The organism is Psychrobacter sp. ANT_H59, from assembly GCF_008369225.1.
Classification (GTDB): Bacteria; Pseudomonadota; Gammaproteobacteria; order Pseudomonadales; family Moraxellaceae; genus Psychrobacter; species Psychrobacter cryohalolentis.
Window position 1 is genome coordinate 346,027 of sequence record NZ_VOBE01000003.1, and the last position, 57,671, is coordinate 403,697.

General features: G+C 42.4%; 48 protein-coding genes and 1 pseudogene (2 of these 49 only partly in view). 22 read left to right on the plus strand and 27 right to left on the minus strand.

From position 1 onward, the window contains the following. Positions 1–2, plus strand: partial view of a septum site-determining protein MinD gene (gene minD / locus FQ083_RS07125; RefSeq protein WP_011514406.1) — a 2-nt sliver only. It extends 811 nt beyond the left edge of the window; a 2-nt sliver of its 813-nt coding sequence is all that appears in the window; its start codon lies off the left edge, out of view; only part of the stop codon is in view: it crosses the left edge, with 2 bases visible at positions 1–2. Positions 3–4: 2 nt separating this feature from the next. Beyond that, a complete protein-coding gene (gene minE / locus FQ083_RS07130) occupies positions 5–292 on the plus strand; it encodes a cell division topological specificity factor MinE (RefSeq protein WP_011514407.1) in 288 nt (95 codons plus the stop codon). Between the two features lie 174 nt (positions 293–466). Here minE and FQ083_RS07135 read toward each other — a convergent pair whose 3' ends face one another. The 9 genes and pseudogenes from FQ083_RS07135 to pilG form a co-directional block, all read right to left on the minus strand. After that, a complete protein-coding gene (locus FQ083_RS07135; protein ID WP_149409359.1) occupies positions 467–994 on the minus strand; it encodes a cytochrome b in 528 nt (175 codons plus the stop codon). Between the two features lie 82 nt (positions 995–1,076). Beyond that, positions 1,077–1,571 carry a hypothetical protein gene (locus FQ083_RS07140; RefSeq protein WP_262880937.1) on the minus strand — a complete coding sequence of 165 codons (495 nt, stop codon included), beginning with the start codon at positions 1,569–1,571 and terminating at the stop codon, positions 1,077–1,079. A 5-nt stretch (positions 1,572–1,576) separates the two neighbouring features. Continuing rightward, entirely contained in the window at positions 1,577–2,587 is a 1,011-nt protein-coding gene (locus tag FQ083_RS07145) for a chemotaxis protein CheB (RefSeq protein ID WP_149409361.1), read from the minus strand. Next, complete coding sequence (locus FQ083_RS07150) at positions 2,580–9,500, minus strand: Hpt domain-containing protein (RefSeq protein ID WP_149409362.1); 6,921 nt, start codon at positions 9,498–9,500, stop codon at positions 2,580–2,582. The genes FQ083_RS07145 and FQ083_RS07150 overlap by 8 nt, the downstream gene beginning before the upstream one ends. A 30-nt stretch (positions 9,501–9,530) precedes the next feature. Continuing rightward, the gene (locus FQ083_RS07155; protein ID WP_262880940.1) at positions 9,531–10,436 is read right to left on the minus strand and encodes a CheR family methyltransferase; all 906 of its coding nucleotides are present in this window, start codon (positions 10,434–10,436) and stop codon (positions 9,531–9,533) included. A gap of 252 nt (positions 10,437–10,688) precedes the next feature. After that, positions 10,689–11,693 (minus strand): annotated as a pseudogene (locus FQ083_RS07160) (methyl-accepting chemotaxis protein); the annotation flags it as partial. Positions 11,694–12,219: 526 nt separating this feature from the next. Further along, positions 12,220–12,750: a chemotaxis protein CheW gene (locus tag FQ083_RS07165; RefSeq protein ID WP_133104761.1), complete on the minus strand. Its 531-nt coding sequence runs from the start codon at positions 12,748–12,750 to the stop codon at positions 12,220–12,222. A gap of 3 nt (positions 12,751–12,753) precedes the next feature. Then, on the minus strand, positions 12,754–13,116 hold the full coding sequence (locus tag FQ083_RS07170; RefSeq protein WP_011514415.1) for a PleD family two-component system response regulator: 363 nt from the start codon (positions 13,114–13,116) through the stop codon (positions 12,754–12,756). A 165-nt stretch (positions 13,117–13,281) separates the two neighbouring features. Continuing rightward, complete coding sequence (gene pilG, locus FQ083_RS07175; RefSeq protein WP_011514416.1) at positions 13,282–13,659, minus strand: twitching motility response regulator PilG; 378 nt, start codon at positions 13,657–13,659, stop codon at positions 13,282–13,284. A 659-nt stretch (positions 13,660–14,318) separates the two neighbouring features. Here pilG and FQ083_RS07180 point away from each other — a divergent pair. From FQ083_RS07180 to FQ083_RS07210, 7 genes are all read left to right on the plus strand, one after another. Further along, a complete protein-coding gene (locus FQ083_RS07180; RefSeq protein ID WP_149409363.1) occupies positions 14,319–15,530 on the plus strand; it encodes an efflux RND transporter periplasmic adaptor subunit in 1,212 nt (403 codons plus the stop codon). Between the two features lie 282 nt (positions 15,531–15,812). Next, the gene (locus FQ083_RS07185; RefSeq protein WP_011514418.1) at positions 15,813–16,535 is read left to right on the plus strand and encodes a response regulator transcription factor; all 723 of its coding nucleotides are present in this window, start codon (positions 15,813–15,815) and stop codon (positions 16,533–16,535) included. Between the two features lie 137 nt (positions 16,536–16,672). After that, positions 16,673–18,775: an ATP-binding protein gene (locus tag FQ083_RS07190; RefSeq protein WP_149409364.1), complete on the plus strand. Its 2,103-nt coding sequence runs from the start codon at positions 16,673–16,675 to the stop codon at positions 18,773–18,775. Between the two features lie 321 nt (positions 18,776–19,096). Then, complete coding sequence (locus FQ083_RS07195) at positions 19,097–19,867, plus strand: methionine ABC transporter ATP-binding protein (protein ID WP_188004083.1); 771 nt, start codon at positions 19,097–19,099, stop codon at positions 19,865–19,867. A 19-nt stretch (positions 19,868–19,886) separates the two neighbouring features. After that, positions 19,887–20,573: a methionine ABC transporter permease gene (locus tag FQ083_RS07200; RefSeq protein ID WP_011514421.1), complete on the plus strand. Its 687-nt coding sequence runs from the start codon at positions 19,887–19,889 to the stop codon at positions 20,571–20,573. 265 nt (positions 20,574–20,838) lie between these two features. Next, positions 20,839–21,792: a MetQ/NlpA family ABC transporter substrate-binding protein gene (locus tag FQ083_RS07205; RefSeq protein ID WP_149409365.1), complete on the plus strand. Its 954-nt coding sequence runs from the start codon at positions 20,839–20,841 to the stop codon at positions 21,790–21,792. Between the two features lie 316 nt (positions 21,793–22,108). Then, positions 22,109–22,957: an aldo/keto reductase gene (locus FQ083_RS07210; protein ID WP_133104765.1), complete on the plus strand. Its 849-nt coding sequence runs from the start codon at positions 22,109–22,111 to the stop codon at positions 22,955–22,957. 123 nt (positions 22,958–23,080) lie between these two features. Here the strand turns inward: FQ083_RS07210 and ccmE are convergent, their stop codons facing one another. The 5 genes from ccmE to ccmA all read right to left on the minus strand — a co-directional run bounded on the left by ccmE (position 23,081) and on the right by ccmA (position 26,491). After that, the gene (ccmE, locus tag FQ083_RS07215; RefSeq protein ID WP_020444259.1) at positions 23,081–23,581 is read right to left on the minus strand and encodes a cytochrome c maturation protein CcmE; all 501 of its coding nucleotides are present in this window, start codon (positions 23,579–23,581) and stop codon (positions 23,081–23,083) included. Between the two features lie 251 nt (positions 23,582–23,832). Beyond that, positions 23,833–24,054 carry a heme exporter protein CcmD gene (gene ccmD / locus FQ083_RS07220; protein ID WP_011514425.1) on the minus strand — a complete coding sequence of 74 codons (222 nt, stop codon included), beginning with the start codon at positions 24,052–24,054 and terminating at the stop codon, positions 23,833–23,835. 16 nt (positions 24,055–24,070) lie between these two features. After that, positions 24,071–24,859: a heme ABC transporter permease CcmC gene (gene ccmC / locus FQ083_RS07225; RefSeq protein ID WP_149409366.1), complete on the minus strand. Its 789-nt coding sequence runs from the start codon at positions 24,857–24,859 to the stop codon at positions 24,071–24,073. A gap of 207 nt (positions 24,860–25,066) precedes the next feature. Further along, positions 25,067–25,750, minus strand: coding sequence for a heme exporter protein CcmB (locus FQ083_RS07230; protein ID WP_149409424.1), 684 nt, complete (start codon positions 25,748–25,750; stop codon positions 25,067–25,069). A 111-nt stretch (positions 25,751–25,861) separates the two neighbouring features. Beyond that, the gene (gene ccmA / locus FQ083_RS07235; protein WP_149409367.1) at positions 25,862–26,491 is read right to left on the minus strand and encodes a heme ABC exporter ATP-binding protein CcmA; all 630 of its coding nucleotides are present in this window, start codon (positions 26,489–26,491) and stop codon (positions 25,862–25,864) included. 131 nt (positions 26,492–26,622) lie between these two features. On the opposite strand from ccmA, the gene FQ083_RS07240 reads away from it, so the two are divergent. From FQ083_RS07240 to FQ083_RS07250, 3 genes are all read left to right on the plus strand, one after another. Then, positions 26,623–27,660, plus strand: a complete 1,038-nt coding sequence (locus FQ083_RS07240; protein ID WP_262880947.1) for a hypothetical protein — start codon at positions 26,623–26,625, stop codon at positions 27,658–27,660. Positions 27,661–27,734: 74 nt separating this feature from the next. Continuing rightward, on the plus strand, positions 27,735–28,640 hold the full coding sequence (locus FQ083_RS07245) for a YbjN domain-containing protein (protein ID WP_149409369.1): 906 nt from the start codon (positions 27,735–27,737) through the stop codon (positions 28,638–28,640). 94 nt (positions 28,641–28,734) lie between these two features. Then, entirely contained in the window at positions 28,735–29,652 is a 918-nt protein-coding gene (locus tag FQ083_RS07250) for a histone deacetylase (RefSeq protein WP_149409370.1), read from the plus strand. A 30-nt stretch (positions 29,653–29,682) separates the two neighbouring features. Here the strand turns inward: FQ083_RS07250 and FQ083_RS07255 are convergent, their stop codons facing one another. Continuing rightward, the gene (locus FQ083_RS07255; RefSeq protein WP_149409371.1) at positions 29,683–30,468 is read right to left on the minus strand and encodes a sulfite exporter TauE/SafE family protein; all 786 of its coding nucleotides are present in this window, start codon (positions 30,466–30,468) and stop codon (positions 29,683–29,685) included. A 51-nt stretch (positions 30,469–30,519) separates the two neighbouring features. Further along, on the minus strand, positions 30,520–31,929 hold the full coding sequence (gene coaBC, locus FQ083_RS07260) for a bifunctional phosphopantothenoylcysteine decarboxylase/phosphopantothenate--cysteine ligase CoaBC (protein ID WP_149409372.1): 1,410 nt from the start codon (positions 31,927–31,929) through the stop codon (positions 30,520–30,522). A gap of 118 nt (positions 31,930–32,047) precedes the next feature. Between coaBC and radC the strand changes: the two genes are divergently transcribed. The 3 genes from radC to FQ083_RS07275 all read left to right on the plus strand — a co-directional run bounded on the left by radC (position 32,048) and on the right by FQ083_RS07275 (position 37,751). Next, entirely contained in the window at positions 32,048–32,731 is a 684-nt protein-coding gene (radC, locus tag FQ083_RS07265) for a RadC family protein (protein WP_149409373.1), read from the plus strand. 320 nt (positions 32,732–33,051) lie between these two features. Further along, the gene (locus FQ083_RS07270) at positions 33,052–35,991 is read left to right on the plus strand and encodes an acyl-CoA dehydrogenase (RefSeq protein WP_149409374.1); all 2,940 of its coding nucleotides are present in this window, start codon (positions 33,052–33,054) and stop codon (positions 35,989–35,991) included. A gap of 386 nt (positions 35,992–36,377) precedes the next feature. Beyond that, positions 36,378–37,751, plus strand: a complete 1,374-nt coding sequence (locus FQ083_RS07275) for a dicarboxylate/amino acid:cation symporter (protein WP_011514436.1) — start codon at positions 36,378–36,380, stop codon at positions 37,749–37,751. A gap of 126 nt (positions 37,752–37,877) precedes the next feature. On the opposite strand, the gene FQ083_RS07280 is transcribed toward FQ083_RS07275, so the two are convergent. Beyond that, a complete protein-coding gene (locus tag FQ083_RS07280) occupies positions 37,878–38,633 on the minus strand; it encodes a TSUP family transporter (protein WP_041772313.1) in 756 nt (251 codons plus the stop codon). Between the two features lie 566 nt (positions 38,634–39,199). On the opposite strand from FQ083_RS07280, the gene nhaA reads away from it, so the two are divergent. Together nhaA and FQ083_RS07290 are read left to right on the plus strand one after the other, a co-directional pair. Further along, positions 39,200–40,402 carry a Na+/H+ antiporter NhaA gene (gene nhaA / locus FQ083_RS07285; protein ID WP_011514438.1) on the plus strand — a complete coding sequence of 401 codons (1,203 nt, stop codon included), beginning with the start codon at positions 39,200–39,202 and terminating at the stop codon, positions 40,400–40,402. Between the two features lie 78 nt (positions 40,403–40,480). Continuing rightward, positions 40,481–41,845, plus strand: a complete 1,365-nt coding sequence (locus tag FQ083_RS07290) for an oxygenase MpaB family protein (protein WP_149409375.1) — start codon at positions 40,481–40,483, stop codon at positions 41,843–41,845. 84 nt (positions 41,846–41,929) lie between these two features. Here the strand turns inward: FQ083_RS07290 and FQ083_RS07295 are convergent, their stop codons facing one another. Further along, on the minus strand, positions 41,930–42,667 hold the full coding sequence (locus tag FQ083_RS07295; RefSeq protein ID WP_020444274.1) for an NUDIX hydrolase: 738 nt from the start codon (positions 42,665–42,667) through the stop codon (positions 41,930–41,932). A gap of 159 nt (positions 42,668–42,826) precedes the next feature. Here FQ083_RS07295 and FQ083_RS07300 point away from each other — a divergent pair, with 159 nt between their 5' ends. From FQ083_RS07300 to FQ083_RS07310, 3 genes are all read left to right on the plus strand, one after another. After that, positions 42,827–43,348, plus strand: coding sequence for an HPP family protein (locus FQ083_RS07300; RefSeq protein ID WP_011514441.1), 522 nt, complete (start codon positions 42,827–42,829; stop codon positions 43,346–43,348). A gap of 318 nt (positions 43,349–43,666) precedes the next feature. After that, positions 43,667–44,230 (plus strand): NUDIX hydrolase, encoded by a 564-nt coding sequence (locus tag FQ083_RS07305; RefSeq protein ID WP_149409376.1) that lies wholly within the window; start codon positions 43,667–43,669, stop codon positions 44,228–44,230. A gap of 131 nt (positions 44,231–44,361) precedes the next feature. Then, entirely contained in the window at positions 44,362–45,681 is a 1,320-nt protein-coding gene (locus FQ083_RS07310) for a serine hydrolase domain-containing protein (RefSeq protein ID WP_149409377.1), read from the plus strand. A 114-nt stretch (positions 45,682–45,795) separates the two neighbouring features. On the opposite strand, the gene FQ083_RS07315 is transcribed toward FQ083_RS07310, so the two are convergent. Continuing rightward, positions 45,796–48,873, minus strand: coding sequence for an insulinase family protein (locus FQ083_RS07315; RefSeq protein WP_149409378.1), 3,078 nt, complete (start codon positions 48,871–48,873; stop codon positions 45,796–45,798). A gap of 363 nt (positions 48,874–49,236) precedes the next feature. Between FQ083_RS07315 and FQ083_RS07320 the strand changes: the two genes are divergently transcribed. Beyond that, positions 49,237–49,698 (plus strand): universal stress protein, encoded by a 462-nt coding sequence (locus tag FQ083_RS07320; protein ID WP_011514445.1) that lies wholly within the window; start codon positions 49,237–49,239, stop codon positions 49,696–49,698. A gap of 170 nt (positions 49,699–49,868) precedes the next feature. Here the strand turns inward: FQ083_RS07320 and FQ083_RS07325 are convergent, their stop codons facing one another. Next, the gene (locus FQ083_RS07325) at positions 49,869–50,810 is read right to left on the minus strand and encodes a LysR substrate-binding domain-containing protein (protein ID WP_149409379.1); all 942 of its coding nucleotides are present in this window, start codon (positions 50,808–50,810) and stop codon (positions 49,869–49,871) included. A gap of 227 nt (positions 50,811–51,037) precedes the next feature. On the opposite strand from FQ083_RS07325, the gene FQ083_RS07330 reads away from it, so the two are divergent. Beyond that, positions 51,038–52,123, plus strand: coding sequence for a YeiH family protein (locus FQ083_RS07330; RefSeq protein ID WP_149409380.1), 1,086 nt, complete (start codon positions 51,038–51,040; stop codon positions 52,121–52,123). A gap of 234 nt (positions 52,124–52,357) precedes the next feature. On the opposite strand, the gene FQ083_RS07335 is transcribed toward FQ083_RS07330, so the two are convergent. The 7 genes from FQ083_RS07335 to FQ083_RS07365 all read right to left on the minus strand — a co-directional run. Continuing rightward, complete coding sequence (locus FQ083_RS07335; RefSeq protein WP_010201661.1) at positions 52,358–52,567, minus strand: cold-shock protein; 210 nt, start codon at positions 52,565–52,567, stop codon at positions 52,358–52,360. A gap of 245 nt (positions 52,568–52,812) precedes the next feature. Next, positions 52,813–53,235 carry a YbaN family protein gene (locus FQ083_RS07340; protein WP_020444281.1) on the minus strand — a complete coding sequence of 141 codons (423 nt, stop codon included), beginning with the start codon at positions 53,233–53,235 and terminating at the stop codon, positions 52,813–52,815. A gap of 159 nt (positions 53,236–53,394) precedes the next feature. After that, positions 53,395–53,811, minus strand: a complete 417-nt coding sequence (locus FQ083_RS07345; protein ID WP_149409381.1) for a hypothetical protein — start codon at positions 53,809–53,811, stop codon at positions 53,395–53,397. Positions 53,812–53,827: 16 nt separating this feature from the next. Next, positions 53,828–55,135 carry a VWA domain-containing protein gene (locus FQ083_RS07350; RefSeq protein ID WP_149409382.1) on the minus strand — a complete coding sequence of 436 codons (1,308 nt, stop codon included), beginning with the start codon at positions 55,133–55,135 and terminating at the stop codon, positions 53,828–53,830. 140 nt (positions 55,136–55,275) lie between these two features. Continuing rightward, a complete protein-coding gene (locus FQ083_RS07355; RefSeq protein ID WP_149409383.1) occupies positions 55,276–55,815 on the minus strand; it encodes a hypothetical protein in 540 nt (179 codons plus the stop codon). A 24-nt stretch (positions 55,816–55,839) separates the two neighbouring features. Then, a complete protein-coding gene (locus tag FQ083_RS07360; RefSeq protein WP_149409384.1) occupies positions 55,840–56,166 on the minus strand; it encodes a hypothetical protein in 327 nt (108 codons plus the stop codon). Between the two features lie 398 nt (positions 56,167–56,564). Next, on the minus strand, positions 56,565–57,671 hold the final stretch of the coding sequence (locus FQ083_RS07365; RefSeq protein ID WP_149409385.1) for a valine--tRNA ligase. 1,863 nt of this gene lie beyond the right edge of the window; 1,107 of the gene's 2,970 nt are visible here — the last part of the coding sequence; the start codon falls outside the window, past its right edge; the stop codon is at positions 56,565–56,567.

The window sequence follows — 57,671 nt, forward strand, 5'->3', positions numbered from 1 at the left end:
AATAATGAGTAAGAAAAAAGGATTTTGGAGTAGCTTATTTGGCACTGACGACAGCAATGCAGGCAGTGCCAATATGGCAACTGAGCGCTTAAAGGTTATTGTCGCAAGTGAAAATCGCTTAAACAATCGCTTGACCGCAGACCGTATCGAAAAAATGAAACGTGAGATATTAGAAGTGGTCAATAAGTATGTCAATGGCGTACAGATTGATGATGTCAATATCAATCATCGTTCTGAAGACAGCTTGGACGTGCTTGAGATGAATATTAATTTACCTGAGCATAAAAAGTAAATTTATAGTTAGCCCATATTTATTTTGATCATTAAAAGAAGCCCTGTGTATGATACGCAGGGCTTTTTTACGGGTATATTTTACACTGTGGAAACTAAGAAATAGATGCCATTTCTTAATACAAAAGTGCTATAAGCAGCACTTTTGATATGTCGTAACGATATTAAAAGTCTATTACTTGATACGTGCTATGAGGTTGTCTTTTTTCACAAACTGATGATACAAAGCCGCCCCGATATGAAGTACAGTAAAGGCGATAATCATTGGCCAAATGATATCTACATGCCAGTCATTAAAGAGTCGAGCCAACCCTCTATCTGGGGTTACTAGTACAGGTATCTGAAATATACCAAATATATCAACCGGACGGCCACCATACAAAGACATCAGTAACCCTGCTATTGGCATCGCAATCAACAGAGCATAAAGTACAAAATGCGACAATCGAGAAAGCAGCATTTGCCATTTCGGCATCAATACTGCTGGTGGCGCTTTGGTAAAGATGCGATTAATGACTCGTGCTATCATCCAAAATAATAGGCTAACCCCAAAGGCTTTATGTAGCCCAATATAGAGATTGCTATCTAGGTTGTCATATAAAAAAATCATGGTCCATGTAATCAGCAATAAAATCGCGCTAATCCAGTGAAAAAATCGACTAGCAAAGGACCATTTTGTTAGGTTGGAATGAGTAGTATTCATAAATTTACTGTGTTACCTCTGTCGCTACTGATTGCTTAATAAGCGCTTAGGCATAGATATAGATAGTGACTTAATGAGCAAACTAGCCGTCTAAATCTACCAATTGATGCGCAATTTTATCCAAATCTGGCACCAAATACAGCATATTATCAATCATGACCGTCTGAAAAAGATAGGATAGCACAACCTCTTCTTGTACACGTTCATTAACCGTATCGATATTGCTATTTGACTTGATAAAATGCTCAGGTAGCTCAACATCTTTCACATCAGAAATACGCGCCTGTAGTTGACGCACCTCACCTGAAGTTTGCAAAGCAATACGATGCGCTGATGTATTTCCTTCCAATATAACCATCTTATCTGGCGTTTGATGGCTTGGCAACATATGGAACACAGCGATTTGTTGTTGTTGCCACTCATAAAATTGTGTATATTCACTGTACTCATCTATACTCAAAATCAAACCACTAGGAACAAGCCAATCCGGCTGATCAAGCGCTGGAATGATCGTCACATCGAGCATACCATTAGTGGTGGTCAATAAGCTTACTGCCTCAAATGAATGTTTTAACATCTGTCTCATAAGTCGCTCACAATAAATGAATGTGGAGTGTCGTTTGTCGCTTTATTAGCAATATAGTTGGTCAGCTTTTCTGCCAATGCTTGAGGACTGCCGATAAAGGTACAATATCCTGAGTCAATGATAGCCTGTGGCTGACTGGGACAAGTACTCAAACTTGGGTCTTGTGCCCATAATTGACTGTCATTATCTTGTATCAAATCTAAATACTGCGTGCCATCATTACCCATACCTGAAAAGATAATGTTTATCAGCTCGCTACCATAAACATCGCTGGTGTTTTTGAGAATCTGACCAATTGCAGGTTTATAACCCCCTACCCAAGCCTGATCTAATAAGATAATGCGACCAGTTGAGTCACAGACAATCTGTTGATCGATAGGTACGATCAGACATTGACCTGTACGCATGCGCTGCGAGGAAGTAATCATCTGGCAGTGCCAGTCATTATGGCGATTTAATATACGTGGCAAGGTACTAATCATGGTTTGATTAAAATGATGCGCTAGTAAAATACTTATCGGCAGTGTTGGCGATAGGTGATCTAAGAACGCTTTAACCGCACTAGGACCACCCATAGATGCCCCTAAGAACACCACATAACGCCAATCACTAATATCATCCTTATAGACAGAATTATCGATAAGATTTGGCAAATCCAGCAGTTGCGCAAGCTTACGTTTGAATTTACGTTGCCATTTAGCGTACTGCTGCGCCTCATTAAGATAAGGCGCTTGACTAAACCCGACCAACATCGCTACAGGATTGGAAGCAGCTGTCATGGTCGCTAGATGCTCATCGTAATCACTGTCTATCAACCAGATATCAATAGCGCTTTCATAACCATCAAACTTATCCTTCAACTGCGATGGTGTAACGCAATCCACCAGATGAAAGCCACAGCTCCGCACTGTATCAGAGAACGCCATCCGCTGCTGATGGTCTTCTGCCACCACCAGTACTTTAATCTCATTTTTATCTTTTAACGCCAAGGCACGTATGTTACCCATGATGAGTTAGGTGGACCTTTTCATCCAATAAACTTTGGATTTTATCAAGCAGCTGGTTTTCTTGGAAAGGTTTGCCCATATAGTCATTTACCCCAATCTCAAGGGCACGTTCACGATGCTTCTCACCGGTTCGTGAGGTAATCATGATAATAGGCAAATGCTGCAAGCGTCCATTATGTCTGACTTGGGTAGCAACTTCAAAACCGTCCATGCGCGGCATTTCAATATCAAGCAGCATTAAGTCAGGCGTCATCTCTTGTAGTATCTCAAGCGCATCGATACCATCTTTGGCAAGTACCACATTGAACCCTTGACGCTCTAAGAATCGTGATGTTACTTTTCTGACTGTGACTGAATCATCAACGACCAGAATCGTGGTATTGGAATCCATATTTCTTTGTTCAGTAGCTTTAGAATGCGTGACGTCTTTGACTAAAGCCGCGTTACGCATCAAGGCTATCAAGTCTAGAATGAGCATCACTGAGCCATCGCCCATAATGGTAGCCGCTGAGATACCAGATAAATTTGAGAACTGTTGCCCCAAAGGTTTTACCACTACTTCAATACGTGAGCCTGCTATTTGATCGACTTGTAAGGCCATATTCTGACCACTGCGGTTTTTGATGATAATAAGCGGCACGCTAGTATTGGTATTAACGACCAGCTCATTGAGCTTATTACCAGATAAAATCTCATTTAAATAGCGTACACGATAGTCGGTATCTTCAAAATTGAGAGTCGCCTTACCCGATTGATAATAGTCATAGACTTTTTCTGGATTGATACGTACAACGCGTTCAATCTGCACCAGAGGTATGGCATAGTAACGATCAGCTGCTCGAACTACCAAAGCATCGGACACAGCTACCGTTAATGGTACACGGATGGTAAAGCTCGATCCTTTGCCAAGCTCTGATACCACGGATACAGCACCACCTAGCTGACGAATCTCACTGATAACAACGTCCATACCGACGCCGCGCCCTGATATCTGCGTGACCTGTTTGCTGGTACTAAGACCAGCATTAAATATATATTGCATGATATCAAGGTCGCTAAGATTCCTATCTTTGGCGTCGATCAAACCCTGAGAAATGGCTTTTTCACGTACCGCCTCTACATCAATCCCTTGTCCATCGTCATTGAGCAAAATGACAATTTCACTTCCTTCACGTAGTACTTCTAGCGTGATTTGACCGCTGCGCTCTTTACCTGCTGCCAGCCTTGCTGCCACATTTTCGATACCATGATCGACTGCGTTACGTAACATATGCTCAAGCGGTGAGGTGATACGCTCTAGAATGGTTCTATCCATCTCATCATCAGCATTGATAATTTTTAGCTCAACCGACTTATTCAGCTCATTAGCCGTTTGGCGGACAATACGCTCAAGCCTTGGTGTTAATCGCGTAAAAGGAACCATACGTGAGTTCATCAAACCATCTTGTAATTCAGTCTGCGTCCGAGATAACTGGAGCAATAGACTTTCACTATCACGCGTTTTCTCTAATAAAGTATGGTTAATTTCGACCAAATCCGATGCCGACTCTGACAAAGATTTTGACAGCTGATTCAAAGAAGAGTATTGATCCATCTCCAGCGGGTCAAAACCTTCATGATTGACCAGATCTTCATCAATCTGCGATAAAATCTGTGCCTCAAGCTCAATTTCCATACGGCGCAACTGATCCGCTAGACGCTGTACGGTAGTACCCATCTCTTCAATACTGTTGGTCAAGCTACTGATGCCCATATCTATACGAGCACGGTTAATCGCAGACTCACCTGACAGGTTAATCATATGCTCAATCAGACTGCCTGAGATACGAATCATCTCATTATTATTGGTATTTTGCTCTTGTTCAGTCGCATCGTTAACCATCAGCGGCATGGCGCTGATATCTTCTTGGATATAGGTTGTTTCTTGATTTTCTTTGGCAATTAAAATCGTTTCACGCTGAGCTTGCAGGGTTTCTGCTGGTACCTGCTTTAAACTATTAGGGTTTTTACTAAATTGCTGTAATGCCTCAATTAGTAAACTAGGTGTTGGCGGATTCACTTGCTGCGATAGGATAAAAACAGCATCTGCTAGCCAGTCATAACAAGCAGCCAACAACTCCAGCACTTTCGTGGTTGCAGGGCGGCGCTGAGCAACAAAGTCTTGATAAACTGATTCCATTTCATGAGCCAAATCAGCAATACCAGTAGCAGTAACCATACGTGCACCACCTTTTAAGGTATGCAAGTCGCGCTGTAGTGCTTGCAGCGCAACCATGTCACCAGCATCATTTAAGAATAACTGTAGATATTCATTACGATTGGTGAGCGCTGTGGCCTCTTCTAAGAAAACTTCTAAAATATCGGCATCAGGTAAACCATGCGCCCACGATTGCTGAACGATTTTATCTAAACTTAACGCATCTGCCTCATTTGCTACATGTTGGCTATCTTGATTGGCAAAGATTTGAGGCTCAGCTGCCACATGGTTATTTGGCATAGGAATAATAAGCTGTACCGTTTCTGGCAATGCTTGTGCTTTTAAGAACTGCTGTAATTGAGCCATGAGCTCAGGCGCAAAAAAAGATTTTTGATAACGTACAATGTGTGCTACCTGCAGCGATAAGGTATCTTGCACCACTTGCATAATCTCAAGCCACTGCGCGGTTGGCTCGCGTTTAGATTCTACAAACGCCTCATAAACGCTTTCTGCTTCATGAGTCAAGTCGCCAATACTGCGGATACCAGCCATACGAGCACCACCTTTGATGGTATGCAGATGGCGTTGGAGTACCTTTAAGGTATTAATATGGGTGATGTCTGCACGCCACTTACTGAAACTATCGACCAGCGCATCATCAAGCTCTTGCGCTTCTTCTAAGAAGATTTCTAGTAGCTCAATATCCGTATCGATAGTTTCAAGCTCTAGCTCAGGTGCGGCCATACTTTGTACAGTAGCCTGTTCTTCATCGGCTATATTTTCATCACTTTCATTCTTATCTTGCACGATATTGTCTTGCACAATATTGTCTTGCACGATACTAGCTTGCACGATGTTGTATTGCTTGATACTCTCTAACTTCTCTAGTACTTGCTCATCAATTTTTAATGACGTACTGCCTGCTAAAGCATCAAATAAACCAACTAACTGCGCATGACCTGCAAGTAGGATTTCTTGGATATCAATATCTGACGCTTCTTTTGGATACTGGCTCAAATAATGATAAGCATCTTGTAAGGCATCAAGAATAGAGACGAATTTTGGAAAGGCTTGTGCTTTGTCAGTTAAATATTTAATTTGTAAAATTTGCTCAGCGATATAGGCTTGGATTTTCTCGATATCAGCACTGTTAAGCGCTTCATCTAATTGCCACTCGGCGTCTAATAACTCATCAATATTGCCATCTAACAATTCATTAATCGTTGGTTTATCCTCAGTGCTTGCCTCACTATCGTCATCTTGCTCTTCAAGCATCGCCTGTAACGAGGCGATATCCTGCTCGCTTTGCATATGCTCTGCCGACATATCTTGCTGGTTTGCATGTTGTTTATAGTTATGGAGATAACCATCAATAAGCGTGACAGATTGGGCCAGTGCAGTTAAATGGCTTGCATTCATCGGTATATCCTGCTGCTGTAGAAGCTCTAAGCTTTGCTCTATCGTCGCACTCACTTCGCTAATGGCAGTCAATGCACTAGAGCCAGAAGCTGCTCTCAAAGTATGGAATGCGCGCACAATCTCATCACTTACCTCGACATATGGCTCATTTTTATGATGACGTACAAAGTCATTAACGCCTTCTAACAACTCTTCTGCCTCTTCAATAAAGATGTCAAAAAACGCCTGTTCTTCTTCACTTTGAGGCATCACAATAACTGGTGCTTCTGCCATTTTTTCATTGACCGAATAAATCGTCTGCAAGGTGCGATCAATGGCTTCATCATTCTCCAAATCTTGAATACGACTGTCTAAATCAATGTGACTTGGCGTATGCTTAGCAGGCTGTAACCATTGATTGTATAATGCACAGTAACTGAATTCATCACCTAATTGTTTGCTATAAGCATTAGCGCAGGCCACCCACAATGGCATCATAGTAGGATAATCTTGGCTTTCACGCTCGAAAGTGCTTAGTAACTCAGGATATACGGCCAATACATCACCAATCAGCTGCTGTATATCCACTGAGGCAGTTATGCTCTTATCTAAAATGCGGTTTAGCATGTTTTCTATAGACCATGCTAATTCAGCACTGTAATGAGCACCGACCATCCGACCAGAGCCCTTCAGAGTGTGAAAGCCACGGCGTATGTCTTTCAGTTCAGTCAAATCAGTAGGTGAAAGCTGCCAATGTCCATATAAAGGGATGATTTCATCTAAGACTTCATTAGCCTCTTCTATAAATATCTCTTTAATATCAGGATCAGCATCGTTTGCATCTGTCACTAGCGACTTTGCTTCCAAAATAAATGGCTGTAATACCAAAGGGAGCTCTAAATCTGACAATGCATCCAAAGTGTTAGCTGGCTCAGAGACTGAGCTTATGGCTTGCAAGTGCAAATTATGGTCAAGTACATAATGATCTGATGCAAGGTCCGATTCTTCAATATCAGCTGTTAATGACGTAGGCGCAGCTACTGGCAAACCTGCATTTAGTGGTTGCTGAGTCATCAAGTTATGACTTTGCAAAAGAGTAATAGCAGGGTCAAAGCTTGGTGGCTGCTGTGCTGCAAAGTCAAATAGCATAACGGGTAGGCGTTTGGTCGTTTCTGTTATCAACGTTACCACATCGTCCGTTACGAATAAGGTTTTATCCAATAAACGGTTGAGTAGATTTTCGATAGACCATGCCATCTCGCTGATGCTAACAGCACCCACCATACGTCCCGAGCCCTTTAAAGTGTGGAAACCGCGACGTAGTTCCGTTAATGGTGTTAAATCTTGCGCATCTTCCTGCCATATTGGTAAAAAGTCTTCTAGATCACCAATCACTTCTTCAACTTCTTCAATGAATATTTCTCGAATGTCTTCATCGATATCGAAGGTATCAGGATTTAGCTGTTGGCGCATTTTCAATAAAGCTTCGCTATACTCTGTCCCTACAGCTTTTTCATTGTCTAATAGTGAGTCAGTCAACGTCTCAGTATCAAAAGACGGCACAGTGACAGGCGCAATCTCACCGCTGTCGTCATAGCGCAATACATCATTGGCAGCTGGTTTTTGGGTGAGGAAAGTATCGTTGACTGCTTCAGGCGCATCGATATATGCATTAAGTAGCTTGGCTGCCGTATCAATATAAGCATTTGCTTTTTCTAGTAGTGTTTGATCAACAAACTGTTGCGCAAGATAATCCAATAATAGCTCAATGGCACTCAAGCTCTCTGCCAACGCTTCAATAACGTCCCAGCTCAATATGGCAATATTATGAGTATGTATCTGTACAAATATATCGGCTATCTTGTCGACTACTTCACCAATCGCTGGCAGCTCCATACTATTAAAAGCATGGCTCATGCTCATAAAAATTGCCTGCTCTGGCAGTAATTCTAACTGTTGGCGTTGTATATAGTTATGAAAATCTTGCTTAACTTCTTCAGCCGCAATACGTAACTCACGTAAATCCACATTAACAGAACTAACATCTAAACTGTTTGCTGGTTGCAAGTCATTATCAGTGCGAGCAGAAATAGTGAATGCATCTACATCATCCATTTTGATAGAAATCATTTGTTCTGTATTATAGACAGCGCTATACAACTCTTGTAGCTGACGTTCAATCTGCCATTGTTCTTGCGTAAAATCCTGCTCTGATAAGAGGCTACGCTCTACATTAGTCACAATAGCATCGATTTGTGAGGCAAATAATGTCCAGCCACGACTTTTAAGCTGGTTATTTATTTTCGCTAAAGGTTTTAGCAAAGTATGAGGTTTATCAAGTGCAAAAATAATCGTCTCAATCTCACTCAATATACGAGGTAAGAGACCTACTTCAGCGTCTATCTGTACACTGCCATTCAATAAAGATTCAGCATTATCACTGTTATGAATAAGGCTACTTAATTCGCTATAAATATGACTAATGAGACTTTGAATCTCGCTTATAGATGGCTCAATCTGATCTTGAGGACTGTCTATCAATTGATCCAGCTGACTTAATATTCCTGCATACTGCTTAGGTAGTGGTATTTCATTTTGCCCAAGATCCTGTAGCCACAGCTCAGCCATATACCACAAGCGCTGCAAATCAGCTTCTTGCGCCGTTTGCCATAAATAATGGCTGACCTTTTGTAGCACAGTCAGGATAGCAGGCTCATTCATATTGGCAGCGAGCAATTTTTGCGTCTGTTGGCGCCACACTAATAGCAATTGCCGATGCTGTTGACTATCTAAATCTGACACTGCCCTACTCACAGGTAGGGTTATGTCAATATCATCATAATCCGATAAGCTAGCCAAATGACTGTCTGTCGTCAATGATAACGTATCTGCAAGCGGCTCTGTGACTATATCAAACTGCGATAAGACTTGCGCTAGATCAGTCAGCGTTTTATTCATTAAAACACTATGATATCTACCTGTGCGCACATAATGTTCCAGCTCACGCTGTAACACTTTATGAGCAATCTGCCCTATTCTTAGTTTCTCAGCAGCCAAATTTATATCTAAGCTGCCATTATCCAAACCATCAAAAACAGTGGCTTCTGCTAATAAGCTAAGCTTATTCGCTAAACTTGCGAGAGCAGGCAAATTAATCATGATCAGGGCACCAGCAATTTCATGATAGTACCGTGCCATTTGCTCGTCATTAGTACGTGCTGTCTCTAATTGCCAGCCATCAGCTACCTGTGTTAATTGCTGATTAAACAGTGGCAATAACCACTCAAGCGTTACCATGTCATTGGGCTGGTTTTTCATAGATTCATCCTGACTCTTTTAGGCGCTAATTTAGGTACTGATTTTTTGCCACGCATTGAGATGTGGGTGCGCAATACGGCGCATATTTGAAGGACGCCAAAATAGCGCCTCACCTGGAGCCAATATAATATAACCACCCAAGGCGCATTGTTTTGATAATCGAGCTAAAATATCACGCTGATCAAACTTGCGAAAATATAGCAGCATATTTTGACAAACAATCACCTGTTGTAGATGTGCGGTAGGCGGTTTTTCATCCATAATATTGTGTAAAGCAAAACGGACCTGCGATTTTAACGTTGCTGCGACCTGCCAGTAGCCATAGCTACTACTTGTCGTGGTTCTATTTAGATAAGTGTTACCAATACTCGCTTCGTCAGCCATGATTGCTGGTGATAATGATTGCACAAACTGCTGACAATATGGCGGGATTAATGATTGCTGTTTAGCGTCATATTGACCCAATCGCGCCTTTGCTAGTACTTGTTGACTGACATCTGTACCCAAGATCGTGTAATTGCTCAATTGCTTTGCAGCCAAACTCATTGCCAGAGACCAAGTCTCTTGTCCGCTCGCGCAGCCCACACTCCATATGTGAAACATCTCACTAGTATCAGCAGATATCCGCTTGCGGCGCTGATGCTGCTCTGCACATTCTGTGACAAAATTGATAGAAGGCAGATGACGGAAAAATCGGCTTTCATGAATCAATACTTTATCAAGCAAATGCTGGCGTAGCTCATTGTTAAACGGCAACTGCTGCCACAACTGGACGGTAGTCAATCCATAAAACAATGCCGTGTGAATCACCGCATTTTCCAACCAATTACATTGAATATTAGGTAAAATAAAACCAATCTCACACTCTATATAGCGTTGCCACTGTCTAGTATCAAAATAATCGTCATGCCGTATCATTTTCACATTATCTTGCATGAGGCTGTCTATTGATGTAGCTTCAATTATATGGATACTGCCTTTTTGAATATGATGATTCATGCGACCTGCTATTAATGTTGCTGCTCCAAATTTTATAATGTCTGTTTAGAGCAGCAATTTGGTTAACATTTCCATAGGAAAAATCATAGCTATTATCGACAGTTGTTACATACTGGCTGAGACTCTCTCATCCATATCGAGATATTCATGATCCATGCTTTCATGATTCAACTGCTCATCATCATTTGATATTTTAAAGCCGGTGACTGATTCTTGTAGTGCTGCAGCCATTTCGCTTAGCTCACCAATAGAACGTGCAGTCGCCATCGTACCAGAAGACGTTTGAGAGGTAATATCTTGAATAATGTTCATGGTATGAGAGATATGACCTGCTGACTCTGCCTGTTGCAGAGCAGCATTTGAAATATTCTGAATGAGATCAGCCAAAGTATTAGAAACGGTTTGCACCTCTTCTAGTGCTTCACCCGCATCTTTTGCCAACCGCGCACCACGTACGACTTCAGACGTCGTTGATTCCATCGACATGACCGCTTCACTGGTATCTGCCTGAATGGTTTTTACCAACGTCTCAATCTGCTTAGTTGCATTTGCCGAACGCTCAGCAAGACGCTGAACCTCATCAGCAACAACCGCAAAGCCTCGTCCTGCTTCACCTGCCATCGATGCCTGAATCGCTGCGTTTAATGCCAAAACGTTAGTTTGGTCTGCAATATCGTTAATCAAACCAACGATATCACCAATTTCCTGCGAAGACTCACCAAGACGTTTAATACGTTTTGAGGTTTCTTGAATCTGATCACGGATAACGTTCATACCTTCAATAGAGCGCTGTACTACTTCTGCTCCATTGTAAGAGATGGCAACCGAACGCTGAGCAACCGTTGCAGATTCTGCAGCGTTATTCGAAACTTGGTCAATGGACACCGTCATCTCATTAATAGCCGCAGACACACCAGCGATTTCTTGTGCTTGATGCTCAGAGGCTGCCGCAAGCTCGACTGCATTCATCTGTGTTTGCTCTGATGACTGCGAAACGCGATCTGCGGTACTGTTAATAACCAGTACCAATTGGCGTAGTTGGTCGATAGCAAAGTTAACAGAGTCGGCAATTGCACCAGTGAAGTCTTCTGATACTGTTGCATTGACCGTCAAATCGCCGTCTGCCAAATCACCCAACTCATCAAGTAGGCGCAAAATAGCAATCTGGTTACGCTCGTTTTCTTCTTGGATTTGGCGCGCACGTTCAGACTCAGCTTCTGCTTCTTGACGACGACGTAAGGTCTCTTTTTCGATAAGGAGACGTTCTGAGCCACCGCGCTGCTGTAGCAACTTATAAAAAGCGAAAAAGATACCCAGTACACTGAGCACAAAGACAACTACCGGTATTATGACAGCTTGATTGAAATCCGTTAAATACTCACTGACCGAGGATATGGCATTGATCAGCGCCAATAGAGCACCCATAGCCACTAGAGCACAACCGCCTAGTAATAGTTTCCATTGACTGTTTGCATTTGTCGCGGCTTTATTTACACCGCTTACAGGGTTATTTATAACATCACTCATCGCATTTATTCCTTTCAAACAATCATCAAAGTCTTATTGTGACTGACTCTGAAATCATAGTGTTATCAAAACAACCGTGATGAACAAAGCCTGTATGAATGCTGACACACCACCGGATCATGTCAGCTATGATTCTTCTGCCATCGTTTTGATGAACACCTCATGATCAAACATGACGGGTCATTAAAGACAGTTATATTGCAGCATCGGTATACTGTAGATCCTGTGTCAGTAAGCTTGGCATAAACACATACCAATCTTGTTCATCTTTGAAAAATTTGCCATGGTTATAAGGTGCAAATGGCGAATTCGGTTCAATGGCTTCTGGACGATATTGGTCTAGAGTAAACTGCTCGATACCAATCACTTGGTCAACAAGTAACCCTGAAAACACATTATCATGGTCGATAACCATAACTTTACGCTGACTCATTTGCGCTAACCGACTCGGCACTTGTAAAAATCGAGACAAATCGGTCAATGGCAGTAAACGCCCACGAATATTAGCAATACCGAGCATCCAAGGCTTTACTAAGGGCACGCTGGTATATTCTGGCATGGATAATACTTCTGCTACTTGACCCATTGGCGCAACCAAGCGTTGTCCGCCAATCTCAAATACCACCCCTTGCCAGTCAAATTCTTGTCCGCCGCGGCGTCCGCTTTTACGCGAACGTGCCATATCTGCTATACGCAGAAGCTCAATAAATCCTCTCGATGCCACAAGCTACTCCATTACTTTGCGAATGATCTGGACCAGACCGCTTTCATCAATAGGCTTGGTAAGATACTCTTTTGCACCTTGACGCTTGCCCCATACACGATCGGTTTCTTGATTTTTGGTACTGATCATGATGATAGGAATATGTGCTGTTGCCTTGTCACGAGTGATTTTACGAGTTGCCTGAAAACCATTCATTTCAGGCATGACCACATCCATCAAAATGACGTCTGGTAGATGAGCAATGGCCATCTGGCAGCCTTGTTCACCATTGGTTGCTTCCAATACTTGATAGTTATTTTTAGAAAGCATGTCGCGAAATTTCGCCATCTCAGATGGTGAATCGTCAATGACTAATACAGTAGTCATAGTTATTTCCTTTATTTTCGATGATATCTGTTAGATATAGAGTGTTAAAACAAACCGATTGAAGTAATATTTCATGCTGAGCTGAATGCACATTACTGATTATGACAACAATATTTTATCGTTATATGAAAAAGCCTTGACCACTTTTTATGATCATTTTACAGATTAACGATACTGATTAATTGCCTCAAAAAGCTCATCCTTACTAAACGGTTTGGTCAGATATTCATCAGAACCTACAATACGTCCACGGGCTTTATCAAATAAACCATCTTTAGATGACAACATAATCACAGGTTTACTGGCATAGTCAGGGTTATTTTTAATCAAGGCACAAGTTTGATAACCGTCCAAACGTGGCATCATGATATCCACAAAAATAATATCTGGATTATGATCGACAATCTTAGCCAAGGCATCAAATCCATCAATGGCAGTGACAACTTCACAGCCCGCTTTTTGCAGCAAGGTTTCTGCGGTACGGCGAATGGTTTTTGAGTCATCAATAACCATTACTTTTAAACCATCAAAATTATTTTCCATTCTTATTGTCCTATTAACGACTGTTTATTCATTATGCGATATGTTCACAGTACTACTCACGCGTAGTACTGTTTACTCACAATGAATTATCTTAGTATGTTGGGCGTTATGCTAAATTTCTTACAGCGTTATTATAGCCATAAATTCAATGATTACTCATACTCTGCAACCATTAATTATCGCAGGCAAATTTAATGAATAATGTAATCAAATCCTCTGTCAATAAACGAGTATCTCTTATTCAATATTGCTTGCTATAAAAATAGTTAAATATCTAGTCTCATCAAAAATCTACTATATTGAAAACCGAAAAAATCAACCAAGTCGCAAGTGAATAGCCTCGTTGTTAAATGTCGTCTTTCCAATCGTAGCCATTATATAGAACCAGCACTCATCTTACTGAATAATTTACCTTTGTGATAAAAATGTATCAATATATTTTGATATGTTCGTTTTAGCACAGTTACCAGCCATTATCCAGTAATTAGTGAAATTATGTTCTAAATTTAGCCACTTAACGAATATTCTCTATATAAAAACGGCATTCTACAGCGTCTCATCTAGTGCTTAAAAAAACCAGTTAAATACAATCTGATAGAACCATTTCCCATACTTGTAATTCCCTATATAATAAAAAGTCGTTTATGATGGTGATTGGTATGACATTTTTTATGCGCTCGCTGCATTACATGCGTTTTATATGCTTACAGACTGCGCCGTTAAAAAAGAGCGTTTATATATTGAGCGCCCTATTTCTTATTGCCTGCCAGCCAACATCTCCTACCGAAGTATTAAGTAGCGACAATAATGAGCCAGTTGATATACCACTCATTAGTGCCGATAGTGTCACCATCACACCTGATCATATTTTAAGTATCAAACCTACCCGTTATCAGCCCAGCCTTGGCTTACAAGGTCGTATCGAACCTATCAAGCAAATCAACCTTATGGCGGCACAGCCTCTGACGGTAGAGCAAGTATTAGTCAGTGACAACCAGTGGGTGAAAAAAGGTACGCCGCTAGTCACGGTTCGACGTCAGGAAATTTTAAACAAAGCAATAGGCTCGGATAATACTGAAACCAATATAGAAGCAGAATTAAATACAACTGCTAGTAATGCTGATGGAGCTAGCACTTCTGACAATACTAGCCAGCCCTCTGTCTTAAATAAAAAAACTAATGTTATTAATGATAATAATAGAGCCGAGCTTGCTAGTAATAGCAAAGACAGAACAACGGCAAAGCAGTCCTCTGATTTAATCACATTACGTGCCCGCTTTTCAGGACGCGTAGAGAATCTGTCGGTGCAAGCTGGACAAAAGATAGAGGCTCAAACAGTGTTATTGAAGCTCAGTGACGAAACGGAATTGCATTTTATCTCAACGTTGCCGATTGAAGCTGAATCGCAAATTTCTGTCGGTCAAACCGTCAACTTTACTGCCGAAGATAGAGTAGATAAATTTACCGGTCAGGTCAGTAAAGTGCAGGCGGTAAAACAACCGATGCAGCTTTTGGTCTATGTAAATGTGATCAACAATGAAGTCAGTCGTAATCAGCTAGCGCCTGATATGCAAGTCACTGGCAGAGTTGACTACGGGCAGATAGAAGTGGGTACTATTGTGCCTAAAATTGCCCTACATAATGTTGACTTGACACAAATACAGGTGCCGCCTTACAAACCGCTGCGTTCTTTGACTGCCAATATCTGGATTATAGGACAAGACCAGCGCTTAACCCGCCAGCCTATTGAAGTAATTGAGTACGATCCACTGACCAAACAATATTTAATCGCAGGTATCAGTAGTGACAGTTTGATTTGTTTGGCGAACTTACCCATTGAATCTAAAGGCAAAAAAGTGGTGGTTTCTTAAGCACAGAGCCATGCAGTTACATTGTGTAGAAACATTAACAAAGCACGCCTTGTTTAATAACATCCTGTTTAGGCAATATAGCGTATTATGGATAGTACGGATTACATACTTTTATTGCATAGCATTAAAGCATGGCTTGTATCTCTTGTATGGATAGCTACTTTTGATTTACATATTTATCATATGAGCATTTGGGATAATTGAAAACTAAGGGCAGACGCCACTTTTATAAATTGTAAAAGTGCATTAAGACAAATTATAACAACAACTAGAGGAAACATTATGAGTAAGCAGATTTTGTTAATTGAAGATGATCCAGATTTAGCAGAATTAATCAGTGATTATCTGACCATGAATTATTATGATGTGCATCATGCAGGTCTTGGTCAAGAAGGTCTGGATTTATTAGACACCAAAGAGCGTGATATTGACTTGGTAGTACTTGACCTCATGCTACCCGACATGGATGGTATGCAAGTTTGCCAAAAAATCCGTGGCAATAAAAACAATATGACCAATAAAGTGCCGATCATTATGTTGACAGCAAAAGGTGATACCACAGACCGCGTATTGGGTCTTGAGATGGGCGCTGATGACTATATTGCCAAACCGTTTGAGCCGCGTGAACTGTTAGCTCGTATTCGTGCGGTTATTCGCCGCCATGAGCAGCCAAACCAAGCGGACAGTCAGTCAGATAGCTTAACTTTTGGTCGTTTGAGCGTGTTCCCTGACAGTCATGAAGTGACTATCGATGATTTACCTGTACGCTTGACGACGCATCAATTCCAATTGCTGCATTATTTTGCCACGCATTCTGGCAAAGTACTGAACCGCGAGCAATTGTGGCAAGCCATGCCAAATGATGACAGCTCAGACAATATTGATCGCGCGATTGACGTACATATTTCGCGTCTTCGTGCGTTGATTGAAGACAATCCACGTCAACCAAAGCGTATTATTACAGTGCGCGGTGTCGGTTATCAGTTTGCCACTGACCAAGTGTAATCAGTAGTAAACTGTTGGTAAATAAACAGTCAAACAGCTTTAAAATAGTTCATTAAAAGGGGTATCATATGTATGATAACCCCTTTTATGTTTGACCATACAAAGTGGCATAAGTTTTTGATAATAGAGATTATTTAATGCAGCAATTGGGTTTTCGTTCCGTGTTTGCCAAGCTATTTGCCAGTGTCATGCTGGCGCTTATCTTGTTTGCTGTTGCGATGGTATTATTGACACAGCTGGTACATGATAAAGATGCGGGCATTCGCTCAGAGGTATTGGCAACGCAAATTTTAGGACAGATCGATCCTTTTTTGCATGAGCTAAATATCGCAGTTAGTAAGGAAAATCGCCTACAATCGCGTTTTATGCTAGCTGTAGTCAAAAAAAGCTTCGATATCTTTGATGAGTCATTGCAAGCAAAAATGGGTTTATATGACAGCGAAGGTCATCTGCTGATGCAAACAGATAATAGCGATTTGCCGCTAGAACTTCCTGCTACGCCTTCTTTGTTCTCACGTGTTTTCCCCTCTTTTGCAGAAACGTCACCAACCAAGCAAGCTCAAGTTTATAGCAGTACTGGCTATACGCTATTATATGAGTCACGCTTGCCACCCAAAAAGCCGGTTCTCTCTGCGGCGCTTAACTTATTTACTGGCACGCTCTTATTGCTACTCATTATGGCAGGCGTCCTTTGGTGGATTGCCCGGACCATTACTTGGCGTATTAATCAGATGAGTCTACAGATGGCTCAGCTTGGCGATGGTGACTTTACCGTACGGGTAAATGCACGCGGCAATGATGAAATCGCCTCACTGGCACGTGGATTTAATCAAGCAGCACAAAAGATTGAACACCTTATTGATGCCAATAATTTATTACTTGCACATGCCTCTCATGAGCTGCGTACACCCATAACACGTATTCGCCTACAGATTGAGATGATGGACATGCTGACAGGTCCATTGCCAAGTGACAACAAAGCCAAGTTTGATAAGCGCGCTCAAGCCATTAATCGCGACCTCTCAGGTCTCAATGATTTGGTTGAAAGCATTCTATTAGTGAGCCGTTTGGATGCCGGTCACGCCTTACAGCAAGTTGAAAATTTAGATTTATATGATTTGGTGAATCAAGAACGCCAACACTATCCTGAAGCAACGTTAATTGGTGAACACATTGTAATTGACGGTCAATCATCAATGCTCACCCATTTAATTCGCAATCTATTAACCAATGCCATGCTGCATGGAAAACCACCAGTCACTGTGCTGCTGTACGGGGTGCAAACCCTTGAAGAAGCTGAAGATATCCCTGATTTCTTATTGCAGACAGTATTGTGCAGTAGCTTTATAGACTATAACAGCTCAGACTTTTATTCTGATGAGTCATCTCATAGTACAAATCCGCTTGCTCATCAGCAAGATACCGTATCAGAGCTGAATAATTCTATTAGTGCAGCGCTTCCAAAGCCAAAAGCAGCAAATAGTGAGTCTATATCTGTATTACCAGCACCGCTTATTTATCAAAATGGTGAAAATTTGGTGAATGATGCTCATACTAGTACTGACAATGAATCTGATAATACTGTGAATCAAGATAGCGATAGTACTATTTTAGAGCAAGTAGAGCCTACTAATACGAGCGAGACACTTGAAAAGGTTGGTAATTCTTCATTGTTTGATAATTATCATAGTTTTACATCAGATTTGACCGATAAGCTAAAGAAAGTGATGTGGCGTGCCGTGCCTGAGAAGCAACGGTCTTCTGAAGATCCTGACCATGCTATTGATGACATTTCTGGTAAAAATGCTATCAATGGCAATAAAGAAGATGCCAATAAAGTGAATAAAAATAGTGATGTTGCGATAAAAGAAAGTGATAAAGCAATTGATAAAGAAAGTCCTGAAACGTCAAATACCACCCGTAAGGAAAGCCTATTTAGCAAACATCTCAAAAAATCTAAACCGGAGCCAACACGTCCGCTTCCGAAGTATGTGGTATTGGCAGTGATTGATGAGGGTGATGGCATCCCTGAAAATAAACGTGAAGAAGTTTTTAGCCCCTTTGTGCGTTTGCAGCAAAAAAATAAAGGCTCAGGTCTTGGCTTGTCCTTAGTATCACAAATTGTCACTGCCCATCAAGGAAGAATCACTACTGACACTATCAATGGTCACACGCGATTTTTGGTGGTATTGCCTGTTAAACTCAATCCGCATTACCATCATCATGACAATCGTGACTGATTTTATTCATTCATATCATAAACAAACTCTCAAAATTGCTATAGGATAAGAACTACAAGCCTTTAGCGTGCATAGCGATCAATAAGTCAGAAAAATATACCATAATGACATCCTACCTATTTCATTCTATATATCTTGATATTGACTAACTAAGTTCAAAGTCAATCATCGATGCCTGTATCAAAAACCTTGCATAATATGCTATATTAGCGCCCCTTATTATGGGGTTATCGAATGTGGTTTTAACTCAACTGCTCAGCAGTCAGAGAGACGACGACCACTTCATAACCACTAAAACATTTATTGAATTTTGAGCCTTCCATGAGTGACATGATTGTCTTAAACGATGTGACCAAGAGTTTTTTGAGTGACCGGTCTATAAAAGATAAAAACGGCAAGCCGCATTGGTTTACTGCTGTCGAGCCGACGTCACTAACCGTCCAGCAAGGTGAGATTTTTGGCTTGATGGGCTATTCAGGTGCGGGTAAATCAACACTTTTACGCCTGATTAATTTGCTTGAACGTCCTGATTCAGGTCAAGTGATTATCGATGGTACAGACCTGACTTCTTTGTCTGCCAGTGACTTGCGTATCGCCCGTCATAATATCGGTATGATTTTTCAGCAATTTAATCTGATGTCTAATCGCACCGTCTTTGACAATGTTGCTTTTAACTTAACGGTTGCAGGCTACCCTCGCGCTGATATTCATAAGCGTGTCATGGATTGTCTAGAAATCGTTGATTTAATCGACCGCGCTAGCCACTATCCTGCGCAGTTGTCAGGCGGACAAAAACAGCGTGTTGGTATCGCCCGTGCGATTGCGCCAAGCCCAAAAGTACTCCTTGCTGATGAGCCAACCAGTGCGCTCGACCCTGCCACTACGCGCAGTTTGTTGACTTGCTTGCGTGATATCAATGAGCAGCTTGGCGTCACTATCGTCATTGTAACTCATGAGATGAGCGTCATTCGCAGACTATGTGACCGTGCAGCCTTGTTACATCAAGGACAATTGCTCGAAGTAGCAGACATCCGCGATGGTCTCATTCAGGCCACCACCCCAATTGGCAAAGGCTTAGTCCACGAAGACTAATGAGGCAGGAGAAATAAACATGATAACTGGTGCAGAATTATCCGCCTCGATAGACAAGCTACTCGCCCTGCGTAAAGAGATTTGGCAGGCATTTTTAGATACTTTTATTATGCTTGGTATCTCAACGACAGTTGCCATTCTTATCGGTGGTCTGTTTGGCGTCTTCTTATTTTTATCCAGTGATCGGCAGTTTTTACAAAATAAAACGCTCTATGCTGTACTTGGTGGCATCACAAACTTTATGCGTGCCTTTCCATTCGTCATTTTGATGATTGCCATGAGTCCCTTTACCAAAGCTATCGTCGGTACTGGTATTGGTCCTATCGCCGCATCATTGGTGCTTGCAATTGCTGGCTCATTTTACTTTGCACGCTTGGTTGAGCAAAACTTACGTGAAGTGCCGCGCGGTATTATTGAAGCAACTGAATCGATGGGCGCCCGTCCCTTTACCATCATCAAAGTACTGCTTAATGAAGCACGCTCTGGCTTGGTCTTGTCCGTGACTATCCTTTGTATCAGCTTGCTCTCTTTTTCAGCAGCGGCTGGTATGATTGGCGGCGGCGGTTTGGGTGATTTGGCAATTCGATATGGTTACTATCGTTATCAGACTGAGGTGATGGTATTCATCGTCATTATGCTGTCAATCATGGTCATCGGTATTCAAGCCTTAGGAAATTGGGTCGCGACTCGATTAGATAAACGTTAAAAACCTGTGATCACTTGGCTCATTGAAGTTAGATATTGATGACTGAGTGATGCTTGATATGAATAGTTTACAGGGTCTAATGCTGATTCATCCTAAGCAAATGCTTGACTTTGTAACTGATTCCCTTTAATTTTGATACTATCTTAACACTCGTTAACTTAGCAGCATTACTATTCATAATGTTGCTTTTTTAATGCGGTTTTTTAATTCTATTTTTAATCTCAGTATTTTATCCTTTGACTCCTACCCTTATTAAGGAAGTTCCATGAAATTAACAGATATCAGCCGTCAAGTAGCGACTGCATTTGCTGCTGTTGGCGTATCAGGCCTAGTGTTGGTCGGTTGCAATAATTCATCAGCACCAGAAGCCACCAAAGAGCCAGTTACTGAAGGCGCAACCGAAACTACCAATACAGAAACCACTGCTACCAGTGATATTGATCCTGAACATAGCAAAATCGTCATTGGTACGACCGAAGGTGACTTTGCAGATATGGTTCGTAATCAAGTAAAAGGTTCATTAGAAGCACAAGGCTATGAAGTTGAACTGGTAACCTTTACTGATTATGTCCGTCCAAACGTTGCGTTAGCAGATGGCGATTTAGACATCAACATTTTTCAACATAAGCCTTATCTAGATACCTTCAAAAAAGAAAATAACCTTGATTTGGTAGAAGTCTTCCAAGTTCCTACTGCCCCATTAGGTATTTACGCTGGTAAAAAAACCAAAATCGAAGACGTTTATAAAGGTATGAGCGTTTCTGCGCCTAATGACCCGAGTAACTTTGCTCGCGCATTAGTCATGATGAATGAGCTTGGCTGGATTACGCTAAAAGACAATATCGATCCATTGACTGCCTCAAAAACTGATATCGCTGATAATAGCAAATACGACATAAAAATCGTTGAGCTAGAAGCGGCGCAGTTGCCTCGTGCGCGTGACGAAGTAGACTTTGCCATTATTAACGGTAACTACGCGACCGATTCAGGTATCAAGCTGACTGAAGCGCTATTCCAAGAGCCAAGCTTTGCTTATGTAAACTGGTCTGCTATCAAAACTGCGGATAAAGACAAAAAATGGGTAAAAGACGTCACTAACGCTTATAACTCAGATGCCTTTAAAAAATATGCTCACGACAGCTTCCCTGGCTATAAATATCCAAAGATTTGGGGTGCTGACACTACAAGTAGCGCACCTGTAGAAGCTGCTGCTAAATAGTCATTACTAGTTAATAGATTTAATACGACTCATCTATTCAAATGATTCTGTTTTAAGTAATAACAAAAATCCCATTATTGATAAATAATGGGATTTTTTTGATCTTTATTTTAGTAATGATAAGCAAAAAATAGTTTAAATGACGTTACAGCCTGTTTGTCGTTTGTAGGAAAGCGTCACCTGCCCTTTCACTTACCGCCATTTCTTTCTATAGTGGTTAAGCTTATTAGAGATTGAGAACATTATGTTTCTGATCAAATACTTTATTTAACTATAAAAGCTATTAGTAGATCACAAAAAAGACAAGGATAATAATATGCATGCTAAAACTTATAACATTCGCACCGCTGGACAAGCGAACATTCCGGTACTCGGACTGGGTACGTGGCAATCAACGGGACAAGACTGTATTGATGTCGTCAGCCAAGGTCTAAGAATGGGCTATGAACACATTGATACGGCTCAAGCATATGGCAATGAAGTCGAGGTTGGTAAAGGTATTAAGCAATCAGATGTCGCTCGCGATAAGTTCTTTTTAACGACCAAGATATTCCCTGATGACATGAAGTTTGAGCCAGAAAAACTTATTGCCGCTGCTAAGCGCTCGTTGGAAAATCTAGATACCGATTACGTTGATTTACTGCTGCTACATTGGCCTGATGATCGTGTGCCCTTATCTGAGACCATCCCCGCGCTTTGTGAGCTGCAAAAACAAGGGCTGACTCGTAATATCGGTGTATCTAACTTTAATATTGCTAACATCATTGAAGCCAAGAGATATGCTGACGTGCCGATTGCGGTCAATCAGGTTGAGTTTCACCCCTTTATTAAGCAAAAAACTTTGCAGACCTTTTTAAACAATCACCATATTTTATTGGAAGCGTATTCGCCGCTTGCCCGCGGAGATGTTTTTGATCATAAAATCATTAAAGACATCGCTGATAAACACGGTATCACCGCCGCACAAGTTTCGCTGGCGTGGATTCTAGCCGATAAGCACCGTATTGCGATTCCAAAAACGTCTAATCCTGAGCACTTACAAGGCAACTTAGATGCCATCAAAGTAGAGTTGAGTGCGGATGAACTTGAGAAAATCGGCAGCTTAGCACGTAGCGACGGGCGTAAAATTAAGCATCCAGATTATTCACCAGAATGGGACGATTAATAAATAACTCATACTTATTTAAGTATTAGGTTCGCCAAAAAAAAAGCCAGTGTTAAGATATCGCTGGCTTTTTTTATGTTTAACGCTTTTTACGATAATTATCGTTTATTGTTGCCAGCGCAATTACTGCTGTAAAGTCTTGGTCTCATGAATTTTTTCAGCAGGATTGTATTGCTCAGAAGAAGGAACTGCACCAATGCGATTATTTTCTTTCATCGATTTAGCAACTTCTGGCGGCATATAGTTCTCATCGTGTTTTGCCAGCACTTCACCTGCGACAAAGGTATCGCCTTGCATTTTACCCGTCGCGACAACACCTGAGTTCTCAGCGAACAAATCTGGCAAAATACCTTGATAAGTCACGGGGACGGTCGATTGAAAGTCTGTGATGGCAAATTCAACGCTCAATGGGTCGTTTGGCGCACGCTGTACACTACCAGCAACCACCATACCACCAGCACGAATACGTTTGTCTTGTGGCGCTTCACCTTGCGCAATGGCAGTCGCGTCAAAGTAGTAGTCGGTCTGTTGCCCTATAGCATAAATCACCAACACTACGGCTATGGCTGCCCCTGCAAGCGTAAACATAACCCACATCAGTTTTTTACGACGAACTGCGTTCATACTACTACCTCATTGATGAGTCGCTGTTTTAGACATTATCCATCTATAAAACAGAAAATATTAAAGAAACTACCATTAGAAAAACGTCCTAAAAATGTCTTTCTAATCGTACTCTTCTAATAACTATATGGTAGCATTTTATGAATAACTCAATAAGGTTACCCACCTTTATAGAAATCCTTTATCTGCTCATTTATGTATCAGCGCAATGTATCAAATCTAGATATTAAGGGTATGAGATAAAATGATTTCTAGTGAGTATTTTTAGTCACCGGTGTTGGCGTTTTGGTCGTGCGCTGTGCCTGACGGGCTTGTTGAATCGCCAGCTGCTTAATAAGAGCTTGTCTTTGACGACGGCTATAAAATACAAAAGCCAGCATCATGCCAACGGTAATCGCCCAGCATGACCAGACAAAAACGCCATGCTTACCCATTGCAATAAACTCAGAAAAACTATAAAAGTAAGGCTGCATCATATTTTCCTAGCGGTTATTTGGTTTGCCCACGGATATATTCTTTGACCCATGCTTTACCTTGGTCACGATGCAAGATTAAAGTGTTGGTACGGTAAATCGCTAAGGTTGCGACCAACAGGTAACTACCAATAATCATCAATAATAACGGCAGCCACATATCTGCTGACATCTTAGGTGCCGCAGTCAAGGTAAAGGTCGAGCCTTGGTGTAAAGTATTCCACCACTCTACTGAATACTTAATAATCGGCAGATTCACTGCGCCAACGATAGACAAAATAGCGGCAGCTTTACCGCGATTCGCCGTATGTTCAAAGGCGGCAAACAATGCCATCACACCTGCATATAGAAATGCCAAAATCAGCATCGATGTCAGCCGCGCATCCCAAACCCAGTAGGTTCCCCACGTAGGTTTTGCCCAAATAGAACCCGTCAGCAAACTAATCACACACAATAAAAACCCCAGAGGAGCAAGTGCCTGCGCCACAAGGCTGGCGGTCTTGATTTTCCAAACTAAGTAAATTACCCCAAGTACCGCTAAGGAAAAATAAATTGAAATAGCAAGGCTTGCTGCCGGTACGTGGATAAAGATAATACGATAGCTATTACCTTGTAAGTAATCAGGCGGCGCAAAAGCCAGCCCCCAGATACTGCCAATGAGCAAGCAAAGACTTGCTAGTATCGCCAGCCACTTGACCCAAGGCGAAAAGATGCGAAAGAATTCCTTGGTACCCACCGTGGTCAGGAAAACTTGCCAAATACGTTGCCACAGGCTAGGAGATGAGACATTATTTAGGTTGGGCATGGAAATAAACCTATTACGCAGCTAGTGATTATCAAGTTAAACGCATGATTCATACAATTATCCGCTAACCTGCTGGCGTTAAACGCTGGATAGAATCTACACGTGAGTGTGTGTTTAATAGACTATTATAGCAAAGTTGCCAGTTTTCATCATGTTGTTAATATAAAAGGCTTTAATAAGAGAAGGAACACCATGCCAGTGTAAACTTTAATTCAACCACGACATTTTTAACGTCATAGCAATCACCCATGGCATCACTAACACTGAGATAATACTACCTGCCAGCAACAACGCCAAAATAGGCAGACCATTAAGACCCGTAGCAAATAAATCAACCGCACCGGTGGCAAAAATCAATACCGGCAACTGCATCGGCAAAGCGATTAAAGGCACTAGCACAGCGCCATTCTTCAATGATAACGTCAAACTACTAGCAACCGCTGACAGCATTAACAGCATCGGACTACCCGCAACAATTGATGCCATCAATATCCATGCCTCAAACCAACTCAGCTGAAATAAAGGCACAGCAAGCAAACTTAATGCGGCCACAATACCACTGCTAAAAATCCAGTGAATCACCAAACGGATAAGCACCCATAACGGCAGCGACGCTTTGGCGACAACCAATTGCGCCAATGTGCCATTATCAAGCGCCGGCTTAAACAAACCATCAACGCCCATCACTAATGACAATAAAGCAGCAATCCACACCGCCGACACCCCAAGGCGCTGTAATAGTGCAGGCTCGCTTCCAACCGCTAGCGGAAACAAGGTAATGATTACTAAAAATAGCACCAAAGGATATAACCACTGCACTGCCCCTTGCTGCTTGACCTGCCATTCGCGGCGCCACAGCTGCATAAAACTGATACTACGCACATCAGCCATATGAGCATTTAAACTGGAATTTACGGTTTGTTTTCGAGTATCTGACTCTATCATTTATTTGCTCTTCCACTGATGCCTATCGCATTTATACTGACAATGATACTGATAGCGTTATACCATGTAATCGGACAAATCGAGCACTTGATTGGCAACGCCGACTGCTTGGTGACTGGTCATTAATATCGCCCCGCCTTCATGAGCAAAATCGCGCAATCGATCTTCCATGCGGACTACCATATCAACATCGAGTGCGGTGAATGGCTCATCAAGTAACCATAATGGCGTCACTTCAGGCGTCAGTAAATATAACCGCGCAAGGGTAATTCTTCGAGTTTGACCCGCGGATAAATGACTTGAGCTTATGGTTTCAAACCCTTGTAATCCTACCCAAGTGAGGGCGTCATCAATATCAGCAGCGCTTGGTGTGATACCATATAAATTCAGCAAAAAGGTGAGGTTTTGAGCAACGGTGAGATTGGGATGAATGCCCAATTGGTGCGATACATACAAAGGCTGAATCGGTAAACGAACTGCCCCTTGATAATAAATCTCACCTGTTAGCACCGGCAATAATCCAGCCAGTTGCATAAGTAACGTGGTCTTGCCGGTACCATTGGCACCAATTAGATGGCAAATGCTGCCTGCAGACAAATTGAGTGACACCCCTTCACATAGAGGGATTTCACCACGCTGAACGGTCAGCTCATCAAGCGCAAGTAAGGCGGTATTCAGAGCCGTCATTACAACCTCTCATTATTTATTGACCCGCAGTCAATATTCATCACAAACCAAGACGATGTTCGTGGCATAATACTTTATGCCCCATAACCATACAGTATAACAAATTGTCGATTACTATGACCTCAAAACCTATGCAGACTTCAAAAGATATTCAAACCCCAAATACGCCTATGCTAACGATAAACAGCTTAATTGATGCACAAGTCACGTTTATGCAGCAATGGTTACGTAAGCAAGCTGAACCGCTGAGCATGGAAGCTTGGCAGTGGCTTGGTGCGCAGCCATTAGCTAAATATATCAGTAGCGATGATTTACAGCGCCTACTTAATGATTGGCTATTAGACCATCCTTTAAGCGAGGTGATGCGTGCCGATATTCGTGATATCTTGCATAGCATTATTTATCATCCAGCCAATAACAATGTGCCGTTATCAGAGCTTATTGATGATACACAAGTTGAAACGCTAGCGAGCTATGTCGGCAGCCATGAGCAGCAGCGTAATATCTTGATTCATACCTTGGTTGGCAACGATACATTTGCAGATTTGTTGACCCAAACGCTATACCACGCCATCAACGACTTTATGGAAAATACGCTAGAAAAAGCGGGCGGTGTTGGCAAACTGATGAAGCTTGGGCGCAGCTCATTTGAGAAGGCAACCAACAGAAATCTTGATGAAAAATTGCAGACTTACCTACATCGTAATATTAAAGATTTAGCGCATCGCGCAGAAGCCAATGCTCAAGAACATTTATCCAATGAAGAGGTGTCGCGATTATTGGTCACTGGTTGGGCGCGCATTAAAGAGCAGCCGATTAGCCATCTCCAAACCTATTTACGTGATGAGCCTAATAATAGCAGTATCGATCATATTGAAGCCAGTATTCAGCAGAGTTACAACCGCTTACGCATCTCCCCTTATTTACATAGCCTTGTAGCAGCAAGCGTTGATACTTGGTATCGCAACCATCAGTCCGATACCATAGCACAGGTGGCAGAAAGCTTACATATTAATGAGGCAGCAATGATGCAGCTGTCCACTACCCTAATGCCTATCATCAATGATGCGTTTGAAAGCGAATGGTTGACCGCGCATCTGCGTGAAATGCTACAAGCGTTTTATAGCCAGCCCAATATCAAAGACAGTTTGAGTTTCAGCAACCAGTAATTTATTTTTGCCTGCTTCTTTATCTGTACTTTTTCTTAATCTTTATATTTCATTTGTTGGTTAGCACACTATTTATGAGTCAACGTAATAAACTCAGCTTATGGCAAAAAATGACGCAGTTGCTAACCACATCCACTGTGCGCTCTGTTATTGAGAAGATCAAATCGTCGAAGGATTTGACAAGCGCTGACTTTGATGATGAGATTGATAGTCAGGTGAGGGCTTCACATGTAGCTACTGACAATGTTAGTACGGATAATGTTGATACTAATCATGAAGAAACTGACTCTAACAATATTGACAGCACTGTCAGCGACAAAAATGCCCCTAGTACAGACGCAAATGTCACCGATAACATCGATAATACGAATAAACCTATCGATGTTGAAACCGATATTGATACAGCTATTGGCAAAGATTTCGAAAATAGTGCGGAGCAAAAAAGTGAGAGCGACTTATCCATTGTCGATTATCTAAAGCAATACTTCGATGATAAAGGGTGGCATTATAATCATTATCAGCCCAAAGCAAAAGACAGCCAAAAATCTCATTATTTGTCTTTAAGAATGCGCAATAAGCAGCTCGATTGTGGTTATCTGTTTCGAGTACAAGAAAAAAATAAACTGCTGGCAATCTATGGTATTTTGCCATTTTTGATACCAGAAAGTCATCAAAGTGCCGCTATATTACTCATTACTCAAATCAACTATGACATGATGGTTGGCAATTTAGAGATGGATATCAATGATGGTGAGATACGCTATAAAAACGCCATTGATGTTGAAGCGGTCGGACTTGACGACGATATCCTTGAGCATTTATTGCAAAGTATCATTGCCATGACGACGGTTGCTCATGAGATATTTAGTGATTTGGTCAATAACCAATACCCTGCTGAAGAATTATCCGATCTACTTTTGCAGCTACGCCAACAATCCGATTCAAGAACCTTCTTTTTGCCCACTCAATTTGTACAGTGAGACTGGATTTTTTCCCAGTGAAACCATCAGCTCAAACTTACTATGTTAGACAACCCTCTACTCAGAAAGCCTTTAATACGATATTAAAAATACTATGTTAAAAATTGCCTACTCTGATATTTTTCGTTATTCAGTACCCGAAAAACATCGTTTTCCAATGCAAAAATACACCATGATTCCTGAGCGCTTATTAGCGGAAAAGACTATTAGTGCGAATAACTTTTTTGCGCCCACACGCTTAAGCGAAGATGAAATCTTAACGACGCATACTGCTGACTATTGGTATCAGCTTAAGACCCAAACGCTACCAAGAAAAGAAGCGCGAGCGATCGGCTTTGAGATGACGCCTGAGTTAGTAGAGCGTGGGCGCTATATTGCTCACGCGACTTATGAATGCGCGCTTTTTGCACAGCAATACGGCGTCGCGATGAATGTCGCTGGCGGTACCCATCATGCCTTTGCCGATCATGGTGAAGGGTTTTGCGTCTTTAATGATGTCTGTGTCGCGAGCAATTTACTATTAAATCGCGGACAAGCACAAAGGATATTGGTCGTTGATTTAGACGTCCATCAAGGCAACGGCAATGCCAGTATCATGACGAATGAGCCACGGGTTTTTGTGTTTAGTATGCATGGCGCAAAGAACTATCCATTTCGTAAGCAAGTATCAGACTTAGATATTGAGCTAGATAATGATACTGGTGATGAGCAATATTTGCAGATTTTAGCGCAGACCTTGCCAAGACTGATAACGGATTTTGTACCTGATATGATTTTTTATCAGTCGGCGGTTGATGTACTAGCGACGGATAAATTAGGCAAGCTAAGTTTAACCATAAAAGGCTGCAAGGCGCGTGATGAATACGTCCTACGGCAAGCCAAAACTGCCAATATTCCAATCGCTATCGTCATGGGCGGTGGTTATTCAGAAGATATTAATGATGTGGTTGAAGCGCATTGTAATACCTTTCGACTGGCGCAGCAGATGTTCTTTGATGAGGCGACTGACTAAAATTTAGCATCAATTCTACTCTCTCTTGTGCTAAGCCATAAACGACATAATCCCCTGCCAGCCGATACGTATACCAAGTACTGTGAGGATCACTAAGATAAGCTGACGAAAGCGTGCTTGTGGTAAATAACGTCGCAAGCGGATACCGACTAAGAGCGCGGTGATTGACATGACACTAAGTAAAGCAATCAGTTGCCATTCACCACTGCTTAGTGCCATGATAGGCTCACGCAATACAATGATTTGGGCAATTTTACCCAAGAAATAGCACATATTGCCGACTTTAGCGATAGTATGCTTATCATTGCTTGCAGACAATAAATACATCATCAATATGGTCGACATAGCATTGGTCGCGCCGCCAATTACGCCTGCACTAAAGCCAACGATGATTAACACAGGCTTGGTAGCAGGTAGACGAAGTTGCTTACCAAGCAAGCTGCTTATGACGTAAAAACCAATAACGGCTGCCAATAACAATAAAATATATGCGCTATCGACCCATAGTAAGAGCTTCGCGCCTAAAATACTACCGAGTAAGCTGGTCAATGCCAGTAACCAATAGCGCCTGCCATAATAGATGAAATTTTGCCAAATCGTGCGACCACCACCTGCCAGCCAAGTCATCGCATTGAGCAATAATGAAGGGAAAATGACTAGCACTATGGCATGGGGTAACGGGTAAATACTGGCAAGTGCAGTGGTGGTGACCAAAGTCACACCCAATCCGCTAATACCATGTAGCAATGATGCCAGCGCAAAAATTGCAATCAGTAAAAACGTCTGGGTACTATCGCTACCCACCATGTCCATCATATTTTCCCTGTCGAAGATATCATACGCGGCTGGCTACTTATGACTATACAATTAGCCATTCAAACGTTGCACCAAAGTCTGGCCAATGATGCTCACTAATTGCTCAGCTATTCTATCCTTACTCGCTTTATCAAGTATGATGCTATCGTGCTCATAATGTGTTGAGAAAAAAACCTCCATTGCATTGTCATCACTGGCAAAGCCGATATCAGCACGTGAGACGTCATTGCAAGCAATCAAATCTAAATCCTTAGAAAGCAGCTTACCACGAGCATAACGTTCAACATCTTGAGTTTCTGCTGCAAAGCCAACGACAAATAATTCTGGGTGAGCAAGCGAAATCGTCGCTAAAATGTCAGGATTTTTCACCAAGCTTAGCGTCATCGAATCTTGGGTTTTTTTAATTTTTTGTGGTGCCGCCTCTTCCGTTCGATAGTCAGCCACCGCAGCGGTGGCGATAAAGATATCAGCGACTTTTATATGATCATCGATGCCATGCTCATGTGTTCCTAGCTCTTGCTCTTCATGCCCGTGTGCTTCATCGCAGTCACAGTCGCCATGATGATGATCATGGTGATGATGATTATGACTGTGCTCGTGCATATGATCGTGAGAATGATCATGTTCATCTTCAACCATATACTGTAGTACACTATGCGTGCCTGTCACACACTGCTGCGCGACCGTCAACATCTCTTTAGCTGACAATACATCAATGCGTGTGACATTGAGCGGTGTTGGCAAAGCAACTTTGCCACCAGCAATCAAGATAACGTCTGCACCAGCAGCAACACAGGCACGCGCCAAAGCAAAACCCATTTTCCCCGTAGAATGATTAGACAAATAACGCACCGGATCAATGGCTTCAACGGTCGGTCCTGCGGTAATCACGACTCTTTTACCTGCCAATAACTGAGGCGTCGTCTGCATTGCTTGAAACAGTAAAATTTCTTCTAATAACTGTTCAGGCTCAGGTAAGCGTCCTGCACCCACATCGCCACAAGCTTGCTCACCACTAGCAGGCGCAATGATTTGGTAATTCATATCACGCAAGGTTTGCACGTTTAAGTTAACGGCAGGATGCGCCCACATCTGTTGATTCATCGCAGGCGCGATAATGACTGGCGCTGTCGTTGCAAGACAGACCGTGGTCAGTAAATCATCTGCCATACCCATTGCCAGCCGCGCTAACGTATTGGCAGATGCCGGCGCGATGACCACAAGGTCTGCCCATTTTGCAAGCTCGATATGACCCATGCCCGCTTCCGCTTTTTCATCGAGTAACGAGATATGCACCTCATTACCCGTCAAAGCTTGTAGGGTTAGTGGAGTGATAAAAGCCTGTGCACCTGACGTCATAACGACGCGCACCTCAAAGCCTGCCTTGATTAATAGACGGGCAAATACAGCAGATTTATAAGCGGCAATACCGCCAGTGATAGCAAGCAGGATATTTGACATAAGCGTGGCATCAGCAAAAAATTGAAAGATAAAATTGCGCTTATAGTAGCAATTATGCGATAAGTTAGGGAAAGTTTTCTAAATTTATCTCGTCGCAAGTGCATATTAAGGAATAAGCATGGCAATCAAAGACTGGCATGAGGATGATAGACCGCGTGAGAAGCTATTAAAATTTGGCGCCGCGCACTTATCCGACGCTGAGATATTGGCGATATTTCTGCGCACGGGCACACAGTCGCAGTCAGCCATTGAGCTGGCTCGCCATCTGATCGAGCAATTTGGTAGCCTAGCAGAGCTGTTAGCCGCGCCACAAGAAACTGTCCTTGCTTGTCACGGCATCGGTCCTGCCAAATACGCGCAGATACTCGCCTCACTTGAGATGGGCAGACGCTATTTGGACAGTCAGCTTAAAACGGGTAAAGGACTTGGACGCTCGCAAATGGTCAAAGACTATATCAGCACTCAGTTGCGCAGTGAGCCGCGAGAAGTGTTTGCTGTGCTATGTTTGGACAATGCCTTGAATCTAATCAATTTTGAGATATTGTTTACAGGCGGTATCTCTTCTTGCTCCGTCTGTATCAAGCACGTGCTGCGTCATGCGTTAAGCCATGCTGCAAGCCAGCTCATTATTGCTCACAACCATCCGCATACCGACGCTAAGCCATCAACGGCGGATAACTTGTTAACCTATGAGCTCAAAAAAGCTTGTGATCTTATAGATTTGTCTTTGATTGACCATGTCATCGTTGGGCGCAATGAGACTTTATCTTATGCTGAAAACGGTTTAGCGCCTTTTAACTAACGTTTAATGACTCGCATTTGGTTATATACACAAATCTTGATACATATTATCGACACAGCGTAGCGTTTTCGCTCTTGATAGTTATAAACAACTGTTTCATATTGGTAGTTAACTTCATTTTTGGGAGAGCCTTTATTCCCGATGCGAAGTTTTTATTTTATATCGGCTCTATTTGAAATCACTAATGTCAAAAAACTAAAACTATTTTTCACTATAAAAAAGGAAGCTTGGAATATAAAACAACAATCATAGTTATTTCAAACTTTCTTATTCACTTATATTTTAACGCTTTTTTATTAAGCGTTGCAAAGGAGGCAGTTATGGCCATTGGCTTATTTATTTTGGCAGTCATCATTCAATTAGCCATGGTCTTGGCCATCTTTTTGTTATCATTATCGCGTGTCACAGGCAGCATCGTTGCTTTAATCACTGTCCTCGTTACTGCTTTCATCAGTCCATGGTCGCTTATCCTAGGTCTGCCTATTGCCCTACTTTGCCTAGTGCTGCTTATTACCCCTATTCGTCAAAGCCTGCTTACCAAGCCTGTCTATAAAGCGTTGGGCGGTGCCATGCCAAGTATGAGTGACACAGAGCGTGAGGCACTTGATGCAGGTACTAGCTGGTGGGAAAAAGAGCTGTTTATGGGCGCGCCTGATTGGGATACGTTTGCAAAATACCCCTATCCAGAATTGTCAGAAGAAGAGCAAAGCTTTATAGATAATGAAGTAGAAGTGCTCTGTGCAATGCTTGATGAGTGGAAAATTCATCATGAAGATAAAGAATTATCACCAGAGGCGTGGCGATTTATCAAAGCCAATGGCTTTTTGGGTTTAATTATTCCCAAAGAATATGGTGGATTAGAATTTAGCTCATATGCCCAAAGTCGCGTGATGAGTAAGATTGCCTCACGCTCGCCGACTGCTGCAGTGACCTGTATGGTACCAAATTCACTCGGTCCTGGTGAGCTGTTGATGCATTACGGTACCGATGAGCAAAAGCAGCGCTGGCTACCGGGTCTAGCGAAAGGTGAAGAGGTTCCGTGCTTTGGCTTGACAGGTCCAGAAGCGGGCTCTGATGCCGGTGCGATTCCGGATACTGGCGTGGTTTGTTATGGCATGCATGAAGGTGAGCAAGTGCTGGGCCTGCGCATGAATTTCTCTAAGCGCTGGATTACTTTAGCCCCTATCGCAACAGTAGTAGGTTTGGCATTTAAAATGCATGACCCTGAAGGTTTACTTGGTGATCTTGAAAAAACCGATTACGGTATTACTTGTGCGCTGGTGCCTGCCAGCCACCAAGGGGTCATTATCGGTCCACGCCACAATCCAATCGGTTCGCCATTTATGAATGGGACAGTCGATGGTCAAGATGTCTTTATACCGCTAGATTATATTATTGGTGGAGTGGAAAATGCAGGACGCGGCTGGCGTATGTTGATGGAGTGCTTGGGTGTCGGTCGCGGAATCTCATTGCCTGCCCTATCGACTTCTGCCAGTGAAATGAGCTATTTGTCGGTTGGTGCCTTTGCAAAGGTTCGTGAGCAATTTAAGATCTCTGTCGGCAAATTTGAAGGCGTGCAAGATGCTACCAGCCGCATTGCCAGTAATACTTATATGTTAGAAGCTTTTAGGCATCTGGTGACTTGTGGTCTAAACCAAGGTGGTACGCCATCAGTGATGACAGCAATGGCAAAATACTATGCCACTGAGACCATGCGTTCAGTGATTAATGATGGTATGGATGTCGTTGGTGGTCGCGCAGTACAAATGGGACCGCGCAACTTTTTAGCAATTCCTTATCAAGCGATCCCAGTATCAATTACCGTTGAGGGCGCAAATATATTGACGCGCTCATTGATGATTTTTGGTCAAGGGGCGATGCGCTGTCACCCTTATCTATTCGATGAGTTGCAACTATTACAAAGTGAAGATAAAGAAGGCGCACTCAAGCAATTCGATAATTTATTCTTTAAGCATTTGGGCTATACTTTTAATCGGGGTGCGAAGGCGTTCGTCGCAGGCTATGTTGGTGGCAGCAATGATGCGCCAAATTTTGCGGATAATTTTACCCGTCCCTATTACAAAGACATTAACCGCTTAAGCGCAGGCTTTGCTTTAACTGCTGACATGTCTTTAGGGTTATTGGCTGGTGATTTAAAACGCAAAGAGATGCTATCTGGGCGCTTAGCAGACATCCACTCTCATCTATTTATCTGTACAGCTATTTTGCAGTTTTATGAATATGGCAGCAAATCAGTCGCTGAGCGCTTGCATGCTGAAGTGGCGTTAAAAAATAGCCTTTATACTATCCAAGAAGCATTCCTATCTTTATTTGCCAATTTTCCAAATCAGTTTGCAGCCAAATTAGTGAGCTTTGTGACTTTTCCCAGTGGTCGTATCTTTGCCCCAGTGAGTGATGAATTAAAACGCCAACTGGGTGATACGTTTATGGATGACTTTGAAGCAAATCCCTTCCGCGACTATCTTAAAACCATGGTCTATTATAATACTGAGCCGGATGATGTCACAGGGCGTATGGAGCATGCTTATCAAATACTGCTCGAAGTCGAACCCTTATGGCAGAAATTTAAAAAAGCAGAACATAAAGACAGTTTTGAAGGTTTAACTTTTGAAGATCATGTGGTCTATGCAAGTCAAAATGGCGACATTACTGAAGAAGAAGCTGAACAGTTAATAACCTATAATTCGATACGCTATGATTCCTTATTGACCGATACATTTGATAAGCATTTATCAAATGTGCAAGAACGTGCTAACCCACACAGTTTAGAGAACGCTGTACATAGGCTAACTGACTATGCTGAACTAAAAAGCGATGCTCAGTTAAAAAACAATGCTCAGTTAAATCAGGCATTAAACCCTGATAATCTGCAGCAGACCTCTGAGAATATCGCATCAGTTGATTCAATGCCAGACAATAACCAACCAACAGGAGATACTAACCCTGATCATGGTTACGAAAATGATGGTGATGTAAAAATGGTCAATGAACAAGATACTGCCAAGGAAATTAATGCACAGACTGATTTTCAGGATTCACATCCTGAAATAGAAGCCTTTGGCTCGCGTCACCGTGATGCAGCATCGCATCTAAATGAACGTATGAGTTATAACCATAGATTAAACAAAGATAAATTTGCTAGCACAAGTAGCGAGCAAGACAATCACGAGCAGCAAAGAGAAACCAGTGACCCTATATGGAAAGATGGTTTGCGCCGTGACGAAAACGACAATGTCTAACTAGGATTGATCTACCTATCGCCATTTATCTATATTGATTGAAGCAAGTGAGATGGTCTCATCAGAGTCATCTCGCTTTTTTATTTTACCGCTCATATTATTTTTTTATGCTCCTTCAACAACGCTTCATTCAGTCAAATGCATATGAATTTTTGACAGATAAAAAACCCAAACATACTAATATTGTAATGTCACGTTATTTAAGTCATAAAAAAATCTTGCAGTCTCCCTAACTATTCTTTTATATTGTCCCCCAAAATCTGACTTAAAGGTCAGTTCATATATTTATAGACGTCACAGCAACCGTCATGACAGCAATCTTGCACTCATATTGAGCGCGCTATTGTGTCTATTGCTGTGCGTAACGGACACCAAGGATAGCGTTTATGTGGAAAAATATGGGTTTGACCGGCAAAATTATTGTTGCCATGGTGCTCGGTATTATACTGGGTCTATTTATAAACTACTCTGGCTTGAACACGGAAGGCAGCTTTGTTAATAATTATGTCACCAACGGTTTTCTTGCCATTGTCGGTAAGCTGTTTGTTAACTCGCTAAAAATGCTCGTCGTGCCACTGGTCTTGATTTCACTAATCTGCGGCGTATGCGGTATCGGTGATATTCGTCTATTAGGGCGTATTGGTACTAAAACCTTTTTCATCTATATGGTGACGACAGCACTGGCGATTGCAACTGCTATTGGGCTTGGCGTGTTGTTTGGTATCGGCAAAGGCATGAATATAGCAACAGAGGCGGCGTTTGAAGCTGAGAAAGCACCACCACTACTCGATGTATTTTCCAATATTATTCCCTCTAACCCCATCAGTGCGATGGCAAACGGCGATATGCTATCGATTATCTTCTTTGCCGTTTTGATTGGTATTAGTATTTTGATGGTAGGAAAACCCGCTAAAGGCTTGGTTCAAAGTTTAGAGCTCATCAATGAAGTCATCTTAAAAATGGTGACTATCATTATGAATCTTGCACCATATGGTGTCTTTGCGCTATTGACCAAAGCCATGGCAGAACTTGGCTTAGACCTGATTTGGTCATTACTTGGTTATGTTGCGGTACTGGTTGGCTCACTGGCATTCCATTTCTTTGTGACCATGATGATTGTCCTCAAGCTGTCTTCAGGCTTGTCAGTCAGAACGTTTTTGGCAAAAATGCGCGAAGTACAGATTTTTGCTTTTAGTACTTCAAGTTCGAATGCAACGATTCCAATTACCTTGCGTACGGTCACCAAGCGCATGGGTGTTAATAACTCAGTTGCTTCATTCACCATCCCTTTTGGCGCGACGATCAACATGGATGGTACAGCCATCATGCAAGGCACAGCGACCATTTTTATTGCCAATATTTATGGTATTGACTTGGGTATAACTGAGTATTTGACCGTTATTTTGATGTCAGTGCTCGCCTCTGTCGGTACGGCAGGTGTTCCGGGTGTTGGTCTCATCATGCTGTCAATGGTATTTGCCCAAGTCGGTCTACCGATTGAAGGTATTGGTCTTATTTTAGGGGTCGACCGTATCCTTGATATGTTACGTACAGCAGTCAATGTCGGCGGTGATGCTGCGGTGACCGCTATCGTCGCAAAATCAGAAGGTAAAATGGATTTAGCGATTTATAACGATCCTGATGCTGGCTCAAAAGATGTCTTTGACGGTCATATCGATGAGAACAGCGAACGCGAATTCTCTGAAGTCTTTAGCGATGGCATTATGGGCAGCGAGTATGATGATGTTAAGCGCGGCTAATCGTGATCAGTGATTGCCTATAAATAAGTCATAAAAAAACCTCAGTCGATTGGTCTGAGGTTTTTTTATGCAGCAAGTACGTTTTTAGACCAAGAGTTGCATTCTTCTTGATCAATCTACCCTTCACTAACCAAGTACATATTTAGTCACCATCACAAGACAAACCAATACAATCATGGGACGAATGAGTCTACTGCCGCCTTTTACTACCATATGCGAGCCAAAATACGCCCCTATAGTTTGCCCTACCATCATCGCCAGCCCTACTGTCCACAATACATTACCGCCCAATATAAAGAAGATTAATGAGCCAATATTGGTCGATAAATTCAGTACCTTTGCCGCACCAGTTGCTTCGATAATTTTTCGACCACGTAATGCCACATTGCCAAGCGCAAAAAACATACCTGTCCCAGGTCCCATATAGCCGTCATAAAAACCAATTAAAGGGGCGGCAATTTTTTGCCAAACACCTTCTGAGATACGAGGGGCAGCTTCCACTTCACCAAGTTTGGGGGCAAACAAAGTATAGATACCAATGGCTGCAATCAAAAATGGAATCAGCTTTTCTAACAAGTCAGGTGGCGATAACTGAACCGCGATAGAGCCAAAGATAGAGCCAATAAAAGCCGCAATAATTGCTGTTTTAATATTCTTGGGTTTGACCACACCCTTTCTAATCATGGTAATAGACGCTGCTAGTGCCCCTGATGCTGCTTGTAGCTTATTGGTACCCAATGTCAATACAGGCGGGATATTGGCAAGTAGCATGGCAGGAATGGTCAACAAACCACCGCCACCAGCAATAGCATCGATAAAACCTGCCAACGCGGCTACAGCGGTCAACATTAAAATAACTTCAATAGAAAGGGATACGTCCATGACACTGACCTGCAAAATTTATGATATAAGAGACACAAGCCTTAAAAGATTCAACCAATTCTACTTTTTAGCAGCATTTTTTTAGCAATATTTTTTGATAGTATGTTTTTAAAAACGCTCATTTAAAAATAGTTGGATGAATATCAGGCAAAAAATATGGATAGATAATGTGTATATTATTTTGATAACGGCTAATGCTATAAGAGTCAAATCCGATGCTAACCGTTACGTAAAGCGGCTTATTATAAAGATAAAACTGCGAAAAAAGCCATAACCCTAGCAAAGTCTGCTAGATTTATCGCACAAGGTACTTTAAAAACAGCTTTTTTCGTCATGAAGCTTTCAAGTTAAAAGGTAAAACCGGTAACCTATTTCATTTGTTTATATGAATAAGAATATGAGAAACTAGGGATATACGTCTATTACACTGGTATTATAAACATCAGTGCTAACAAAGACTCGTCCCCATATGTGGTCGCGTACTTAAGGCGGAGCCATTACAGACATACAAAAATACTTGAGCTTTTGAATACTTTCGCACGTTTTATTTGGTTAATGAGGACAATATGGCAATACATAAAATCAGAGCGTTTTTTAATCTCGAGGCTTCGGGCGGTATCGTCCTAGCGCTGGCAGCTATCGCAGCAATGATTATTGCTAATACTTCTCTAAATACGTGGTACGAATCCTTTATTCACGCACCTGTCGCTATTCAAATTGGCAGCTTCTCAATCGCTAAAGATGCGCATCATTGGATTAATGATGGCTTGATGGCAGTGTTCTTCTTTTTAGTGGGACTTGAGCTTAAGCGTGAAGTGTTAATCGGCGAGCTGTCCAATGTAAAGCAAATTATCTTGCCAGCAGGGGCGGCTCTTGGCGGCATGATCATGCCAGCCATCGTCTATCTGTTTTTTAACTATAATGAACCTGAGTTTTGGCGAGGTTGGGCGATTCCTGCCGCAACCGATATCGCCTTTGCTCTTGGTATTTTGAGTTTACTTGGTAATCGCGTACCCAATTCATTAAAAGTATTCTTAGTCTCGATTGCTATCTTTGATGATATCGGCGCGATTATTATCATCGCTTTATTTTATACCAATGATTTATCGCTTGGTTCACTGGCTATCGCGGGCTTATGTCTGCCGTTTTTATATCTGCTTAATCGTCGTAACGTTACTAGCATAACTCCTTATTTGCTAATTGGCGTTATCATGTGGGTTGCCGTACTCAAATCTGGTATCCATGCAACGTTAGCTGGGGTTGTATTGGCGCTATTTATTCCTTTATTTGATCGCACTGACCCTGAGCATTCCCCGCTTGAAGAGCTTGAGCACGACCTACAAAACACCGTTTCTTATGGTATCCTGCCATTATTTGCTTTTGCCAATGCGGGCATTTCGCTTAAGGGCGCAGGGTTTGGTGAGCTGTTTCATTCTGTGCCGCTTGGTATTGCCGCCGGACTGTTCATCGGTAAACAAGTAGGCGTCATGCTGATGTGCTGGTTAATCTTTAAACTGGGCATTTCTACTATGCCAAAAGGCATGAACTTTAAGCAAATCTACGGCGCAGCATTGTTATGTGGTGTGGGCTTTACCATGAGTTTGTTTATCGGTGGGCTTGCATTTGCCGGTGAGACGCCATTATTTGATGAGCGTTTGGGTATCATTATGGGTTCAATCGTCTCTGGTATCGCAGGTTATATGATGCTCAAAGCCACTTTAAAAGATGAGGTTAATGTAACCTCTGTAGACTTAACGCGTCATTCTTAATAAAAGATTGAGCTACTTTATCCCAAAGTAGCTCAATCAACTTAATAAAAAGCAGTTGATACAGAGTTGCTCATAAATATGGATTCCATCGACATCTCTAAAAAAATCGCTAAAACAAGTACCGCCAGTGCTCGGCAAGGTGCAGGCTGTCATCAAGCGCCTGTTTCTTATCAGCGTCATGGACGCACCACTGCCATTGATGATCATAGTGATCTGCAAGTATTAAAACGCATTAAGCGCTATCTACTGCCAAAAGACTTTGTCATCTCGCAAGATTTGTTAGAGGAAATAGTTGCAGGCTACGATATTGGCGATCCAATAGCAGATGATCTAGCCTCTGATGGCATTCGTTTTGCCAAGCCATTACAGCAGTTTATTATTGATAAGAAAGCGGACTCTAACCTCAAGAATAATTCCTCATTCAACGCATTAACTGAACAATTTAGTCGCCATCCCGATTGGTTTGATCCCAAGCTTGCCCAAATCGGCGCGGTTGCCTATCGCCGTTATCCACTGATGCTGATCTGGCTATTACGTAATGTGGCTCTCATGGCAGGCTATAGTATCCCTGCCTTATCGCTACCGCTGATTCAGACTGGCGCACTGATGCATGACGCTTTACCAAGATTGATGCGTACCTACGCCTATATCTTGGCGGTCTCTGAGCATCCTCAATTGCATTTAGATTCAGAGCATAGCAAACCTAATATTGAACGAGTATTGGCTATCGGCTCTGAAGGTTGGCAGCAATCCATTAAAGTACGTCAAATACATACCTCAGTACGACAGAACTTGCTCAAAGGTAAAGGCAATGCTGCTAAAGGCGTCATACCAGATGCCAACCAACATCACAACCCAGATGGCAGCTGGAATACCGCATATTGGGGTATTCCTATCAATCAAACCGATATGATTGCTACTCATTTGCAGTTTTCACTGTTGATTATGCGTGGCTTAAGATTGCTTGGCGCCCGTATTAGCACTGAGGAAGCAGAAGGCATTTTGCATTTATGGAATCTTGCCAGTTATTGGATGGGGGTTGATTTGCAGCGACTGCCAAAAGATGAAGCCGCCTGCTGGGAATGGCTCTATACCTATTTGTCGATTCAGCAGCTTGATTTTAAAATGGGACGACCACTAGCAAAAGCTCTGCACGATTTACCACGTCAGCTGATGGGTGAGGACAATCGCCGTGGGCGTTTTGTTGAGATGGTCAATGCCAGCGTGACCCGTACCTTGGTTGGTGATGATATTGGCGATGGGCTAAACCTACCAAAATCAAAAATACGCTTTGGCGTATTGTCTTCCGTGCCGATTCTATTTGCCCTAGATACTGCCCGTCAACACAATAGTAGAGTCGCCAACAAGCTAGAAGCATTTCGTGCTAAACGCCAAGACAATATGAACTGGTGGTTAAAGAAGAATGATGAGTATTATAAATAGAATGCATCCATTCATTATCACTAACGTTTATAATAACGATCCTCCTTCGCCAAAAACATGTTTATTAGCGAGTATCTAACACTTCTATGATCGAGTGTCTTGTATGCGATAATACCACTCTAGCTGCCGATCAAAGCCTGTTTCTAATAAACTGGCAATGACTCGTCCCGTCAGACCCCACACCGTTTCGCCATCTACTTGCCAGCTCGGTGTCAGAAGCGTTGCTGCCTGATCTTGCAATGTATATTCTATAGAATATTCGACTGTTGGCTGAGTTAATAAAGTCTCAAAATCTGCCCAAAAAATGCGTGATATCTCCCCAAGCTCTGGCACCAAAAGCAGATCTGGCGCAATCAGCGCCACAATAGGACGTACACTCATACCACTTTTAGAGGTTTGGATAGGCAATTGACCAAGCAGCTGAACTTTATTAGGCGGTAGCGCAGTTTCCTCGCAAGCCTCACGTAGGGCGGTAACGACATTGTTACCATCACCTACTTCATGTTTGCCACCAGCACAGGATACCTCGCCAGCATGACTATTCATATGAGCAGCGCGGCGAGTCAGCAGCAGCTTAGGATGGCGCTCATGAGTGATAGCGACCAAGATAGAGGCATCGGCGATTGGGGTTTGATAAAGACTATTTAAAATACGGGCACTGCGCGAATGGTCGTGAGAGTCATAAAGCGCGGGACTAGCAATAGCCTTTAATGTCTCGTGCTGCACCCGTTCAGCCAACTTTCTGATCGTGGGATAACGTATAAAATCTGGTACAGCGACTGTCATTTCATCAAAACGTACGGACTGTGAGGGATTTAGCATTATAATTGCCCTATTTTTTTATCAGTATTAGCCATCAAAACGTTGAATGGTTGCAGCAAGCAGATTGCGACAACCGTCAGACAGACATGGTCTTTTATCATTGTACGACTGCAATTGGTCCTCATGGATCAAGGGTGTCATTCATATATTATTTAGGAAATGCTCGTGGATAAGATTTTTTCATTACATAAAATGCAGGGCAAAACTGATGATTGCCCGCAAAGATTGCCATTAGTCATCATTGCCATTGCTTGGGCTGGCGGAACAGTTGCCACTGCTGTATTGGCATTACTGGGAAATTGGCAAAATATCGCGATGATTTTGGGCTCATTTGGCGCCAGCTGCCTGCTTATTTTTGCTTATCCAGAAAGCCCTTTTGCTCAGCCAAGAAACATTGTCGGTGGTCATCTTATTACTACCTTTACTGGCTTAGCTTTTATGTCTTTATTTGGGGTTGAGTGGTGGAGCTTGTCCCTTGCCGTTGGTACGGCAATTGCTCTAATGTTACTGCTGCGCGTACCGCATCCACCTGCAGGATCCAATCCATTGATTGTGATGCTCGGCGGCGTAAAGTGGCATTTTTTGCTCACTCCGACGCTAGTAGGTGCCCTTGCTTTAGTAGTGGTAGCGCTGATTTACAACAACATTGGTCGTGGCAGACACTACCCGCGCTATTGGTAACATAGTCAATTTAAAATAGAGTCACTTATAGCCTAGCGCAATCTGATAATAACTGCATACCTTTTGTGTGACTGATAGGCTTGGTCCATTCTGTTGGCACACAAGGAATTCCAACGGTGATTCAACTCACAAAATACGCTATTATTATCATTGCCAGTATGAGGAAGATTTGTGTTATCTTAATATAAAGGGCGATTGTCAGATAATCATCTGATATTCGATAGCCCTAGTATCTGATACAACAACAATTATAAATCTTAAAATTATACGTCTTAAAGTAACCTTATCTCTCTCATTTCATTATATAAGGCAGTCGATATGCGCTATTGTCTACAATGCGGTTGTGAAGCAGAACGCAAAATACCAGCTACGGATAATATACCGCGTTTGGTATGCCCAAACTGTCATTATATTCATTATGAAAACCCAAAGATAATTTGTGGTGCGCTGGTCGTCCATAAACATCGGGTGCTGCTCTGTCGACGCGCGATCGAGCCGCAGTATGGCTTATGGACGTTGCCTGCAGGCTTTATGGAAAACGGCGAAACCATGGCCGAAGGTGCCGCGCGTGAGAGCTTTGAAGAGGCTGACGCGGTCGTGATCAATCCACATTTATATTGCTTGTATGACATTCCAGATATTGGTCAAATCTATAGCATCTATATCACCGAACTAAAAGACGGTGCTTATGGCATCGGCTCTGAAAGTCTTGATTGTGCGTTATTCACAGAAGAAGACATTCCTTGGGATAAGCTTGCTTTTGAAGCGGTACGCCGTACCCTAAAAAGCTATTTTGCAGACCGTCAACATTACGACAGTTATGATCAATTCCCAATTCATCAAGAGATCATTGGCAAAGACCAAGCCATTAAGCGCTATTAATAACGAAGCTGGCTAAAAAGCTGACTTACAAAAGCAAGTAGTAAAGACCGTTGATAAGAATTAAGCTCAAATCTTATCAACGGTTTTTTATTGCCTAATGTTAACCGCTTAAGCTAAGTCGCGAGGATACCATGCTGACACTACAACACTCTTTTGCCCTATTACCGCTAACTTTGGCCCTAGGGCTGACGAGTGTAAGCGGTCATGCTGAAAGCACTTCTTTAACCGCTAAGGAATCAGACCCGCAAACGCTCGGCTGGATGCAAGGTTTCCCGCCTCCAAAAGGCAAGCTAATCACTCAACCACAGTCGGACTTTTTTAGCTTTCCCAAACTGCGTTGGACAGTCTGTCATATTCGAGAGCTAATGCCCACTACCGAAGTCAGTCGCGGTATCGGTGCACCATCCAAACTTGACTATGCACTCGATAAAAATATTGATGCCATTACCTTTACCCCAACCAATAGCAAACACCCTATGACATGGCGGCAGTCACTTGATGCCAACTATACAGACGGCATTATGATCATGCATCATGGCAAGGTCGTCTATGAGCGTCAAAATGGTTGCCTCAATGAGCTGGGTAATCACGCCGCAATGTCGATGACCAAGTCAATGACAGGATTATTAGCAGAAATCCTCGTCACCGAAGGTAAGCTTGATGATAAGGCATTGGTTGCCTCTATTATTCCTGAGCTGGCAAAAAGTGGCTTTGGCGATGCCACCGTACGCCAAGTGATGGATATGACCACGGCGCTCGATTATAGTGAAGACTATGCCGATCCTGACGCAGACATCTGGAAGTATTCAGAAGCGGCAAGCCCGTTACCAAAACCCAAAGGCTATAGCGGACCCAATGGCTATTTCGAATATCTGCAAACGGTTGAGAAAAAAGGCGAACATGGTGTAGAGTTTAACTATCGAACCATCAATAGTGATGCGCTCGGCTGGATTATTTCACGCACCACTGGCAAGGCAATCGATGACCTGCTCTCTGAACGTATCTGGCAGAAAATCGGTGCCGAACAAAGCGCCTATATCACGGTAGATGCTAAGGGTACGCCGTTTGCTGGCGGTGGCATCAGTGCAGGTTTGCATGATATGGCACGTATTGGCAGCTTGATGCTCAATAAAGGTGAGATGAATGGTGAGCGTTTATTCCCAACAGCGGTAGTCGATAATATCGAAGCTGGCGGTGACAAAGGCGCATTTGCAAAAGCGGGCTATAAACAGCTCAATAATGGCAGCTATAAAAGTATGTGGTGGCTGTTTAATAATCCCACGCCTATTTATGCAGCACGTGGCGTCCACGGTCAAACGGTCTATGTTGATCCAGCAGCCGATATGGTCATCGTTCGCTTTTCCTCATACCCTGAAGCCAGTAATGGTAAAATCGACCCAACTTCGCTACCTGCCTATAAAGCAGTCGCTAATTACTTAATTAAAAAGTAAGCCTTTAAGAAATAGCGCTTTAAAATACTCAACCAAAACAAAACCGCCGCTTTCAATATAAATACTGGAAGCGGCGGTTTTTTATATAGATACTGATTTTTTACAAGTTAAAAGCTAGCTTTTAATTTTACAGACTTTAAAGCCAAGCTCTTGTACTGCTGCTTCTTTATCATAAGGCGCTAATACCGCGCGGACATGCTTTTGCCCTTGCAGGTATTGCTTAGCAACACGTTGCAAGTCAGCTACTGTTACAGCCAAAATTGCTGCACGCATTTTACGTTGCCAGTCAACACCGCGATGATGCAAATCAGCGAAGCAGGCTTTAATTGCCTCACCTGCTGGAGAGCCTGGCTTATCCATTCCTGAGATAATACCTAAGATAGCTTCTTCTAACTGCTCATCGGTTTGCGGTTCATTCAACAGCCATTCGATACTGGCATCGAAATGGGCAAAAGTTTCAGCACACTGTGGATCGCGATAGCTAAAGAACTTAAAGGCACAAGCATTGGCATCGTAGCCCGCACCACCGCCATAAGCACCGCCGCGCTCACGAATGGCGCTATGCAGATAGCCATTGCGCAGGTAAGGCGCTAATACCATCAGGGCTACCGTATCAGGATGATCAGCCGTAGGAACGGTATAAGCACTGGCATTATGATAGACATTGGTTGGAACCAGCCATGCCAAGTCTTCAACATCGAGCGCCACATCACTTTCTAGAGCTTTGACCGCGTCTTTCTCCCCATTTAACGCTGTATCAAGTTGCAATTCGGCAAACTCACTTGGAATATTGGCTTCGATACTCGCATCAACATTTTTTAACTGCGCTGCAATTTTTGGCGCTTGGCTGTCTTTCCAACTCTCAACGATTAAATTACTCAAGCGTTCAGTTTGTTCGGCTTCGCAAATAATAACCGCGTGCTTAGGCAAACTAATCAAACGCTGATGTAAGTCCATCAAACTCGTCGCAAGCTTATCCCACTGTGCATCATCGCTACTGGCATGGGTTAAGAAGTCTTTTAGCGCATTCAATGCTGGTAGACCACTGCGTACATATTCTAACTGCGCTTGACGACTCATGCCGCGACTAGCCGTTTGCATGGCATAAGAATGCCCTGAACCAGCAAGGTTTGATTGCCAACCTGCTTGACGCTGCTGCAAGATTTCTTTGATACGGTCATGTTCAGTGAATACGCTATGTTCCATGACTTCTTTCAGCAAATCAATCGCTTCAGGTTTACGATTCAGCGCGCGCGTTGCCACCACAAAGTAGCTGCTAATCGCTTGGCTGTCATCGACATTGGTACGTTGGCTGATACGAGCCGTCACACCTGATGAATGCGCCGCTTGTTTGGCCTGCATTTCATGGGCACTAAGAGAATCTGTACCTAGCTCTGATAACAAGCTTAAATAAATAGGCAATAATGGATGATTAATCACTTCATTAACCGGTAGCTCGCTTGTATCCTGATTACCAATCTCATCGGTTAACGGTACGATGATTTGATAATAATACAAGCCGTTAGTGCCCGCTTCATATTCAAATAACGTACTTTCTTTGCCGCTTAAATTCACTTGTTTTTGCGTGCCTTGCTTGAAGCTGATATCGGTCGGGACATCTTCTAAGCCAACTTTTGGCAATAAACTTAAATCATCAGGTGCTGCTTGGCGCGCTGCCAAATCTAAAGCCTGTTGCTTTAAGATAGCTTTATCATCAGCGGTCAAATCCATCGCAATCGTATCAAGACGGGTTTGCTCGGCTGCTGCCAAACGGGCTGTTTTTTCACTATCAGGCTTCATTGTGACGCGCACACGATGCTGATTATCAAGCAAATGGATTTTGATTAAATTTGGCAGCCACTGCGCGTCTTTTACTTGCTCGCGTAGCCATTGCAAATGCTCATCAACTTCCCAGACATCAATAGGATTACCATCATGGATGGCAGTGCTAAAACCTTCTAGCATGAGATTTAGACCATACGGCATGCTATCACCACCGATATGGCGCTGATCAATCTCAATTTGGTGCAAGATAGTTTCAATGGTTTCATCATCAATCGGTTTGCTCGCGACCTCTTTAAGCAAATCAATAATACCCTGCTCTACCGCTTCGGCATGCTCAGGGTTTGAACCGCGCAGACCGGTATAAAAGACCATTTCATAATGACTGTCGTCGAGTCCCAATAGCGGGCTTGGCGCTTTACCAAGTGGATGGCTGTCCAAATACGCACGCAATGGCGAACCAGCATGCTCAACCAATACCCCTTCTAATAGACGCAAGGCCAAACGCTGCTTCGGATCAGTAATCGATGGTAATAACCACGCAACCACATGATGGGTTTGGTCAGGACCGGCTTCGTCAGCCGTATAAGTATCAACTGCGTTAATCGGTGCAGACAAACGCTGCTCTGGACGCGATACATGTTTTTTGCCCGCTTCAAACTGAATCAAAGCATCGTCATGTATTTTTGCTTGCGTTTCAGCGACTGGAATATTACCAAAGCTCATAATCACACTGTTTGACGGATGATAATGGCTCTGATGGAATTCAACCAGCTCATTATGAGTCAAGTCTGGGATATCAGCAGGATCACCGCCCGAATTATAGTGATAGGTCGTTGTTGGGAACAGATGATGGGCGACCGTATGATACAACTGGTCAATCTCGCCACTCATTGCGCCTTTCATTTCATTAAAAACGATACCCTTAAATTGCGGCTTGTCATTTTCGTCTAACTCAACACGGATGCCTTCTTGGGCAAAATCAAGCGGATGAATATTGGGGAAAAATGACGCATCAAGATAGACAGCAAGCAAGTTAAAATAATCATTTTTATTTTGCGTGGCATACGGATACGCTGTCCAATCGGCAGCGGTCATCGCATTCATGAAGGTATTTAACGAACGCTTAATCATCGAAAAGAACGGGTCGCGTACGGGGAACTTTTCAGAACCACATAAAGCCACGTGCTCTAGAATATGCGCCTCACCTTTTGAATCCATCGGCTGGGTACGAAAGCCAACCAAAAAGGCATTTTCATCACTCGGATGCGCCAAGTGATAATGCATCGCTCCGGTTTTGATATGCTGACTGATCAGCACATCCATCGATAATGCATCGATATGGCGGTGCTCAATCAGCTCAAAGGCAGGATGCAGGGTTAAATCAGCAGTAAATAGCGTGTCAGTCATGGTTATCCTTATGCATTAATTACTTCAGTATCATCTTAGCCAATAACCAAGGTATGAAATCGATATCAGCAATTAAAATAGTAAAATTTATATTTATAAAAAGATCGCTTTGAATAAACAATTAAAGTTATCAAAGCCTCATAGGTCATCTTCGAATTGAATGGCATTTATCAGCTAAAAAGAATTTGCCTAACGACAGTAGATGGGGCTAATACGCTAGTAAGTCAAGACAGTGGGTGGAGAAAAATAATAAGTCAGCAAGAATAACGGATAAAGATAGCGCCCGATTTAACAAAGCCTACTTAACAGCAGTCATTAGTAGTGCTATAGTTAAAATCATCTGCCACAAGGAAGGAGCCGCTCATGAGTTACCAACATATTTTATTGGTCACCGATTTACTATCCGATGCTGACTTGGTTGCTCAAAAAGCCAAGCGTATCGTTGATAATCGTCCTGACTCCAAATTATCGGTATTGCATATCGTAAAAGATACCATGGTTGGCTTTGGCTACGAGCTGGTGCCTGCCTCAAGCTTATATGATGAGATTGATGATGAGCGTTGCCAAGAAGCGCGTGCAAAACTGGCGCAGTTTTTGGATCGTAACGACTTACATGTGGTCAACTCTGAAGTGACAACTGCCATCTCAAATAGTGAAGGTATCGTCAACTATTGCCATAAGAATGACGTTGATTTATTGGTTATTGGTCGTCATGAACGTCATGGCATCGCAGCTTGGCTTAGCGGCGCAACGGCAGATAATATCTTGCCAAATGTACCTTGTGACAGCTTAGTTGTGAGACTTGATAAGCCCGTTAATAAATAAGTGTAAGCATAGAATTAATACAGTAGATACTAAATAAGGTGAATGCACCTTATTATAGGGCAAAACTGGTACAAATTTTTCTTGCTTGCTGTGGCTGCGCCGACAGAGGCTACAAAAAATTTATCCCAGTTTCGCTATATTTTTTAATATGAGGCTGGCTATAGCTACTTTTAAACACGATCCTCTTGAATAATATCAATAAAGCTTTGCCAAATCGGGCTTTGATGGCGCGCTTTATGCCATACCAGCCACCATGTACGTGACAAATCAATTCCTGCAACCTGCACTTGTACCAGCTTCCCTGTTGCAAGCTCTGCTTCAATGACATGCTGTGACAGGCACCCAAGTCCAATATCAGCGCTGACCATATGCTTAATCGCCTCCGACTGCTGTATTGCCATAATCACCTCGGCATTGGGCAAATGCTGCAATAATTGCTCATCGATGATCTGCCGCGTACCAGACCCCGCTTCTCGTACCAATAGTGGTAGCGTTGATAGTTGCTCAATACTCAGCTCATAGCAATTATTTGCATCGTTATAATAACCTACATCGGTCAACCATTTGCTGTCGTGCTTAGCAAAAATCATCAAAATATCAGTGCGCCACACGCGCTGCTCAATCACCTTCATATCTACTGGGCGCGGCATACCTTCGACTAAAGCAATATCAATATTTAGTTGCTCAACCTCTGCTACTACCTCTTGAGTATTGGCAATATACATATCAACATCTGCATCTGGCAGTGCCTCATAGAGCTTGGCAAGCAGCGGCGGCAGTACATAATTACCAATGGTGGTACTAGCACCAATATGGATCTGCCCTGCTTGGTGCTTATGATAATGTTCTAGTGTCAACGACTGCCCTAAGATAGCTTGAGCTTGTATATAAATAGGATGGGCATTAGGGTGCTGATTGAGCCTGCGCCCGACCCGCTCAAACAATGGCATTTGCAGCCTTGCTTCTAATTCTGTCAACGCACTACTGACCGCCGACTGCGATAAATGCAGCACTTCACTGGCACGGCTGGTACTACCTGTTTGATAAATACTGACAAACACTGATAATTGCTTGAGGGTAATCTTTGGTAATCCCTGCATGGCTTTTTTCATAATTTCTCTGACACCCTATCTTATTGATATAACCTAAAAACCATCTGTTATTTTAAAAACCCTCTATTATCTAAAAAACTATCTTTTTAACCCTAAGACTTTCTATTAACCTATAAAATCTATAATTTATATCTAATTAATCTGTTTTTATTATAGGTTGGTCTATCTTATAATGTCTATTCATAAGCTTATGCTTATTTCGATTATAGATAATAGGACAGTCAGTCATGTACGCCTTGACCCAATCAGTGAACAACTATTTTCCACGCAGCCGCCATCTAGCAGGGCTCATCGTCGTGCTGATTGGCAGTTTATTTTGTTTATGGCTCAATACTAGTGTAAACATATGGACAAATGGGCGCATCGTAGGACTGTCATCGCTCACGCTGGCGATTTTAATCGGGATGATACTTGGCAATACGGTCTATACCAATTTTGCTGAGCATTTAAATGAAGGGGTTTGTTTTGCTAAAGGGCAGATTTTAAGACTCGCCATTATGTTTTATGGTTTTAAACTAACAGTGACCCAAGTTGCTAGCGTGGGTATGCCAGCAGTGATGAGCGATGCACTGGTACTAACATCGACTTTTTTATTGACCTATTGGATAGGTACCAAATTATTAAAAGTCGATAAACAAACCGTGCTATTGATAGGCTCAGGTGCGAGTATCTGTGGTGCAGCCGCCGTCATCGCCGCCGACCCAATCGTCAAAGCAGAAACACATAAAGTCACTATCGCAGTAGCTACGGTCGTAGTATTTGGCACCATGGCGATGCTGCTCTACCCTTTTCTTTATCATCTTGGTTGGTTGCAACCTTGGTTAAATGCTCAGCAGTACGGAGTTTATACGGGTTCAACCATTCATGAAGTGGCGCAAGTCGTCGTCGCTGGTAACGCAGTCAGTCCTGAAGTGGGTGACACAGCTGTTGTCACCAAGATGATACGCGTCATGATGCTCGCCCCTTTCTTACTGGTATTGTCTTTTGCTCTGACCAAAGGCTGTAGCGAAAATGATAAAAGTGCTTCATTTATGAGCCGTATTAAAGAAGTCAAAGTCCCTTGGTTTGCCTTTATATTTATTGCCATCGTCTTACTGCACACTTGGGTGCCGATGACCGCAAGCTTTGAGCGTAGTATGGTGATGCTAGACGATGTGCTGCTCACCATGGCGATGTTTGCACTAGGTTTGACGACTCATCTAAGCGCCATTAAGCAAGCTGGCGTGAAGCCACTGATCTTGGGTGCTATTATGTTTGCTTGGCTGATCGTTGGAGGTGGATTGATTAATATTGGTATTAGCTTGATTGGCTAAAGTAAACTACCAAACATCCTTGTTGTGAGTTATATAGATCAAAAATGCCGATGACCAGCGTAGTCATCGGCATTTTTGGTTCATTGTCTGATTTAAAAGCCACTCAACATAAAGCGCACGTTATAAATATTAAGCTATTAATTGCAAATAGCTTATACTAAAGTATAGACGAAAAAAAACGAACCCGAAGGTTCGCTTTTTTTTCATCTTGCTCTAAGCGTCTATAAAGACAGATTAGATAGCAACGATGTTATGGGCTTGTGGGCCTTTTTGACCTTGAGTTACAGTGAACTCAACTTCTTGGCCTTCAGCTAAAGTTTTGAAGCCTGAACCAGTGATTTCGCTGTAATGAGCAAAAACGTCTGCGCCAGTTTCTGGAGCGATAAAACCAAAGCCTTTAGCTTCGTTGAACCACTTAACTGTACCTTTTTGAGTATCTGACATATTGATAATCCTACTTTTAAATTTATTAATGGTCTAGTGACCGGTAACGCTTGCAAATAGCTACTGAACGATAAATATTAAAACGAAGGATTATAACTAATACTACGAGGTAATGATTTGGTGCAGAACTGCTCTTAAGCTTGGAAGTATTATAAGGGCAAGATCCCATTTTCGCAAGTCTTATCTTAGATTTCATGTAACCAAAGCCACTTTTTGACTGTTTTTCGCCCTAAAATCAACACATTTTAGGCATTTGGCAAACGGAACAAATAGACCGCTACCCCAGTACAGACCGTGGCTACCAGCCAAGCTACCCACATCATATCAGCAGGAATGTTAAAAAATAACATTGTTGTTGAAATTGCCATCATTATCGTCGCTAGCCACTTGCCATATAAAGGTACAGCATGGCGGTCTTCCCAATCTCGGACGAATTTACCAAAATATTTATGATTAATCAGCCAAAAATGAAAGCGTCGTGAGCTACGCGCCCAGCACCCTGCCGCTAGTAAGATAAAAGGTGCTGTCGGCATAACAGGTAATAATACGCCAATGATACCCAAGGCAAAAAACAGCCAACCAAATATCAAAAACATCCAACGCACCGTTGGATTGTTATGTTGATTGGTCTTGGGTCGATAATAAAAAGATTTTTTTGATTGAGTCATGATAATTTTATCAGTCAGTGTGAGACATTAGGTCATCAGATATGGACTACCTATATAAGTTATCAAAGATAAAGAAATTGAAACCTAGGTTCAAGACTGATTTTGCACGGTTTTGCTACGGATACGTAGCTTGTTTAGCAGTTAGGTAAATATCGGTCGCTATTCACTATGTTTGGCAGGATAGCTTTCCCAGTAATCAGCGATTGCTTTTGGAAAACAGTATTCTTTTGGCATCACAGTAATGGCGATGGGTACTAATATGGATTTGGTCACACCGCCGATACTGTCACAAGTGGCATCGGTAGGTACGTCATAATAAATCACGCGCAAGGTATTCTGCGGACAGAGGTCTGAGCACTGGAATGACTTGACCACTTCGATACCGTTATGCACGCCGATGACCTTCTGCTGCGCGCCTTCGGTTGGTGCTGATTCTTTTTGCTGGGCAGCTCGAATGAGATCAGCATCTGTTAAGGTGTTTTCATTGGTAGGCAGTGAGACGCAAGCGCTTAGACTTAAAAACAAAGTACTTAAAGTAAGGGCTTTTGTAGTTAATGTTGTTTTCACAGTGAACATGGCGGTTACTCCTCAGTTATGATGTTATCAATCCAATCTTACGAGCTTCTTTTAGCCAGCTTGGGAACTCTTCTAGCATACTCTCATAAAGAGACTCTTCGCTAATGTCATCCAAATCATCTAATTCAAAAAAATCGCAATTATCAATCACGCGCCCTGTCATATCGTCTAGTTTTTTTAGAATGCCATAACCACGACCGCCTAAGCCCACGAACTGCCAAAATATCGGTAGTTTCGCCGCTTCCGTCATGACTCTCGTGATACCGCGATTGTCATTCACTCCGCCATCACTGATAAATAGCACGTATACGGGCACATCCAAGCCGTCTTTTTGATAAAACTCTGTCACGGCCTTCATGACTTCTGCTTCATTGTTGATGCGTGGGCCAAGTGCCCATTTGCGCCAGCCGCCATGAGCGTTGTCAATGAAATCCTCATAGTTGCTAAGCCCAATCTCGCCCAAATACTGCGGATCTCGGGCAAACGCCCAGCAGTCTAGCGCTTGGTCATCATCGAAGCTCACTGCCAATGGCAATAAGCGATTGACCACCTCTTGCACGCGGCCTTGTTTATACTGTCTGTTCATTGAACCTGAAGCATCTAACACCAGTGCCACTTTTGCGGTTAATTGCTGTAATTGGTGTTTTTCTAGTGAGATAGTGGCTTTTTTGGCGAGGTTAACTAGCTTTGGTGCTTTCTCTAGCATGACTTTTTCTAAAGGGACTTTTGAAGTATTTATTTTAGAAGGTTGCGGAGCTTGTGAAGATAAAGCGTCGCTTTTACCCTCTTCTACATCACCACCGAAGTGCTGCACGATGGCGGCAAGTCCGCCATTAAAGCCTTGCGCAACGTTAGATACCCGCCAAACACCACTCTTACGATAAAGCTGCAACAGCATACTGGCTTGCTGCTGGGCAAAGTCTGCGGCTTGATACGCTGCCTGTACCTTTTGCGATTGCTGCCAAATACCAATCTCTAACGATTGCATTTGATTAAGCGGCGTGTCGGCTGATAATACAAAAAACAAGCTGTCTATATTATTAGCCAGTTTGGATAAGTTGACTTCAAACTCGGCTTGGATACCTTTATTCGCTGTTGGCTGCGATTCGTAATGGGTGAGCTTGATTTGCCCGCAAGGTGAGGTTGGCTGATTATAAAACACCATGTAATCATCATTGATCAGTTTGCCCGCTGCGTCCAAGGCAAAGCAGCTGATGTCCATCTCTATCGGACTTTGGCGAGTGAACTTGAGCGTGATGGGTGCGGCATCGTCAATAGCAAGATTGCTTAGAGGCGCGCGTTGTCCGACGGTGAGATGGTTCATGGTGTTCCTTAATAAATCATAATTAATAACAATTTTTTCTTGATCGATAACGCAGTTTTAGACATTAAAAAGCCACTATAACTAAGAGCTATAGCGGCTGTGTATGTAGAACTGATATAATTTTACTAAGAATAGCCTAGCTAACAAAATTTAGCTTGCTCAGCCTTATGTTCTTTTCCCAGAGTTCTAATAAATTCTAAATCTTTTTCATAAGGAACTAACGATTTAAAACCTGCTTTTACAGCATTAGAGGTAATAAAATATAGTACTTTAATTATAACTTCAGACTTTAAGAAAGGAGTATAAGCTAGAAAAGCATCAAAAACTATATGAACCAGTCGTACTTGAAATACTTTTACCTCTGGCAAAACATTGCTTTCTACTCTACTTTTCTTATTCTCAATAACTCTTAGCTTATCTATAAATCGTCGAAAATTAAACATTGTATGTTTACTATCCTTATAGTTATGGATAGTAACATTGTTAGTATTCAGAATTTCTCTCAGCTGAATATAATCAGACCTAGATAAACCATTTCTCTCTTCGTATAGATATGTAATCATATCTCTGCGTAAATCACAAAATTCAAAAATATAACGATCGTGCTTCTGAATTCTTTTCAAGTAGACAGTTTCGAAAAGAGCAAATATTACAGCAATTACTAGCATTAGTATTAACATAATAATTTTCTCCATTCTAACATTTCACTTAGCCTTCTTTCTATTGCTTTTTTTAGTAGTACTATCGTATGAAAACTTCTCATCAAGTATCGCGAGAAATCTGTCTCTATACTCACTATTATCTGCTGCTAATCGATCAATTTGTAATTGCCTATTATCTAAATTGGACTTGTATAACTTGTGAAGATACCAGTGAGCACCAAAAAAAAATACTATAGCTACGAAATATTCTGGACCTACAGTTTCTAATAGATTAGACAGAAAATTAGTCACCGCTTCAACCTTACCAGTGCTACCTTCTGCTAACTCGGTCTTTTGGGCTACTTCATTTGCAATATCAGTTTGTTCCACTCGTACCTCTGCATAAAACAAATCTCATATAAGCCTCTTGTAGATCAAGTATATAACAGTAAGCTAATTATAATTGTAACTAATAGATTTTTCTATTACGGTAGAGTAATAGAAAATATGAATTTTCATAGCTTTCTAACGGAAAATAACCAGAGGTATTATAGAACTATAGTTCATTAATTAATAGTTGTTTTGCTAATATTACCATATTATAGCTTGTTTCGTGCAAAACACTATGACTCTAAAGTAGCCTATAACAGCGTAATACATCTAACTATATTCAATCTAGCGCGAGGGACAAGCTGAGTCATTAAAGAACAACGCCCCATGCATCGCATATTTGCCCATTATTAAAGGAATCAGATGCTGAGGCCATGCTCTTTAAGCTTTTGCTTTAGTTACAACGCCTTTAACTGCTCCATCTGCGCTGTCATCGCCGTCAACTGCCCTTCTAACTCAGCCAGTTTCGCTTTTTCAGCATCGACTACTTCGACTGGTGCTTTACTGACAAAGCCTTCATTGCCTAGCTTACGGGCGATGCCTTCGGATTGACCTTTCAACTTATCATATGACTTACCCAAACGTGCTAGCTCAGCCGTTGGATCGATCAGACCTTTCATCGGTACGAGTACACGTAGCTGACCGACCATACTTGATGACGATAGTGGCACCTCATCGCCTGCTTTGACGATCTCTAGGCTCTCGACCTTAGCAAGCGCTTTGAACTGGTTTTTGATACGTGATAGACGCGCATCTTCATCGCTAGAGACGTTTTGTAGGAGCACTGGCAGACGTACCGCGTTGCCCAGTTTCATCTCACCACGGATGTTACGGACGCTCGCGATTAGCTCCTGTAGCCACGCCATATCCGCCTCAACTTGCTCACTGATTTGTGCCTCATCCGTTTTTGGATAGTCAGCGACTACGATGCTGTCAGTGTTTTTACGACCCAATAGTGGTGCGACCGTCTGCCAGATTTGCTCGGTCAGATACGGCATGATTGGATGGCTAAAGCGTAGCGCTGTCTCTAACACGTGCAGCAGTACATAGCGGATTTGCGCTTTACGCTCGTCAGACACCGAGTCATCATTTAGACTGGCTTTGGCAAGCTCAACATACCAATCACAGTACTCATTCCAGATGAACTCATAGATATCTTGGCTGACCATATCGAGACGATACTGAGCGAAATGCTGATGGATATCGGCAACGGTAGAGTTCAGACGACTCATGATCCATTTTTCTGGCAATTCCCAAACGTCAGGGTTTGCCGCTTGGTCGATAGGCTTGGCACTGCCTTCGCTATCGACACAGTTCATGAGGACAAAACGGCTGGCGTTCCAGATTTTATTACAGAAGTTACGATAGCCCTCGACACGCTTTAGATCAAAGTTAATATCGCGACCCGTACTAGCAAGGGAGGTAAAGGTAAAGCGCAGTGCATCCGTACCAAAGGCTGGGATGCCTTCTGGGAACTCTTTACGTGTTTGCTTTTCGATTTTGGC

Coding starts and splice junctions, on each gene's coding strand:
- minE (WP_011514407.1), top strand. CDS start 5: ATGAGTAAGAAAAAAGGATTTTGGAGTAGCTTATTTGGCACTGACGAC.
- FQ083_RS07135 (WP_149409359.1), bottom strand. CDS start 994: ATGAATACTACTCATTCCAACCTAACAAAATGGTCCTTTGCTAGTCGA.
- FQ083_RS07140 (WP_262880937.1), bottom strand. CDS start 1,571: ATGTTAAAACATTCATTTGAGGCAGTAAGCTTATTGACCACCACTAAT.
- FQ083_RS07145 (WP_149409361.1), bottom strand. CDS start 2,587: ATGGGTAACATACGTGCCTTGGCGTTAAAAGATAAAAATGAGATTAAA.
- FQ083_RS07150 (WP_149409362.1), bottom strand. CDS start 9,500: ATGAAAAACCAGCCCAATGACATGGTAACGCTTGAGTGGTTATTGCCA.
- FQ083_RS07155 (WP_262880940.1), bottom strand. CDS start 10,436: ATGCAAGATAATGTGAAAATGATACGGCATGACGATTATTTTGATACT.
- FQ083_RS07170 (WP_011514415.1), bottom strand. CDS start 13,116: ATGACTACTGTATTAGTCATTGACGATTCACCATCTGAGATGGCGAAA.
- pilG (WP_011514416.1), bottom strand. CDS start 13,659: ATGGAAAATAATTTTGATGGTTTAAAAGTAATGGTTATTGATGACTCA.
- FQ083_RS07180 (WP_149409363.1), top strand. CDS start 14,319: ATGACATTTTTTATGCGCTCGCTGCATTACATGCGTTTTATATGCTTA.
- FQ083_RS07185 (WP_011514418.1), top strand. CDS start 15,813: ATGAGTAAGCAGATTTTGTTAATTGAAGATGATCCAGATTTAGCAGAA.
- FQ083_RS07190 (WP_149409364.1), top strand. CDS start 16,673: ATGCAGCAATTGGGTTTTCGTTCCGTGTTTGCCAAGCTATTTGCCAGT.
- FQ083_RS07195 (WP_188004083.1), top strand. CDS start 19,097: ATGAGTGACATGATTGTCTTAAACGATGTGACCAAGAGTTTTTTGAGT.
- FQ083_RS07200 (WP_011514421.1), top strand. CDS start 19,887: ATGATAACTGGTGCAGAATTATCCGCCTCGATAGACAAGCTACTCGCC.
- FQ083_RS07205 (WP_149409365.1), top strand. CDS start 20,839: ATGAAATTAACAGATATCAGCCGTCAAGTAGCGACTGCATTTGCTGCT.
- FQ083_RS07210 (WP_133104765.1), top strand. CDS start 22,109: ATGCATGCTAAAACTTATAACATTCGCACCGCTGGACAAGCGAACATT.
- ccmE (WP_020444259.1), bottom strand. CDS start 23,581: ATGAACGCAGTTCGTCGTAAAAAACTGATGTGGGTTATGTTTACGCTT.
- ccmD (WP_011514425.1), bottom strand. CDS start 24,054: ATGCAGCCTTACTTTTATAGTTTTTCTGAGTTTATTGCAATGGGTAAG.
- ccmC (WP_149409366.1), bottom strand. CDS start 24,859: ATGCCCAACCTAAATAATGTCTCATCTCCTAGCCTGTGGCAACGTATT.
- FQ083_RS07230 (WP_149409424.1), bottom strand. CDS start 25,750: ATGGCTGATGTGCGTAGTATCAGTTTTATGCAGCTGTGGCGCCGCGAA.
- ccmA (WP_149409367.1), bottom strand. CDS start 26,491: ATGACGGCTCTGAATACCGCCTTACTTGCGCTTGATGAGCTGACCGTT.
- FQ083_RS07240 (WP_262880947.1), top strand. CDS start 26,623: ATGCAGACTTCAAAAGATATTCAAACCCCAAATACGCCTATGCTAACG.
- FQ083_RS07245 (WP_149409369.1), top strand. CDS start 27,735: ATGAGTCAACGTAATAAACTCAGCTTATGGCAAAAAATGACGCAGTTG.
- FQ083_RS07250 (WP_149409370.1), top strand. CDS start 28,735: ATGTTAAAAATTGCCTACTCTGATATTTTTCGTTATTCAGTACCCGAA.
- FQ083_RS07255 (WP_149409371.1), bottom strand. CDS start 30,468: ATGATGGACATGGTGGGTAGCGATAGTACCCAGACGTTTTTACTGATT.
- coaBC (WP_149409372.1), bottom strand. CDS start 31,929: ATGTCAAATATCCTGCTTGCTATCACTGGCGGTATTGCCGCTTATAAA.
- radC (WP_149409373.1), top strand. CDS start 32,048: ATGGCAATCAAAGACTGGCATGAGGATGATAGACCGCGTGAGAAGCTA.
- FQ083_RS07270 (WP_149409374.1), top strand. CDS start 33,052: ATGGCCATTGGCTTATTTATTTTGGCAGTCATCATTCAATTAGCCATG.
- FQ083_RS07275 (WP_011514436.1), top strand. CDS start 36,378: ATGTGGAAAAATATGGGTTTGACCGGCAAAATTATTGTTGCCATGGTG.
- FQ083_RS07280 (WP_041772313.1), bottom strand. CDS start 38,633: ATGGACGTATCCCTTTCTATTGAAGTTATTTTAATGTTGACCGCTGTA.
- nhaA (WP_011514438.1), top strand. CDS start 39,200: ATGGCAATACATAAAATCAGAGCGTTTTTTAATCTCGAGGCTTCGGGC.
- FQ083_RS07290 (WP_149409375.1), top strand. CDS start 40,481: ATGGATTCCATCGACATCTCTAAAAAAATCGCTAAAACAAGTACCGCC.
- FQ083_RS07295 (WP_020444274.1), bottom strand. CDS start 42,667: ATGCTAAATCCCTCACAGTCCGTACGTTTTGATGAAATGACAGTCGCT.
- FQ083_RS07300 (WP_011514441.1), top strand. CDS start 42,827: ATGCTCGTGGATAAGATTTTTTCATTACATAAAATGCAGGGCAAAACT.
- FQ083_RS07305 (WP_149409376.1), top strand. CDS start 43,667: ATGCGCTATTGTCTACAATGCGGTTGTGAAGCAGAACGCAAAATACCA.
- FQ083_RS07310 (WP_149409377.1), top strand. CDS start 44,362: ATGCTGACACTACAACACTCTTTTGCCCTATTACCGCTAACTTTGGCC.
- FQ083_RS07315 (WP_149409378.1), bottom strand. CDS start 48,873: ATGACTGACACGCTATTTACTGCTGATTTAACCCTGCATCCTGCCTTT.
- FQ083_RS07320 (WP_011514445.1), top strand. CDS start 49,237: ATGAGTTACCAACATATTTTATTGGTCACCGATTTACTATCCGATGCT.
- FQ083_RS07325 (WP_149409379.1), bottom strand. CDS start 50,810: ATGAAAAAAGCCATGCAGGGATTACCAAAGATTACCCTCAAGCAATTA.
- FQ083_RS07330 (WP_149409380.1), top strand. CDS start 51,038: ATGTACGCCTTGACCCAATCAGTGAACAACTATTTTCCACGCAGCCGC.
- FQ083_RS07335 (WP_010201661.1), bottom strand. CDS start 52,567: ATGTCAGATACTCAAAAAGGTACAGTTAAGTGGTTCAACGAAGCTAAA.
- FQ083_RS07340 (WP_020444281.1), bottom strand. CDS start 53,235: ATGACTCAATCAAAAAAATCTTTTTATTATCGACCCAAGACCAATCAA.
- FQ083_RS07345 (WP_149409381.1), bottom strand. CDS start 53,811: ATGTTCACTGTGAAAACAACATTAACTACAAAAGCCCTTACTTTAAGT.
- FQ083_RS07350 (WP_149409382.1), bottom strand. CDS start 55,135: ATGAACCATCTCACCGTCGGACAACGCGCGCCTCTAAGCAATCTTGCT.
- FQ083_RS07355 (WP_149409383.1), bottom strand. CDS start 55,815: ATGTTAATACTAATGCTAGTAATTGCTGTAATATTTGCTCTTTTCGAA.